The organism is Propionispora sp. 2/2-37 (genome assembly GCF_001298735.1).
Lineage (GTDB): Bacteria > Bacillota > Negativicutes > Propionisporales > Propionisporaceae > Propionispora.
Genome location: NZ_CYSP01000012.1, coordinates 1 through 57,671, shown reverse-complemented (window position 1 = coordinate 57,671; position 57,671 = coordinate 1). Strand labels below are relative to the sequence as shown.

General features: G+C 42.8%; 52 protein-coding genes, 1 pseudogene and 2 riboswitches (1 of these 55 running past the window's edge). Of the genes and pseudogenes, 41 read left to right on the top strand and 12 right to left on the bottom strand.

Annotated features, from left to right (window positions below; all coding sequences use genetic code 11):
- Window positions 1–436, bottom strand: the start of a protein-coding gene (locus tag P22_RS13600) for an HlyD family secretion protein (protein WP_054260797.1). Its footprint begins 620 nt before the window's first position; 436 of the gene's 1,056 nt are visible here — the first part of the coding sequence; its start codon is at window positions 434–436; its stop codon lies beyond the left edge, outside the window.
- Between the two features lie 54 nt (window positions 437–490).
- Window positions 491–1,111 (bottom strand): TetR family transcriptional regulator, encoded by a 621-nt coding sequence (locus tag P22_RS13595; RefSeq protein WP_054260796.1) that lies wholly within the window; start codon window positions 1,109–1,111, stop codon window positions 491–493.
- A gap of 200 nt (window positions 1,112–1,311) precedes the next feature.
- Between P22_RS13595 and P22_RS13590 the strand changes: the two genes are divergently transcribed.
- Window positions 1,312–1,836 carry a hypothetical protein gene (locus P22_RS13590; protein ID WP_054260795.1) on the top strand — a complete coding sequence of 175 codons (525 nt, stop codon included), beginning with the start codon at window positions 1,312–1,314 and terminating at the stop codon, window positions 1,834–1,836.
- Window positions 1,837–2,144: 308 nt separating this feature from the next.
- Here P22_RS13590 and P22_RS21510 read toward each other — a convergent pair.
- A pseudogene (locus tag P22_RS21510) lies at window positions 2,145–3,004 on the bottom strand (AraC family transcriptional regulator).
- Window positions 3,005–3,532: 528 nt separating this feature from the next.
- On the opposite strand from P22_RS21510, the gene P22_RS13580 reads away from it, so the two are divergent.
- The 8 genes from P22_RS13580 (at window position 3,533) to P22_RS13550 (ending at window position 10,977) form a co-directional block, all read left to right on the top strand.
- A complete protein-coding gene (locus tag P22_RS13580) occupies window positions 3,533–3,850 on the top strand; it encodes a hypothetical protein (protein ID WP_054260794.1) in 318 nt (105 codons plus the stop codon).
- 185 nt (window positions 3,851–4,035) lie between these two features.
- Window positions 4,036–5,037 carry a sugar ABC transporter substrate-binding protein gene (locus tag P22_RS13575; protein ID WP_156318962.1) on the top strand — a complete coding sequence of 334 codons (1,002 nt, stop codon included), beginning with the start codon at window positions 4,036–4,038 and terminating at the stop codon, window positions 5,035–5,037.
- Between the two features lie 67 nt (window positions 5,038–5,104).
- Window positions 5,105–6,592: a sugar ABC transporter ATP-binding protein gene (locus P22_RS13570; RefSeq protein WP_054260793.1), complete on the top strand. Its 1,488-nt coding sequence runs from the start codon at window positions 5,105–5,107 to the stop codon at window positions 6,590–6,592.
- Window positions 6,593–6,606: 14 nt separating this feature from the next.
- A complete protein-coding gene (locus tag P22_RS13565) occupies window positions 6,607–7,572 on the top strand; it encodes an ABC transporter permease (RefSeq protein WP_054260792.1) in 966 nt (321 codons plus the stop codon).
- An 18-nt stretch (window positions 7,573–7,590) separates the two neighbouring features.
- A complete protein-coding gene (locus P22_RS13560; RefSeq protein WP_054260791.1) occupies window positions 7,591–8,289 on the top strand; it encodes a D-lyxose/D-mannose family sugar isomerase in 699 nt (232 codons plus the stop codon).
- 287 nt (window positions 8,290–8,576) lie between these two features.
- The gene (locus P22_RS13555) at window positions 8,577–10,259 is read left to right on the top strand and encodes a sensor histidine kinase (RefSeq protein ID WP_172675846.1); all 1,683 of its coding nucleotides are present in this window, start codon (window positions 8,577–8,579) and stop codon (window positions 10,257–10,259) included.
- The gene (locus P22_RS20570) at window positions 10,256–10,393 is read left to right on the top strand and encodes a hypothetical protein (protein ID WP_156318961.1); all 138 of its coding nucleotides are present in this window, start codon (window positions 10,256–10,258) and stop codon (window positions 10,391–10,393) included. Before P22_RS13555 ends, P22_RS20570 begins: the two co-directional genes overlap by 4 nt.
- 29 nt (window positions 10,394–10,422) lie before the next feature.
- Window positions 10,423–10,977: a response regulator transcription factor gene (locus tag P22_RS13550; RefSeq protein ID WP_082378494.1), complete on the top strand. Its 555-nt coding sequence runs from the start codon at window positions 10,423–10,425 to the stop codon at window positions 10,975–10,977.
- Between the two features lie 85 nt (window positions 10,978–11,062).
- Here the strand turns inward: P22_RS13550 and P22_RS21570 are convergent, their stop codons facing one another.
- The gene (locus P22_RS21570) at window positions 11,063–11,212 is read right to left on the bottom strand and encodes a small acid-soluble spore protein P (RefSeq protein WP_082378493.1); all 150 of its coding nucleotides are present in this window, start codon (window positions 11,210–11,212) and stop codon (window positions 11,063–11,065) included.
- A gap of 346 nt (window positions 11,213–11,558) precedes the next feature.
- Here P22_RS21570 and P22_RS13545 point away from each other — a divergent pair, with 346 nt between their 5' ends.
- The 12 genes from P22_RS13545 (at window position 11,559) to P22_RS13490 (ending at window position 26,258) form a co-directional block, all read left to right on the top strand.
- Window positions 11,559–12,122, top strand: coding sequence for an acyloxyacyl hydrolase (locus tag P22_RS13545; RefSeq protein WP_054260788.1), 564 nt, complete (start codon window positions 11,559–11,561; stop codon window positions 12,120–12,122).
- Between the two features lie 491 nt (window positions 12,123–12,613).
- Window positions 12,614–13,048, top strand: coding sequence for a 3-hydroxyacyl-ACP dehydratase FabZ (fabZ, locus tag P22_RS13540; protein ID WP_054260787.1), 435 nt, complete (start codon window positions 12,614–12,616; stop codon window positions 13,046–13,048).
- A 179-nt stretch (window positions 13,049–13,227) separates the two neighbouring features.
- Window positions 13,228–14,439, top strand: a complete 1,212-nt coding sequence (gene eis, locus P22_RS13535) for a GNAT family N-acetyltransferase (RefSeq protein ID WP_054260786.1) — start codon at window positions 13,228–13,230, stop codon at window positions 14,437–14,439.
- 21 nt (window positions 14,440–14,460) lie between these two features.
- Window positions 14,461–14,736 carry a hypothetical protein gene (locus P22_RS13530; protein WP_054260785.1) on the top strand — a complete coding sequence of 92 codons (276 nt, stop codon included), beginning with the start codon at window positions 14,461–14,463 and terminating at the stop codon, window positions 14,734–14,736.
- Window positions 14,737–14,859: 123 nt separating this feature from the next.
- Window positions 14,860–15,426 carry a hypothetical protein gene (locus P22_RS13525; protein ID WP_235814650.1) on the top strand — a complete coding sequence of 189 codons (567 nt, stop codon included), beginning with the start codon at window positions 14,860–14,862 and terminating at the stop codon, window positions 15,424–15,426.
- 406 nt (window positions 15,427–15,832) lie between these two features.
- Entirely contained in the window at window positions 15,833–16,708 is an 876-nt protein-coding gene (locus tag P22_RS13520) for a protein kinase family protein (protein ID WP_054260784.1), read from the top strand.
- A gap of 539 nt (window positions 16,709–17,247) precedes the next feature.
- Window positions 17,248–20,904 (top strand): dynamin family protein, encoded by a 3,657-nt coding sequence (locus P22_RS13515; RefSeq protein WP_054260783.1) that lies wholly within the window; start codon window positions 17,248–17,250, stop codon window positions 20,902–20,904.
- A 277-nt stretch (window positions 20,905–21,181) separates the two neighbouring features.
- Window positions 21,182–22,483: an ABC transporter substrate-binding protein gene (locus P22_RS13510; protein ID WP_054260782.1), complete on the top strand. Its 1,302-nt coding sequence runs from the start codon at window positions 21,182–21,184 to the stop codon at window positions 22,481–22,483.
- Window positions 22,484–22,616: 133 nt separating this feature from the next.
- Window positions 22,617–23,525 carry a carbohydrate ABC transporter permease gene (locus tag P22_RS13505; RefSeq protein ID WP_054260781.1) on the top strand — a complete coding sequence of 303 codons (909 nt, stop codon included), beginning with the start codon at window positions 22,617–22,619 and terminating at the stop codon, window positions 23,523–23,525.
- Window positions 23,515–24,336, top strand: a complete 822-nt coding sequence (locus tag P22_RS13500) for a carbohydrate ABC transporter permease (RefSeq protein WP_054260780.1) — start codon at window positions 23,515–23,517, stop codon at window positions 24,334–24,336. Before P22_RS13505 ends, P22_RS13500 begins: the two co-directional genes overlap by 11 nt.
- A 34-nt stretch (window positions 24,337–24,370) precedes the next feature.
- Window positions 24,371–25,492 carry an ABC transporter ATP-binding protein gene (locus tag P22_RS13495; RefSeq protein ID WP_054260779.1) on the top strand — a complete coding sequence of 374 codons (1,122 nt, stop codon included), beginning with the start codon at window positions 24,371–24,373 and terminating at the stop codon, window positions 25,490–25,492.
- Entirely contained in the window at window positions 25,458–26,258 is an 801-nt protein-coding gene (locus P22_RS13490) for a sugar phosphate isomerase/epimerase family protein (protein ID WP_054260778.1), read from the top strand. The genes P22_RS13495 and P22_RS13490 overlap by 35 nt, the downstream gene beginning before the upstream one ends.
- Window positions 26,259–26,483: 225 nt before the next feature.
- Here P22_RS13490 and P22_RS13485 read toward each other — a convergent pair whose 3' ends face one another.
- The gene (locus tag P22_RS13485; protein WP_054260777.1) at window positions 26,484–27,002 is read right to left on the bottom strand and encodes a hypothetical protein; all 519 of its coding nucleotides are present in this window, start codon (window positions 27,000–27,002) and stop codon (window positions 26,484–26,486) included.
- A 280-nt stretch (window positions 27,003–27,282) separates the two neighbouring features.
- Here P22_RS13485 and P22_RS13480 point away from each other — a divergent pair, with 280 nt between their 5' ends.
- The 10 genes from P22_RS13480 (at window position 27,283) to P22_RS13435 (ending at window position 38,243) form a co-directional block, all read left to right on the top strand.
- Window positions 27,283–27,933 (top strand): pentapeptide repeat-containing protein, encoded by a 651-nt coding sequence (locus P22_RS13480; protein WP_054260776.1) that lies wholly within the window; start codon window positions 27,283–27,285, stop codon window positions 27,931–27,933.
- 242 nt (window positions 27,934–28,175) lie between these two features.
- Window positions 28,176–28,769: a TetR/AcrR family transcriptional regulator gene (locus tag P22_RS13475; protein WP_054260775.1), complete on the top strand. Its 594-nt coding sequence runs from the start codon at window positions 28,176–28,178 to the stop codon at window positions 28,767–28,769.
- A 37-nt stretch (window positions 28,770–28,806) separates the two neighbouring features.
- Window positions 28,807–29,568, top strand: coding sequence for an ABC transporter ATP-binding protein (locus P22_RS13470; RefSeq protein ID WP_082378492.1), 762 nt, complete (start codon window positions 28,807–28,809; stop codon window positions 29,566–29,568).
- A complete protein-coding gene (locus tag P22_RS13465) occupies window positions 29,552–31,993 on the top strand; it encodes an ABC transporter permease (protein ID WP_235814649.1) in 2,442 nt (813 codons plus the stop codon). Before P22_RS13470 ends, P22_RS13465 begins: the two co-directional genes overlap by 17 nt.
- The gene (locus P22_RS13460) at window positions 31,986–32,930 is read left to right on the top strand and encodes an efflux RND transporter periplasmic adaptor subunit (protein ID WP_235814648.1); all 945 of its coding nucleotides are present in this window, start codon (window positions 31,986–31,988) and stop codon (window positions 32,928–32,930) included. Before P22_RS13465 ends, P22_RS13460 begins: the two co-directional genes overlap by 8 nt.
- A gap of 418 nt (window positions 32,931–33,348) precedes the next feature.
- The gene (locus P22_RS13455; RefSeq protein WP_054260773.1) at window positions 33,349–34,173 is read left to right on the top strand and encodes a MerR family transcriptional regulator; all 825 of its coding nucleotides are present in this window, start codon (window positions 33,349–33,351) and stop codon (window positions 34,171–34,173) included.
- 125 nt (window positions 34,174–34,298) lie between these two features.
- On the top strand, window positions 34,299–35,777 hold the full coding sequence (locus P22_RS13450; RefSeq protein WP_054260772.1) for a UbiD family decarboxylase: 1,479 nt from the start codon (window positions 34,299–34,301) through the stop codon (window positions 35,775–35,777).
- 84 nt (window positions 35,778–35,861) lie between these two features.
- The gene (locus P22_RS13445) at window positions 35,862–37,247 is read left to right on the top strand and encodes an SLC13 family permease (RefSeq protein ID WP_054260771.1); all 1,386 of its coding nucleotides are present in this window, start codon (window positions 35,862–35,864) and stop codon (window positions 37,245–37,247) included.
- 44 nt (window positions 37,248–37,291) lie between these two features.
- On the top strand, window positions 37,292–37,855 hold the full coding sequence (locus P22_RS13440) for a UbiX family flavin prenyltransferase (RefSeq protein ID WP_054260770.1): 564 nt from the start codon (window positions 37,292–37,294) through the stop codon (window positions 37,853–37,855).
- 1 nt (window position 37,856) lies between these two features.
- Window positions 37,857–38,243 carry a prenylated flavin chaperone LpdD gene (locus P22_RS13435; RefSeq protein ID WP_054260769.1) on the top strand — a complete coding sequence of 129 codons (387 nt, stop codon included), beginning with the start codon at window positions 37,857–37,859 and terminating at the stop codon, window positions 38,241–38,243.
- 22 nt (window positions 38,244–38,265) lie between these two features.
- Here the strand turns inward: P22_RS13435 and P22_RS13430 are convergent, their stop codons facing one another.
- Window positions 38,266–38,580, bottom strand: coding sequence for a DMT family transporter (locus P22_RS13430; RefSeq protein WP_054260768.1), 315 nt, complete (start codon window positions 38,578–38,580; stop codon window positions 38,266–38,268).
- Window position 38,581: 1 nt separating this feature from the next.
- Window positions 38,582–38,917 (bottom strand): DMT family transporter, encoded by a 336-nt coding sequence (locus P22_RS13425; RefSeq protein WP_054260767.1) that lies wholly within the window; start codon window positions 38,915–38,917, stop codon window positions 38,582–38,584.
- A gap of 82 nt (window positions 38,918–38,999) precedes the next feature.
- A riboswitch (guanidine-I (ykkC/yxkD leader) is annotated at window positions 39,000–39,095 on the bottom strand.
- 569 nt (window positions 39,096–39,664) lie between these two features.
- On the opposite strand from P22_RS13425, the gene P22_RS13420 reads away from it, so the two are divergent.
- Window positions 39,665–41,380 carry a methyl-accepting chemotaxis protein gene (locus P22_RS13420; RefSeq protein ID WP_054260874.1) on the top strand — a complete coding sequence of 572 codons (1,716 nt, stop codon included), beginning with the start codon at window positions 39,665–39,667 and terminating at the stop codon, window positions 41,378–41,380.
- Window positions 41,381–42,300: 920 nt separating this feature from the next.
- On the opposite strand, the gene P22_RS13415 is transcribed toward P22_RS13420, so the two are convergent.
- Window positions 42,301–42,795, bottom strand: coding sequence for a phenolic acid decarboxylase (locus tag P22_RS13415; protein WP_054260766.1), 495 nt, complete (start codon window positions 42,793–42,795; stop codon window positions 42,301–42,303).
- A gap of 115 nt (window positions 42,796–42,910) precedes the next feature.
- Here P22_RS13415 and P22_RS13410 point away from each other — a divergent pair, with 115 nt between their 5' ends.
- The 7 genes from P22_RS13410 to P22_RS13380 all read left to right on the top strand — a co-directional run bounded on the left by P22_RS13410 (window position 42,911) and on the right by P22_RS13380 (window position 49,835).
- Window positions 42,911–43,450: a PadR family transcriptional regulator gene (locus P22_RS13410; protein ID WP_054260765.1), complete on the top strand. Its 540-nt coding sequence runs from the start codon at window positions 42,911–42,913 to the stop codon at window positions 43,448–43,450.
- Window positions 43,451–43,575: 125 nt separating this feature from the next.
- Window positions 43,576–44,421 carry a hypothetical protein gene (locus tag P22_RS13405; protein ID WP_054260764.1) on the top strand — a complete coding sequence of 282 codons (846 nt, stop codon included), beginning with the start codon at window positions 43,576–43,578 and terminating at the stop codon, window positions 44,419–44,421.
- A 307-nt stretch (window positions 44,422–44,728) separates the two neighbouring features.
- Window positions 44,729–46,216 (top strand): FGGY-family carbohydrate kinase, encoded by a 1,488-nt coding sequence (locus P22_RS13400; protein WP_054260763.1) that lies wholly within the window; start codon window positions 44,729–44,731, stop codon window positions 46,214–46,216.
- A 13-nt stretch (window positions 46,217–46,229) separates the two neighbouring features.
- On the top strand, window positions 46,230–47,630 hold the full coding sequence (locus tag P22_RS13395) for an L-fucose/L-arabinose isomerase family protein (RefSeq protein ID WP_054260762.1): 1,401 nt from the start codon (window positions 46,230–46,232) through the stop codon (window positions 47,628–47,630).
- Between the two features lie 14 nt (window positions 47,631–47,644).
- Window positions 47,645–48,670: an aldose 1-epimerase family protein gene (locus P22_RS13390; protein ID WP_054260761.1), complete on the top strand. Its 1,026-nt coding sequence runs from the start codon at window positions 47,645–47,647 to the stop codon at window positions 48,668–48,670.
- A complete protein-coding gene (locus P22_RS13385; protein ID WP_054260760.1) occupies window positions 48,654–48,893 on the top strand; it encodes a hypothetical protein in 240 nt (79 codons plus the stop codon). The genes P22_RS13390 and P22_RS13385 overlap by 17 nt, the downstream gene beginning before the upstream one ends.
- A gap of 114 nt (window positions 48,894–49,007) precedes the next feature.
- The gene (locus P22_RS13380; RefSeq protein ID WP_054260759.1) at window positions 49,008–49,835 is read left to right on the top strand and encodes a PocR ligand-binding domain-containing protein; all 828 of its coding nucleotides are present in this window, start codon (window positions 49,008–49,010) and stop codon (window positions 49,833–49,835) included.
- Between the two features lie 279 nt (window positions 49,836–50,114).
- On the opposite strand, the gene P22_RS13375 is transcribed toward P22_RS13380, so the two are convergent.
- Genes P22_RS13375 through P22_RS13365 form a run of 3 tightly spaced genes read right to left on the bottom strand, consistent with a single transcriptional unit; the run spans window position 50,115 to window position 53,286 of the window.
- Window positions 50,115–52,055 carry a methyl-accepting chemotaxis protein gene (locus P22_RS13375; RefSeq protein ID WP_054260758.1) on the bottom strand — a complete coding sequence of 647 codons (1,941 nt, stop codon included), beginning with the start codon at window positions 52,053–52,055 and terminating at the stop codon, window positions 50,115–50,117.
- A 53-nt stretch (window positions 52,056–52,108) separates the two neighbouring features.
- Entirely contained in the window at window positions 52,109–52,567 is a 459-nt protein-coding gene (locus tag P22_RS13370) for a DUF441 domain-containing protein (protein ID WP_054260757.1), read from the bottom strand.
- A 56-nt stretch (window positions 52,568–52,623) separates the two neighbouring features.
- A complete protein-coding gene (locus P22_RS13365) occupies window positions 52,624–53,286 on the bottom strand; it encodes an RraA family protein (RefSeq protein WP_054260756.1) in 663 nt (220 codons plus the stop codon).
- A gap of 172 nt (window positions 53,287–53,458) precedes the next feature.
- Window positions 53,459–53,546: riboswitch (cyclic di-GMP riboswitch) on the bottom strand.
- Between the two features lie 398 nt (window positions 53,547–53,944).
- Between P22_RS13365 and P22_RS13360 the strand changes: the two genes are divergently transcribed.
- Both P22_RS13360 and P22_RS13355 read left to right on the top strand, forming a co-directional pair.
- On the top strand, window positions 53,945–54,955 hold the full coding sequence (locus P22_RS13360; protein ID WP_054260755.1) for a hypothetical protein: 1,011 nt from the start codon (window positions 53,945–53,947) through the stop codon (window positions 54,953–54,955).
- Entirely contained in the window at window positions 54,940–55,662 is a 723-nt protein-coding gene (locus P22_RS13355) for a DUF6612 family protein (RefSeq protein WP_235814647.1), read from the top strand. Before P22_RS13360 ends, P22_RS13355 begins: the two co-directional genes overlap by 16 nt.
- A 117-nt stretch (window positions 55,663–55,779) precedes the next feature.
- Here P22_RS13355 and P22_RS13350 read toward each other — a convergent pair whose 3' ends face one another.
- Window positions 55,780–57,105 carry an FAD-binding oxidoreductase gene (locus P22_RS13350; protein ID WP_054260754.1) on the bottom strand — a complete coding sequence of 442 codons (1,326 nt, stop codon included), beginning with the start codon at window positions 57,103–57,105 and terminating at the stop codon, window positions 55,780–55,782.
- Window positions 57,106–57,671: the final 566 nt, after the last annotated feature.

Below are 57,671 nucleotides of genomic sequence, written 5' to 3'. Positions count from 1 at the left end.
CCGCGTTAAACAGGCTTTCCATACGTTGTCTGTCGGACAGGGATTTTTCCCAGGTTGCCTGAGCCGAAGCCACTTGAGCCGCAGATGCATCAATGTTGGATGAAGCGGAAACGGTGGTTGTTTCCAGATTACTGCGGGAAGCTTCGGCAGCCGCCTTAGCAGCCGACAATGCGGCTTTGGCCCGGTCGCGCCGGATGACATAGTCGGTCGGGTCAATCTCTATAAGGACATCACCCGCTTTAACCATTTGATTGTCTTTGACATTCAGGACTTTTACGTATCCCTGTACCTTCGGACTCAAAATAACCGTTTGTCCATCAATGGCAGCATTATCGGTGGTCACCTCGTCATGATGGAGAAAATAGTAACCGCCGGAGCCGCTAATAACGATCATAAGAACAACAATAAGTTTCATGAATTTAGATGGAAGCTTCATAGAATCTCTCTTTTCCTCAAAAATTATTATTATTGTGCAAAATTTTGGTTAAAACTACCGTTTTTCTGTTGCCGATGGGTTTATAACGCCATGTAGATAAATGCGAAAGGCATGCTTGACGTATTCGGCTTCGCTATCGGCCGGTTCTGTTAATGGAAAAATTTTACTGATAAGCGGTCTGGAAATGAAATAAAAGTTTAGAATACCAACCAGCGATACGGTTGCGTAGGTGACATGCAGGTCTTCCCGGAAATCTCCGCTGGCAATGCCTTCTTGCAACGTAGCGTGGATAAACTGATACACCTGTGAAAGATGGCTTTCAATAATAGGTCCGCCATATTCGGTAGGATTTGTCACTTCACTGAATATAAAGCGGGATAAAAGCGGGCGCTGTGCATGGATATGCGCAATCTGGTCAGCAAGCAGAGTGAGTCGGGCGATAGGCGGAGCAGAAGTATTTTTTTGTATTTCCCCCAGTGACTGCAAAACCGGAGCGAGCTGCTCCGTCAATACAGCTTCATAAAGTCCTTCCTTGCCATTGAAATAATAGGAAATGGCGGAGATGTTAATTTGGGCGGCCACAGTCAGTTCGCGTACGGTTACGGCGGCAAAGCCCTTGCGGGCAAACAGTGCTGTTGCAACCTTGAGTAATTTTGATCTGGTCGTATTATCCAAAGCAATGCCTCCTTAGAAAATAAGAAAAGTTCAAATTCAAACAATCGTTTGTTTGAATTTGAGTGTAGCATGATGACCTATAAATTGTCAATAACTTACTCTAAACTGCCTTTTGGAGAAATTGAGGTGTAAGGATTGTATAATATGCAGGTGAAATGGAAATATATGGAATAATACTAATGAAGTAGGATGGAAACAACATGATAAGCAAAATTGTTGATCAATTTATTCAGGCCGCCTGTCTATCCGTCAAACTGACTACAAAATTTTTCTTTTTAGGAGAAACCGTTATAGCGCTTATTTTAACGATCATCGTGTATGCACTAAACGCTTCGGTCCTGGAAGTGCCGGCCGTGAAGGAGATTTCTCAGTTTATTGTAACCATTACTGCAAACCTCTGGGCAATCCTTATCGCGGCGGTAGTCATTTTATTTCCTCAGGATGGCAGCAGCAAAGCCATAGGGAGTCCCGACCTGGTGGCCAGATGCTTCAAGGCTCTGGTCGCGTTATTCGTTTGTACATTGGTAACATCAGGAATTTATTTCGTCACAACCGGAACGGCAGGCAATTCAATCCTTATATATATGCCGATCATAGCCGGTATGCCAATTTTATTGTTCTTTTATTCCTTAATTGTTGTTTTGACTATTACGTTTCAGGTAATACAAGAATATGGAGAGAAACATCTACTGCCGCAATGGTTATTCTTTTTTTTCCACCGGTAGACCGATTTTCTCATAGTCCGGTTAGCTATGACCGGACATAAAACAGGATAGATCTAGGGACGGTGGCAATGTCTTATGGGATGAAGACACAGCCACCGTTTTTATCTGATATAGCAGTTTAAGAAGTAAAAGCCCGGTCCAAAATTTAAACAAGCAGGCAAGCCGTATTGGAATGAATGTTTCCGTACGGCTTTTGGCTTTTTCCCCTTTTGGTACTGTATTCAAGCTTTATTGCAGCAAGTATCCCGGTTAAGAGTACTAATATTGATATACGTATGGGTGGTGGGCGGGTCGGTCATACCCATGTATCAGCACTGAATCAGTTTACAGCCCGGCCAAGGCAGCTTTGCAGTATACTGGGGCGAAAGCTTGTACGCACTGGGGCAAAAGCCTGTCCGCTGTTTAAATAATTTACTGAAATAATAGGGGTCAGAGTAACCTACGCAAACCGAAATTTCCGCTATTGAGCAGGCGGTGGTGCATAGCAGCTCCCGGGCGCGCCGCATCCGCAGCTCAATCAAGTATTCAAGCGGTGCCATACCGGTATACTTTTGAAACAAATAGGCGAATTGTCTGCTGTTTAAGCCATACTGACCAGCCAGTTTAGCAACTGTAAGCGGTTCCATGTAATGATTTTTCATATGTTCTACGGCCTGCTCCACCAGTTCACGGCCCTGTTCACCGTGCCGGATGTCGGCGCAGGTCAAAATTCATCCATAATGCTGAGAAACAGCGATTGGGAGCGCAACGCCGAGAGATTGCCTGGCATTGTGCAGACATTATACAGGCGCTGCAGTAAATCATTGATGCGCGTGCTGCAGCCCGATTCAATTTGATAATGGGAAAATGCCTGAGGAAACTCGCTTTTGGCACTGTCGTCAACCTGATAATGGATGACCATATAATTCCATTCAGTGCGCCCCACAACCTCTTTGTCCAGAGCGGTATTCGGACCGCAGTGAAAAATTTTTCCCGGCTCCATTTCATAAGGTACTCCGTCAAAAAACATCCTGGCCCGTCCCTTTATGGGAAAAATCAAACCCGAGACCGGTGGAGCGAAAACACCAAAGCTTTTTTTACCCGGCGGCACGACCGCTCTGATAACATCAATGATTTGGAATTTGATTCGGGAAAAATTTCCCGCAAGTTGATGGATATCCACTTGCATTTTCGGCCCTCCCCGCTAACCTTGTGGTCCTGCTCAAGTTCAGGATTTGCTGAATTTCCCCGGCTTCATGTGTTTATAAAGCAATTATATAAAAATAAGTGGCCTCAATAGTTGAGATTAATTATCATTTATTTATAACTATAATAATTTTAGTATTGGATGTCAAACCGTGCTGACCCTGTTCTGGCCGTAACATTCCGGGGAAAAACGTCCGTATTTGGCCATTTCCCGGGAAAATCCGGGCTGTTTTAGAAATAACTCCATTGCTCAAGCTTTTTTATCTGGAATATCTCCATTATTAAAATCTTTTTACTTGCATTATATCCATTTACTCACACTTTTTTACTTGGTATTCTATAAATGCTGGTTTTTGATATTGATACTCATTACCATTATTTAACAAGGTATGATTATAAAAAGTATTTCTTAATTCTTTTTGACGTAGGGTTTTACAGGCAATGCTCGACGGTCTTGCGGCTGAAAACGGCTATGTAGACAATATATTTCCACCAGTAAGGAGTTGACAGCATGAAGAAAAAATTGTCCCCTGCCAGAAAACGTCTGCTTTATGCCTTGATCGGCAGCAGCCTGTTCTGGCACACGACGGCAATTGCCTATGCCGAGGATACGGCGGAAACAGTTGACACTACCGGTCGGGCCGATACCCAAGCGGCCGTTTCCACTGAAGCAGTGACCGGACAATATGACTTTACCCTGGAAGGGATCGAAGTGACCGCAAACCGTGACCGGGCAAGCTACTTTCCAGTTAAAGGCACCCCGCGTTTGCTTAAAAGGCTAAGGGTGCAGAAGAACAATGACCTTTGCTTTTTCTTACATTTATTATAATTTTCTGAGTTTTGTGATTTTGCATACAAGCATATAATGAAACTGTGATGACGGAGTGAGGAAAATAATGGCGATAGCGGGTATAGGGGAAATGGAGGGTTGTAGAGGGGCATACAAGGAATGCGGAGCATAACTGAGGTGGTAGCCAGATTCTTTATCAATTAAGGAAAGGAGAGGGATGAACAGTGAGAAAAAAATTTTTACTCTTAATGGCATTCGTATTTGCAGTCAGTTCTTTAGTAGTCGGCTGCGGTTCGTCTACCAGTACAACAGCAGACAGTTCACCTGACGCAGCTAAGTCTAAGGGGCAGATAAAATTGGGTTTTGTTTGTATGAATTTAGGTAATCCCTGGTTTGTGTCCGTAAAGAAAGGCTTTGAGGACGCCTGTAAAGAAGAAGGCGTTGAAGCTTTAACCATTGATTCACAGTATAAGGTGGATAAGCAGGTCAGTGATATGGAGAGCCTGGTTACCGCCGGATATAGCGGGATTATGCTGGCACCGATTGATCAGAATGCAACCAAGGACATTGTGGAAAAAGCAAAAGCAGCCGGTATTGCCGTAAGCTGTGTTGCGCAAAGCCAGGACAATGTCAATATGAGATATATTGTTGACGAACATTCCTATGGGCAGGCAATTGGCAAGCAGGCAGCGGAGTGGATTAATAAAAACCTGGGTTCCAAAGCCAAGGTAAAAGTTGCCATTATTTCTCAAGATAATGTCGATTCTGTTATTCCGAGAGGGAACGGGGTAGAAGAAACACTCAAGAAAATGTGCCCTAATGTTGAAATTGTTGCAAGGCAGGCGGGAGACACGCCTGAGCTTGGCATGAAAATCATTGAAAGCGTTTTGCAGCAGCATCCGGATCTTAATATTGTCGTTGCAACGAATGATTCCGGCGGGCTTGGCGGATATCAGGCGATGGTTTCAGGAAATATTTCCGGCGATGACCGAGCCGTATTTTCAGGAGATGCTACATCGGAATGTTTAGCTGCAATGAAGAAACCTAATTCTATTTACCGGGGGACAGTGGACTTATTTCCCTATAAAGCTGGGTATGAAAGTGCAAAAACTCTGATTAAGTATATTCGGGAAGGTATACCGGCACAGCAGGAAACTACAATTTTTGCTCCTGTTCCTGTTCCATCCGAAGATTTGCTTAGTGGTAAATACGTACCAAAAGGCTAAGAATGGGAGAGGCTTGTGCATGCTGCCTTTATAAGCGGCATGCACAAGCTATTTTAGGAGGAACGTCATGAAGAAAACGCTATTGAAAATAAACCATATAGCCAAATATTATCCGGGCGTAAAGGCTCTTGACGACATCAATTTTGAAGTCTATGAGGGAGAAACCCATGCCATTTGCGGAGAAAATGGGGCCGGTAAATCGACGTTCATAAAAATCATCACCGGTGCTATTACGCCGAGTAAGGGAACAATAGAATTTAACGGAAATGTTTACGACCATCTTATGCCTCCTGAAGCAATGGACTTAGGAATCGCTGTTATTTATCAAGAATTCAGTTTAATACCTTATTTGTCTGTGGCGGAGAATATTTTTTACGGCAGGGAAATCAGAAAAGGCTGTCTTCTTGACAGAGCAAAGATGAATGATATGGCACGAATTCTTTGTAAAGAAATGGACGTTAACTTGGATATCGAAGCGCGTGTCTGCGACTTAGGGGTTGCTTACCAGCAGATTGTAGAAATTATGAAGGCGGTGTCCCGCAAGGCAAAATTACTGATTATGGATGAACCTACGGCACCGTTAACATTAAACGAAACCCAAATTTTCTTTTCTATTGTGAGAAAGCTGCAAAAAGATGGCGTGACCATTATTTTTATTTCTCATAGGCTGGAAGAGATTTTTGAGCTTTGTCATCGAGTAACGGTATTTTGCGATGGGAAATATGTGGCTACGAAAACAATAGCTGAGATTGATAAAAAACAGCTTATTTCCTTTATGGTAGGACGTGAATTGGCCGATGACTACCCCAATCCCCATAATAAAAAGGGAGAAGTTGTTTTAAAAGTTGAGCATGTAACAAACCGGTCAATAAGGGATGTTTCCTTTGCATTGTATAGGGGTGAAATTCTGGGCTGTGGCGGACTGGTAGGTGCAGGAAGAACGGAGTTGGTTCGGGCGATTTTTGGAGCTGATCCCTTGGAAAGCGGGACGATGTTTTTGAAAGGCAGGCAATATAGACCACGGCTGCCGGGTGATGCTTTACAAGCCGGTATAGGCCTGATACCGGAGGACAGGAAAAACCAAGGCGTTATTTTAGGTCTTAGTATTAAAGAAAATATGGTATATAGCGTGCTGGACCGTTGTTGTACAAAACTCTTTTCCTACATACTGACAGATAAAGAAACAGCATATGTAAATAAATATATAAAGGAACTGAACATTAAAACACCTGATGCGTCCCAACTGGTACGCAACTTATCCGGGGGAAACCAGCAAAAAGTTGTTTTAGGAAAAATGCTTGCAACCGAATGTGACATATTAATTTTTGACGAACCAACACGCGGAATTGACGTTGGTGCTAAATATGAAATTTATCAGTTAATGTGCAATATTGCAAAGCAAGGCAAAAGTATTATTATGATAAGTTCAGAAATGCCGGAGTTGATCGGGATGTCGGATCGGATCATTGTCATGTCCGGAGGCAGTATAGCGGGAGAACTGATGAAAAAAGAATTTTCGCAGGAAAGAATTTTAGAATTGGCATCAACTCATTAAGCGGAGGGAGCGCAATGAAAAAGAATCATGCGATAAGTTGGCTATTGAACTATGGAATTATTTTAATATTGTTTTTGCTAATTATCGGTTTTTCTATGGCTACAGCTAATTTTTTGAAATTTACAACGATATTTACCATTTTGAAGCAAGTCTCTATTATAGGAATCATTTCCGTGGGCATGACATATGTTATGTTGACAGGGGGCATCGACTTGTCGGTAGGCTCGATCGCCGGTGTGTCAGCCGTTACCGCTGCCATATTAATGCTCAAGGGACTGGCGATACTGCCAACTTGTCTGATTGTTTTAATCATCGCTATTGTTTATGGAATGATAAGCGGTTTTTTTATAACAAAATTTAATATCCCGGCATTGATCGTTACCTTAGGGGTTATGACCTCGTTGCGTGGCTTGGCTTATATTGTCACTAACGGGATGCCGGTCTTTGGTTTTAATGACAGCTTTGGCTCTTTTGCAAACGGCAGTTTGTGGATGATACCGTACCCTGTAATTCTCGCCGCTATTGTATTTATTATCGCTTTTATCAGCCTGGAGAGAACCCGCATTGGCAGATACTTGTATGGTGTAGGCGGGAACGAAGAGGCATCCCGGCTTTCCGGGGTTAACGTCGTACGTGTGAAATATGTTGCCTATGCCGTTAGCGGTTTCCTTTCCGGATTGGCCGGGCTGGTGTTGCTGTCCAGAACAAACAGCGGCCAGCCTGCGTCAGGTTTAGGCTATGAAATGGATGCCATTACGGCCGTTGTATTGGCAGGTGTAAATATTGCAGGGGGCGAGGGCCGTATAGGAATGGTGATTATTGGGGTGCTGATTATGGGGGTACTGGGTACCGGCATGATTATGTGCAATATCAATGATTATGTGCAGCAATTTGTTAAAGGCTTGGTATTAATCGGAGCGGTAGCGTTTTCAGCTTATTCGAAAAAAGTGCGTTCCGTGATGATTAGTAAACAATATTGACGGCAGGAGGGATTTAAAATGAAACGGTCGGAATTGAACAGAATCATAGATTACACAATACAGGCGGTAGAAAAGTGTCAATTTCCACTTCCGCCTTTTGCTTACTATGGAATCGAAGAATGGAACAATGTAAAAAAAGAGCAACGTGAAATTATTGATAATATGTTAGGCTGGGATATAACGGATTTTGGTACTGGCGATTTTGATCAGGTGGGACTCACCATCTTTACTTTCCGCAATGGCAATTTCCAGCGGAAAAAAGAATACCCTAAGCCATATGCCGAAAAACTGTTATTTGTAAGAGACGGTCAAATTCTTCCATTTCATTTTCATTGGAGTAAAATGGAGGATATCATCAATCGCGGGGGCGGAATGCTGAAGATCAAACTGTATAATTCGGATGAAAAGGGAGATTTTTCCGATACACCGGTAAATGTCAGTGTTGATGGATGTACTATGACCGTTGCAGCAGGGGGGGATATTTTTCTTAAGCCGGGGCAGAGCATAACGTTGAAGCCGGGGCAGTATCATCAGTGGCAGGGGGTTAGCGGAACAGGTGATATTATTTTATTCGAAGTATCCACAACGAATGATGACCGGGTGGATAACCGGTTCCATGATGCGAAATCCCGCCTTCCGGAAATAGAAGAAGATGTTACAGCAAAATATTTATTATTTAAAGATTATGACAGATATATAAATTTTATAGAAAAATGACATTCGAATAAGAACTGTGTCTAATGAATTTTGCCGATATAATGAATAGTTTTTAAATAGAAAAAGAGCAGGCCGAATCTGGGCGCCTGCTCTTTTAAAAAATACTACGCGATATATCTAAAACATTGGACGTGATCGTAATGAGATACTTACAGTATGTGAGAAATAAACCATTAATTTCGCTAAAGTATATTTTAATATATATTTTTTTATTGTTGTTTATTTTACCAACCATATTTATAAATAGTATGTCTTATTATAACAATATCAATATGGTGAAACAAACGATGAATAATTTTGCGGATCAAAATCTTTTGCAGACGCAAAAAAGCTTGCAATTGATCATATCAACCTATGATTATATGCTTTACCAAATGTATACCGATAGACAGGTTATTGATATCATCGATCATATTAACAAAGGAGAAAATATTGAAGAAAACAGTATCGCACTGACGCAAGCTTTAAGAACATTTATTTATGGTCAATCCTATGTACAGGCGGTTTCCGTCATCACGGACAATGGGAAAATATTTTTCTTCGACCGGTTAAAAGGATATCATACCGAAAATAGCTGGCTGAAGGATTCATCAATACCAATATCCCATATCTATAAACAAACGCTTAGCAGTGACAAGAACAATATTTTTTCAACCAAATCAGGAATGGATTTTTCCGGTAAGATCTATTATTACTGCCATATTGCTCATTCTATTGTAGATTACAAAGATACAAAACAGAAAAAAGGGATTGTTATCTTGAGCATAAATGCTGATGTATTAAATAAAACCAGCAATGCGAATTTAGCTTTTCGTTCATTTAAGAAAAATACAGGCTTTTGCTTTATTGTCGATCAGAATAATAATGTTGTATCTTTTCCTAAGGAAGAGTTTATAGGGAAAAATCTTCTGAGTACAAACAGCGAAGATATAACAAAAGCCTGTAAGGATTTTATTACGAAAAACAAGTTGATGAAAAGTGACAATATCGATATACAGATTTTAAAGGATGAAATGATAGGCTGGAAGCTGGTTCGTGTTTCTGATAACGAAAATATTATGAATTATATTAATAAACAATATCAAATTACGGCACTTATCCTTGTGATTGTATCTATTCTATTGGGATTATTGATTTTCTTTATTAATAAACATGTGTTTGAATCCTTAAACAATTTAATTAAAAACATGAAAATATCGGAAACCGGCAAAGTTCTTCTAAAGAATAAAAGGCCAATCATTAAAGAGATTGATAGCATTTACCAAAATTTTGATAACATGTTACAGCATATCAATATGCTGATTACAAGGATCAAATATATTACGAAACAACAAAAAGATTACGAAATCAAATCGCTAGAGATGCAGATAAATCCGCATTTCTTATACAACAGCTTAGATATGATTAACTGGATGTCTATCGATGCGGGAGAGTATCAAATCAGCGATGCGATTCATTCATTAGCACAAATTCTGCGTTATTCCATTACCGATATCAATATGCCGGTAACGATAGATAAAGAAGTTGTCTGGCTGGAACGTTACCTGCATCTGCAGCAAATGCGCTTCAAAGGGGTTTTTGACTATCGAATCAACATAAGCCCGGAAGCCAGATCTTGCCTGATTTATAAAATGATATTACAGCCCTTTGTGGAAAATGCTATTTTGCATGGATTTTCCGGACAGCGTGATCACAATAAGATTCAAGTGGAAATATACCTTCAGGAAAATAAACTGCATATTTCGATAAAAGACAATGGCAGGGGGATGCCTCCGGAGGTTTTAGCAAAAGTAAAAGACCTGTTAAAAAATAGACAAGTGCCTCTGCAGGGCCGGATAGGGCTTCATAACGTGTTTAATCGTTTGCGATTATACTATGAACAGGCTGTTACTGTTACATTGGAAAGCCAGCCGGAGGATGGGACATTGGTTTGGCTGAGTATACCTGTTATTAGGGGTGTCGAACGATGAATATTGTCGTAGTTGAGGATGAAATCCGCAGCCGGGAGGGATTGATTAATTTAATCGGAAAATTGGGCTGTTCATATAAGATAACCGGCACAGCGGAAAATGGTTGTGACGGATTATCTTTGGTAAAAAACTGAACCCTGATTTGGTGATAACCGATATAAAAATGCCGGTTATGGATGGCCTTTCGATGATAAAACAGATGAGAAAGGATAAAATCGCTGCGCAAATCATTATATTAAGTGCGTTCGCGGATTTTTCTTATGCGCAGCAAGCGATAGCCTTTGGTGTAAATCAATATATTTTAAAACCTGTTTCTGTTAGTCAGTTGCTGGACACGCTGCAAGAAATAAAGAATGATATTAGTGAAAAAGACGAGGTACTGGCGAAAGGAAAAGCAGTCAGCCCGCTAATCCAGCGGGTGTGCCACATAATTGGTTCTTCCCAAGGCTTAACCTTGTCACTGAGTGAGATAGCCGCACAATTAAAAATTACACCAGAGTATTTAGGAACTCAATTTCATAAAGAAGTAGGCTGTCATTTTAGCATATATATTAAAAATAAAAGACTGGATTATGCGAAACTTTTATTGAAAAACAGCAATTCTAGAATTTCGGATATTGCTGCCAGGGTAGGTTATAACGATGCAAAATATTTCAGTCACTTATTTAAAAAAGAAACGGGATTATTGCCTATAGAATATCGGAGGCAAGGAGGATAATTTGGCCCGCTCAACACCGTGAAAATATGAAATAAGCACTGCCCTATGACATATAGTGCAGTGCGGCGTTGATAATTCGTTAATTTCAGGATCCCTCTCCGTGACGTTGGCCGGTGTGACTTTGATTTTTTACTTTTTTAGATCCTGAAAGTGGTTCAGGTATATGACTGTCGTTATTTTTTGTACGTCTGGGTGTATTTGGCAGATCTACCGGGTAAGCTTCGGGTTTAGTCATGTTTATCTCCTCCGATTGATAGGTTGGCTTGCGTTTGAACGTTTTAGTCTCGCTAAACCTGGTTGGCCGGGAGACAATTCAACTCTACATAGCTTACGGCGCCTTACCCAATTTTATTCGTGAAAGATTCGAGATTTAGTTGTACTTTTATCAATGCAGGGACCTTGCCGGTACGGTGGCGGGCGCCTCCATAAACACACAAAATCTTAACAATTTAACAGGAAAATAATCCGGTATATAGAATATTAGCAATGTTCTCTTTTGAGAAGGAAACTACGGTTATCTATGCATCATGGCAATGATATAATTGACAATATAGAAATTTCATACGGGGGAGCGTCGTATTATGCGTAGATTCATTTGTTTAGTAATTATCATTAACTTTTTACTGATCTTTATGCCGGAAAGGTCATCTTGCTATGCGGCCGATTCCAAGCTTGAACTGGATTGGGACTACTTAACTCCGGTTTCCAGCAACCGTGATATTGATACGGTATCACTACATATACTTGAGAAAATTTCTGAAACAAATAATAGGTCGGTATATAGAGGGATTACAGTTACCCGGCCGTATGGGAGCATAGATTTAAAGCAACAGAATCAAGACAGTTCCGCAGTCGGCGTCGGGCCTGTTTATATGATTCGCAATGAAAGGGACCTTTCCGGCAAGCTGTCGGCAGCCTTCGATATGAGTGGTGGATTTATCGTATATGACAAAATCTTTCCGGCTGGCGGAAGATATTATAATTTCATGTGGCGGGTCGGGCCTCAATTCATTTATAAATTCAATGAGAACTCTTCAGTAAATATCGGGTATATGCTAATGCATGTTTCCAATGGCGGTTTTAGAGGCCATAATCCTTCCTATAACGCCCACGGAGTTTCAGTGGGTTTTGTGACAAAATTTTAAATCGATAAAAATTCCAGAAAATAAATTAAACAATAGGGCACCGTGTGCTTTGTTCTAATTGGAAATCCTGCAGAATTTTTGCAGGATTATGGAGCATCTCCAAGCGTTATATTTAGATCATGATATAGCCTGCCATATTGGTGCCAATACTCCATTCTAATGTCCAATGTAAATTTTGTAGTAATTACATTATTGTAATTACTACTTTTTTCTTATAAGATAAATACATAAAAATAGTGAAAAGTAATAAATGTATGAAGCTTGATTATACATCTATGACTATATCAAGGAATATCCAGATGAAATAGTTGTTATAAATTATAAAAGAGGGCAGTATATAGCGCGTTCTGCGATGTTTTTTTCTATAAGCAGGAGGGTTTATATAATTAATACACTTGTAAAAAAACTATATAAAAAGATAAAAATTCAATCACTATTTAAATGGAATTATACAAACGATATGCTTAATTTCTTCTAAGGAGTTGTTTTTTGTGATATCTATAACTGAAATACAAAATATCATTGTACATCGATACCCTTTTTTATTGGTCGACCGTATTGATGATATTGAACCCGGGAAACGTGCAGTAGGTATAAAAAACGTTACCATAAACGAAGAATTTTTTCAGGGGCATTTCCCTGGTAAGCCGGTCATGCCTGGAGCAATTATTTTAGAGGCAATGTCTCAAGTTGGAGGAGTTGCAATACTTTATGCAAATGAAAACCGAGGTTCTTTAGCCTATACTACTGGAATCAATCGTGCTAGATTTAGAAAAAATGTAGTTCCTGGAGATCAATTAAAAATGGTCGCTGAAGTAACTCATTTACGCAGCAGGATGGGTAAAGTATGGGCACAAGCTTTTGTTGATGATGAAAAAGTTGCAGAAGCAGAGATTGTCTTTACATATCTTGTCGATAGGGAATAACTATATGGATGGTTCAAGAGCTACGCTCTGGTACCTTTTTATTTCACCCGCCACTCCATTAGAGTGGTGTATTTATGGTGTAGAGTGCAGTCATTGTTAAAGTGCCGGACTTTATGAGGATGAAACAGGGACATGGGCTGGGGATCGTCATGCTAGGGCTTGTGCGAAAGGAGCTTTGTATGGGCAGAAAAAGGCAATTAAAAATGAAAAAAGTCGGCTTGGAGCATCTTGAGCAGTACAATCAACTGCTACGGTATGTGTTTCAAGTAACCGATGACGATCTGCGCAAGGTTGGCTGGGAAGAACGGGATATCGTTCACGCCAAATCACCGGCTTTGGCACAGGCCGATGTGTGGGGATGGTTTGACGGCGATAAACTGGTATCTCAGGTGGCGGTTTATCCGTTTCAGGTAAGGATATTCAATAAAACTTACGACATGGGAGGACTGACCGGTGTCGGTACTTTTCCGGAATACTCAAACCAGGGCTTGATGTACAAATTGTTGTATCAGGCACTGGAAAATATGAGAGGGAAAAAGCAGTCGGTTTCTTACCTGTATCCATACTCCATCCCCTACTATCGCAGAAAGGGCTGGGAGATCATTTCTGATAAAATAACTTTTGAAGTGAAGGATTATCAACTGCCAAAAAATAAGCAGGTTTCCGGTGAAGTAGGGAGGGTTGACATCGAAAGTGATGATGTAAAAAAAGCGTATGAACGTTTTGCCTTTCAAACCCATGGGGCCATGTTGCGCTGTGATTTGGCCTGGAATGAATACTGGCGGTGGGATTTGGATGACCTGATGGCCGCTGTTTATTACAATGATGACGGAGAGCCGGACGGCTATGTTCTTTACTGGATCGCGGATGAGATTTTCCACATCAAGGATATGATATTCGTAAATGAAGAAGCTCGCAGCGGGCTCTGGAATTTTATCAGCGCCCATTTTTCCATGATCTCCAAGGTCGTAGGCAATATCCATACGGATGAGCCGCTGGCATTTCTACTGGAGGACGCCGATATCAGGGAAGTCATCTCACCTTATTACATGGCCCGCATAGTGGATTTGGAGCAGTTTATTGCTCAATATCCTTTTAAGCCGGATACCAAAGAGCGAGAATGGACTTTTACCCTGGATGATCCGCTTCTTTCCTGGAACCAGGGAGCCTTTACGTTGCACATCGATCGTAATGGAAAAGGTGAAGTCTTGCGCACGGCAAAGCGCAGCAGTGCAAGGATAGATGTCCAAACCATGACAACCATGCTATTGGGGTATAAGCGGCCGGATTATCTGCATAAGATCGGACGTATTTCCTGCAGGCCGGAAACGGTGGATATGCTGGAAGATGCAATTGAACAACAGACACCTTATTTTTCGGACTATTTCTAGGGAATGTGGCGGGAACAGAAAATGGGAAATCTCACAATACTTTCCGTCTGTTTCTACTGTTATTGCTTGTTTATTTTTTTAATCATAGTGCCTGATTATGAAAAATTTCTGAGTGCAAAAGTAATGGACATGTTATATGCAGAAATAGGTAATGAAGTTCAGCAGGAGCTAGAAAAAGAAGATGATGAGTTAAGTGGCGAAGATGTTCATAACTTACAAGCCCGAAGGGCGTGTAAGTTTTTTTGTTTGCCGAATTGTTTCTTTATCGGACTATTTAAATTAGAGGGGTTAATTTAAAAATTCTGAGGCACCTTTAAGCAAGTTTCGACTTTTTTTATCGCCCGGGAGTTAAGTTATAGCACCGTACTCTAATCATAAACATATTATGTAATATAATTATAATTAAAAGGGGGAGACTATGTGCCTGGATCTTATTATGGTGACGAATGCTGTTTAAACGAATCGCAAGTTTGTTTACGGGACTGTTTCCGTCTGCTTTGGGTACAGCACGTTTACTGGACGAGAATGGTTATCATGGGCATTGCGTTTGATTTGCCTGATTTAAAGCAAACTACGAATCGTCTTCTACGTAACGCACCTGATTTCGCGAGGGTGTTTTGTCATTTCTATGGAAATGAAATCGCATCCCAATTTGAATGCCTGATAAGAGAGCATCTAGTCATAGCGGCAGAACTTGTGAAGGCGGCAAAGGCCGGGAAGAGTAGAGCGGCGGCAGACGCTGAAAGAAGGTGGTATGAAAACGCGGAGGAAATCGTATGTTTCCTAAATGATATTAACCCTAATTGGTCGGTTGAATGTATGAGAGATATGTGGTTTACACATCTGGCATTAACAAAAGAGGAAGCTGTTGCGACTATTAAAAAGGATTACGATAGAAGTATCAGGACATTCGACAAAATCGAGGAAGAGGCATTGATGATGGCTGACGAGTTTTCTAACGGCATTATCTGCCAATTTGACCTTTAAATGCTGTAACAATACAGAGTGCAAACATAAGCGCAAAAGAGCGTTCCTAGGCTTTTAGAGTAGTGGTTTCCAGCCAATCGAATAAATATAAAACGGATACGTGTGATTACGTATCCGGTTTATATTTATGAAGTAAAATGAGGATAAAGAGAACACGGCACGGTTTACAGTCGGGTTTTAAAATGCTTATGTTTATGAAGTACAAACCTAAGTCAGCAAAGGCGTATTCTTGGACCTTTGGTATAAGTAAAGGGAAAAGGAATATTGTATTAATTTGGCAGGAGTTTCACTGCTTTATCCGAAAGTAAATTATAAATTAACTGTAGAATATCTGAATCATGTAATGACAGCAAGCTTATCCCCTTGTTGGTAAGAACAATAATGCGCATCGGAAAGGACATGATTTATGGCAACAATTTATCTTGATCAGGTGTCCTTTGAGTTAAAAAAGAAACAAAATTTCTTATGGCTGAAGAAACTAGGAACGGTTTTCTGCGTGTTTGATCAGCAGGATTCAGGAAATATTTCCTTTGGTGTGCAAAATGGTGAGAATAAATATTTTGTAAAGTTTGCAGGGGCGCAAACTCTTAGCTACGAGGGGAATAGACAAACGGCAATAGACAACCTTAATAGAGCTGTAACTGTATATCGGGATTTAAAACATGAAGCTGTAATCAATCTTGTTAAAACATTAAAAACGGACGATGGTATAGCACTTATCTTTGATTGGTTTGAAGGAGAGTGTTTGTTTGCCCATTGGACATTTGATAAATGGAACCGATATACCCATCCCAATTCACCGTACTACAAATATAGAAAGCTGAGTTTGGAAAAACGGCTAAAGTCCATACAGACAATTTTCCGGTTTTTATTGTTTGTTGAGCAGCAGAATTATGTTGCAGTAGATTTCTATGATGGCAGTATATTATATGACTTTGACACGGATACGACTAAAATATGTGATATCGATTTTTATAGAAAGAAACCTACGGTGAATGATAGCGGTGTGAATTTTTGGGGACCTAAAAGATTTAAATCACCGGAAGAATATATTTTAGGGGCGCCAATCGATTCGATAACAAACGTATATACCATGGGGGTACTGTTGTTTGGATTAATCGGTGGTGAATCGGACCGGTCAATAGAGAAATGGGATGGTCCGGAAGAATTGTACGAACTTGCCCGTAAAGCAATCCGGCCGGAAAGAGAACTTCGCTTTCAATCCATAAGAGAGTTTTATAAAGAATGGGAACAAGCCGTAGCCATTTTTTACTCATTTTAGTAATGGAAAATGGTTTATAAGACACTTCTCCCTGTCCCTTCTGTCAATTCCGGCAGGTGCATTAGCGTCGGTAGTAAACTTGGAGGTATATACAACTATTCCCGCCAATGCTGTGGCTGATTCAGCACTTCAGAACACTGGACCTTTCCGCTGATTCTGCCTATTAAACCAGGACGCAGTTCTTGAACCATCCATGCATCAGCATCTTCATCGGCGGGAGTACTATGCGTACGCAAAAGTTAGTCAGGGTATCGTCTGACTCTGATAAATTGAGAGGACAGGAAAATTCTTTATCGAATTTTCCTGTCCTTTTTTGTCCTAAATATAATTTTCTGAAAAGGATAAGGGCAACCAGGGGCTTCCACTTTTGCAAAAAGTGAAACTGGAAGGCTGAACAATGTTGGGAAAATGCTGCCAGTGAAAAAGCTAGGGAACGGATCCCTGGTTTTTTGTGTAAAAAAGTCTGCAGGGATAGGAAAATAGAGAAATATCGTATACAATATAACGTATTATACAGTTTGCTATAAGGGGAATTATTTATGCTTAAAACTGCAAATCGTCAAGTAACAATTCGATCATTAAAAGGCAAGCTCTTAGCTGCCTATGAATATTTACTGGAACGCAAGGATCAGGAAAATGCCGAAAAAGTTAAGCATTTAGCAGGAAAATTAGTTCATGAGGAATTTGCCATTGCCTTTTGCGGACATTTTTCTGCAGGAAAATCAACGATCATTAATCGCCTGGTGGGAGAAAATTTACTGCCGTCAAGTCCGATTCCGACCAGTGCCAATCTGGTAAAAGTCAAAGCGGGAGAAGAGTATGCAAAGGTATTTTTTAAAAATGAAAAACCTCGTTTATATCTCGCGCCATATGATTATAACATGGTAAAAAACTATTGCAAGGACGGGGATCAAATCCAGGCCATTGAAATTAGCCATTCTGATTCCCGCCTGCCAATTCAAACCGTTATTATGGATACTCCCGGTATTGATTCTGCCGATGACGCGCATCGTATTGCCACGGAATCGGCCATTCACCTGGCTGATTTAATTTTTTATGTAATGGATTATAATCATGTTCAGTCAGAATTGAATTTTATGTTTACAAAAGAGTTAACGGAGGCCGGCAAAGAGGTTTATCTTGTTATTAACCAGGTGGATAAGCATTCCGATCAGGAACTTTCCTTTTCAGAATTTAAAACAAGTGTGGTTGAATCCTTCGCGGCATGGGGAGTAAAACCGGCCGGTATTTTTTACACCTCTTTAAAACAAGACGATCATGAATGCAATCAATTCCCGGAGTTGCAGGCTTTTTTGGCTGAGCGGTTAAAGGAGAAAGACAGCTTACTCCTGCAATCTATTTTTCATTCCCTGCAAAAAATCACCAAAGACCATTTGGCTGGAGCAAAGAAAAAGAATGAACGGGAGCTTCAGCCATACAGGGAAATCTTAAATGAGTTGTCGGTTAAGGAGCAGGAAGAGTTAGCAGATAACTACAACAGGCTGCTGGCAGAGAAAAACGCTTTAGGCGAGGGAGGCGAGAAGGCAGAGAGCGATTTTGCTTCCGGGGTCAATAACATTATGGCGAATGCCTATTTGATGCCGTTTCAAACCAGAGCGCTCGCGGAAGGCTATCTGGAAGCATGCCAGAGCGGATTTAAGGTTGGCTGGCTGTTTACCAAACAAAAAACCTTAGTTGAGAGACAGGAAAGGCTGAAGCTCTTTTATCAGGATGTTCTTGAAAAAGCAAAATTACAGATAGAGTGGCATCTTCGTGATTTTTTGTTTAAATTTTTACAGGAAAAACGGATCGAAAATAAAGAATTGCTTGCCAAAATCCAGAGCTTTACTGTGCATTTTTCCAGCGAATTATTAGCAGCCGCTGTAAAACCGGGGGCACGGCTATCCGGCGATTATGTTATTAACTATACGGATAATGTGGCAAACGAAATTAAACGTTTGGCGAAAAGCGGTTTAGCTGAGCTTAAGATGGAAATATTACAGGCCTTGCAGGATCGAAATGCAGCCATCCAAGTACGTTTAACCGAAAAATCAGCAAGTTTGGAACGGTATATCACCGCACTGGAGCAGGTGAAACAATATGAGTCAGCTGAGAGGAGTGAGCAAGCGAAGCTCAAAACGCTGCTTAGTGAAACAAATGGGCTGGAAGATGACCGTTTCCATTTGTTTGATCTGGAAGAAGAGGAATGTGAGGTCGTTTATGGGAAAATCGGGCAGGGTAAGCAGGTACAGAAACAACCGGATATCCCGGTGGACAAGCCGGTCGTAAAAGAGAAAATTCCGTTGCCTGCCGAAGGATCAGACCGGATAAAGCAGACTGCTGAGAAGTTGAAGAAGACCGCACAGCTTGTTCAGGATTTGCCTGGCTTTACGAAGCTTGCCGGTGAACTGAAGGAAAAAGCGGAAAGATTAGACCATAAAGGTTTTACTGTGGCTTTATTCGGGGCCTTTAGTGCCGGTAAATCTTCATTTGCCAATGCGTTAATCGGAGAAAGAGTGCTGCCTGTTTCGCCAAATCCCATGACAGCGGCAATAAGTAAAATTAAACCGGTCAATGAAGCTTACCGGCATGGTACTGTCCTCGTTAAGCTTAAAGAGGAGGGGGCGATGCTCGAAGATGTAAATCATGCTTTGAAAATGTTTGAATTTCAGGCGGAGAGCTTAGCCGATGCCTTGATAAAAGTAGAAAAACTCGATGAGTATTTGGAACAGTCGGGGGCAGCCGAGAAGACAAATTATACTTTTTTGCAGGCATTTACAAGCGGGTATGCCGCTTTCAGCGAACAACTGGGGACAGTATTGAAAACAACGATCACTGAATTTGGCGATTATGTTGCAGTGGAAGAAAAATCCTGCTTCGTCGAATGGATTGATCTTTATTATGATTGTCCCTTAACCCGTAAAGGAATTACGCTAGTCGATACCCCGGGGGCGGATTCCATTAATGCCCGTCACACCGGCGTAGCGTTTGACTTTATCAAAAATTCGGATGCGATTCTGTTTGTAACCTACTATAATCATGCATTTTCCAAAGCGGACCGGGAGTTTTTAATTCAGCTGGGACGTGTAAAGGACTCCTTCCAATTAGATAAAATGTTCTTTGTTATCAATGCCATTGATTTGGCCGATAACGAGGAAGAAAAAGAAACCGTTATGGAATATGTCCACGGGCAGCTAATGAAGTATAGCGTCAGAAATCCGCATTTATATTCGTTATCAAGCTTAAAAGCACTGGAGGAAAAGCAAGAAAAGATAACTCTCCCCGTTTCCGGAATGTTATCTTTTGAGGAGGCTTTTTACCATTTTATTACCCATGATTTGGCTAATCTGGCGGTAGCGGCATCCGAAAATGAACTGAGCCGTGTGTATCGTTTAGTAGAAAAGCTTATTGCCAGCAGCCGGGAAGATGCTGCGGTTAAGCGGCAAAAGCGTGCGAATATCGAAGCGGAAAAAACGGGGATACACGAAATTCTCGGACAGCAGACGGCACAAAATTTAATAAACCGCCTGCATCAGGAAACGGAAGAATTAATTTATTATATAAAGCAGCGGGTATTTTTACGGTTTAACGATTTCTTTAAAGAAGCATTCAATCCTACGGTGTTGCGCGATGATGGCCGTAATCTAAAAAAAGCTTTGCAGCATGCGCTTGACGAATTACTCGAACAAATTGGATATGAATTTGCACAGGAAATGAGAGCAACGACGGTAAGGCTGGATCGTTTTGCTGAAAAAATAACAGCAGAGTATCAAAGAGTGCTTGTCGAAATGATTCGTGAGAGGAATCAGGATTTATCTTTTTCTCTTTTTGAATTTGAGGATAAAGCACACATTGATTTTGAAATCGCTTTCAAAGATATTCAATATGGGGTGTTTTCGAAAGCAATGGCTTATTTTAAAAATCCAAAATCATTTTTTGAAAAAAATGAAAGTAAATTAATGAGTGATGAAATATATCGTGTGCTTAACACAGCGGCCGATGCGTATTTGCAGAATGAACAAAAACGGATACAGTCTCTATATGGAACTGTTCTGGAAGGTGAGTTTGAACGGCTAGTCTTGCACATGACAGAACAGGCTGACGACTTTTATTTAAGTTTGTTCTCAGCCTTAGACGGCGGAGTTCCAGCCGAACAGCTAATGGAGATTCAGCAAAGCTTAAAGTTAGTAAAATAAGAAAAGAGAATAAATTTTGCCGTTACTGATACGGAGAATCCGAAAAAAGTAGAACTCCTGACCAATTTCTAAAGATTTGGCAGGAGTTTTGTTATTAAGTTTCATGGGGACGGGGTTATAGATGGCAACGTGAGTCAATAACCGTCACCTGACTCATGGATTGGCTGGAGCAACTCGTCCTTGACGCGCTAGTTTACAAAAATTTTACCTGGGCTTAACTTCCAATTCTTTTTGGGGTGATAGAATGGATGTAGTATTAAGGAGGGAGTAAACAGAGATGAAGCAAAAAATTTTTAAGACGATATGTATGGGGCTGCTCGGCACGGTGTTGTTGGCAGGTTGCTCAAACCAGAGTTCCCCGGCGGATTCAGCCGCGAAGGGTGAAAAAATAAAGATTGAATACTGGCATGTCAACGCAGAAACCCAGGGCGGGAAAACTGTAGAAGAGTTGGTCAAAGAGTTTAATGCCCAAAGCAAAAACGTCGAGGTTGTAGCGCGCTACAACCCGGACATGTACAAGGGCCTGATGCAGAATCTGCAGGCCGAAGCTGCAACCGGGAAATCACCAGCCGTGGTGCAGATTGGCTGGGCGTTTTTGGATTATTTTTCCAATAATTTCCGGTATGTTGAACCGCAGACCGTGATTGATGCTTACTTTCCGGAGGACAAAACCTTTTTGCAGGAGAACTTCCTCCCCAATGTCTTGGACCTTGCTAAAAACGGCCGTGGCAGTCAGGTGGGTATTCCTTACTCATTGAGTACGCCGGTGTTGTATATCAACAGAGACCTTTTGCGGCAGGCTGGACTGGATGAAAACGGGCCTAAAACATGGGAAGAACTGATCCTTTTCGCCAATACTATTAAGGAAAAAACGGGAAAATACGGTTTTTATATGCAGGAACCCGCCGATAACTGGGCACAACAGGCGCTTATGGAAAGCAACGGTGCGCGGATGATGACGAACGGCAAGGCGAGCTTTGCTTCCGAAGAAGGCATTCGGGCTTATGAGGCCTATGCCGGCATGGTAAACAAAACCAAATCGGCATTACATATTTCCTGGGGTGAGGGCGTACAGTCCTTTATTGACGGCAATGTAGGCATGCTGTACACCACCATCGCCCAGCGGGCCAATATCCAAAAGGGAGCGACTTTTAATGTCGCCGCCGTAAACTCGCCGGCTTGGCAGGGAAAGGCAAAACGGCTGCCTGCAGGTGGCTGCTTCCTCGCCATTACTGCCCAGACTGAGGCAGAACAAAAAGCGGCTTGGGAATTTGAAAAATTCCTTTACAGCGTCGAATCCATGGCGGCCTGGACCAAAGGAACAGGTTATGTGCCGCCGCGGAAAGGCGTAGCCGAAGCGGAAAATGGTTTAAAGAGCTTCTTGGCTGAGAACAAGATGATGGCAGCGGCTACGACGCAGATGGACGGCGTGGTCTCCTGGACTTCTTTCCCGGGAGATGCGGGGCTGCAGGCAGAACAGCTTCTTCTTGACGTAAGGGACCGGATTTTAAGCGGCAGTATTTCGGCAAGAGAGGGACTGACTCAGACTCAGGCCAAAATCAATGAACTGTTGAAATAAAAAGAAAAAACAACCGTTAGGACGAATTACCGCAGCGCGGTGAACCTTAAAAAGCAACGGTGGTGTCCGACGACCTTCCGGAACCACCGTTGCTTTTTAGATAATATCAGAATGAATAAAGAGGGCGAGAAAAATGGAAAAAAGACAAGCTGGGTCAAAACTTATCAGCAAAAATACGTTGATTGCTTACGGTTTTATTCTGCCTTCTTTGCTTGTTTTTGCAGTATTTATGTTTTATCCGCTTTTCTATACGGTTTATTTAAGTTTTTTTGATTGGAATATGATTAAGCCGGTAAAGGCATTTGTCGGCTGGGAGAATTATATTGCGTTGTTCCGCGATCCGCTGACTTATATGGTGATGAAAAACACCTTGCTATATATTGCCATCTTGCTGTTGCTTAACTGTGCGGCGCCTTATGGGCTAGCTTTTATTCTGTCGTTTGTCATCAAGCGTGGACAGGGTTTTTATAAAAGTGCGTTTTTCCTGCCCAGCGTCATATCGCTTGTTGTCGGCTCGATTCTGTATTTGTGGATATTAAACCCCATATCCGGTCCGGTTGCGATGATCGCCCAGTTTTTGGGAGTTACCGTACCCGTATGGAGTAAAACCCAGGGACTGGTTATCATGGTGTTGAGCATTATTACCACCTGGAAAGTCTTTGGGTATAACTTCATTGTCATTTTTGGCGGTGTTACGGGTGTGCCTAAAGAGGTTATTGAAGCCGCCCGGATCGACAATGTGCCCCTGCACCGGATTTTCTTTGATATTGTCCTGCCGATGAGCAGCGCTACCGGAGTTTATATTTTTATCATGACTATTGTTCAGGGACTGCAATATATTTTTACCCCCATTAAGGTCATTACCCAAGGCGGTCCGGATAACGCAAGCTCGAACGCTATCTACAATGTCTACCAGGAGGCGTTCGTTTTGTACCATACCGGCTATGCATCCGCCTTTGCCATTGTGACGATGGTGCTGTTTGTGGTTTTGCTGATTGTTGAATTCAGGTATGTGGAGAAGGGGATCTACTATGAAAATTGACAAAGAGATCAGGTGGCATATTCTGCTTGGCTATGCTCTGTTCCTGTCCCTGATGCCCATTGTTTTCGCCATCTCCAGTTCCTTTAAGGAACTGAGCGAGGCGTATAGCAACGTGTTTAGCCTCATTCCGCAACAGCCGACCCTCAGTAATTATTTCCAAGTGTTTTCCCGGCTGCCGTTGGCGCAAATCACCACCAATACCTTTCTAATTGCGGCGGCTGTTACCATGTTTAAACTGATCACCGGCATACTGGCAGCCTATTCGTTTGTGTACTTTGATTTTAAGGGAAAAAATGCCCTGTATTTTATTTTGATCAGTACTATTTTTGTTCCTTTTACCGTTACCATGATTCCCAACTACCTAACCGTGTCTCAGCTTGGCTTTAGGAATCATATTATCGGTGTCATTCTACCCCAGCTCAGCGATGCCACCGGCATTTTTCTGCTCAGGCAGGCGATGCGGACCATTCCGCGTTCCCTGATCGAGGCGGCGCGCCTGGATAAGGCTGGAAGCCTGAAAATTTTGGGCGATATTGTACTGCCGCTGGTGAAACCTGCGGTTGTTTCCACGGGAATCATGTTTTTTATCAATTCCTGGAACGAATATGTCTGGCCGGTTCTGATCCTTAAGGACAAGGCGAACTACACGCTGCCCCTTGCACTGCAGCTCTTCATCAGTTCCGAGGGAGGCACCGATTTCACAATTGCCATGGCGGTATCGGTAATTACCATGATCATTCCCCTGGTGCTCTATCTTGTGTTCCAGCGTTACATTATTAATACCTTTACTTCTTCCGGTATTAAAGGATAACGATGGCCAATTACCAAAAAAGGAGGGGAAAACGATGAAAGAAATTGTTTTTGAAAATGTATGTAAAGCGTATGATAAAACCAAAGTTATAGAGAACCTGAATCTTACCGTCCGGCCGGGAGAACGGCTAATTCTCCTGGGTGCGTCCGGCTGTGGAAAATCCACAACCTTGCGGCTGATTGCCGGCCTGGAGGAAATCACCTCCGGCAGCCTGTATATGGATGGCCGGCGAGTCAACGATGTAGACAGCGGTGAGCGGAACGTGAGTATGGTGTTTCAGAATTATGCTCTGTTTCCCCATATGACAGTAGCCGACAATATTGTCTATGGCCTTAAGATACAGAAGCTGCCGCAGGAGGAAATCGGCCAGCGGCTCAGGTCTGCGTTGGATATACTGGAGCTGAATGGGCTTGAGAACAGGAAACCGAAAGAATTGTCGGGAGGGCAACGCCAGCGCGTGGCCCTGGCACGGGCTGTAGTAAAACGGAGCGATTTTTTACTGTTGGACGAACCGCTTTCCAATCTGGATGCTCAGCTCAGAGGCCATGCCAGAAAAGAATTAGTCAAGATTCATCAAATGTATCATCAAACCTTTATCTATGTTACGCATGATCAGGTTGAGGCCATGACTGTCGGCGACCGGATTGCACTCATGCACCAGGGGCATCTGCAAATGCTGGATACTCCGCATAATGTGTATAACCGGCCGGCAAATATTTATACAGCCAGGTTTATTGGTTCGCCGCCGGCCAATATCCTGGAGGCGCATTATGCAGACCGTCAGATCAAAGTAGGCAAGCAAGCCGTCAGGCTGCCCGAATGCTGGAGTGTTCAAATTGGAAAAAGCGGCTGCCGGGAGTTTTGTCTGGGTGTCCGGCCGGAACATATCCGCCTGGAACAGGAAAAGACGGACAATGCATTTGCCGGTACTATTAAATATATTGAAGATTATGGCAACCGCTGCGGCGTTTATTTTGACCTTGAGGGTAACGAAGTTGCCGCAATTGCTGAAAGAAACGATTTGAAACCGGGCAAAACCGTATACTTTACGCTTGACGCCGAAAAAATTCATATATTTGACAAACAAACAACCATGAACATCGGGTATCCGGAGGTGTACCATGAGCAGCATTTATATCAGTACCAATCTATATGAACCGGAACAGTTGCAGCTGATTTTTACCTTATTGGATAGAATCGGCGACCCTTCGATTGGCATTGAGCTATTCCCGGAATGGCAGAATGAGGCGTTTCGGCGCAGGCTTGCAGAATATATGGAAACCCTTCAGCAATACCCAATCTCGCTGCATGGTCCTTATTATTGCACCGAGCATACCAGGGCCGAAGGCACGGAAGAGTATGCCAGATCAATGGATTACTTTCGCCAAACGCTGGAGTTGTCGCAACGGCTGAACAGCCGGTATATCGTCTATCATCACAATAACTGCCGGGTAGAACCGGAGTACCGGGAGGCAATGCTAACAGCTTCCACAGAGAATCTCGCGAAGCTCCGGCGTGAGGCCGAAGCTTTCGGCGCCCGGCTGGTGATCGAGAACGCAGGCGTGCTGGCCAGGGGCAACGTACTGTTCGATGAAGCGCAGTTTATCAGTATGGCCGGGAGCATGCCTGAAGATATTTTGCTGGATGTGGGTCATGCCCATGCCAACGGCTGGGATATAAGTCATGTGATTCAAACGCTGGCCCATAAGATCACTGCCTATCACCTGCACAATAATGACGGCTATCAGGATAACCACAACCGCATTTGCCAGGGGACAATGGAATTTGCTCAGATCCTTGCATGCTGCAAAAAGTATACACCCCAGGCTGACATTGTCATTGAATATGGGAAACAGTGTGCTCAAGACCCGGACGGCATTGCCGATGATGTCGCCTATATCAAAACAGTTCTGAATCAGTAACCCGCTTCGAAAACCGCCATAACAAGCATGAGGGTTTATAGAAAAAGCGGACGCCTTGGTTTCAGTACACCATATGCATACTTTAAGAAATACGGAAAGTACAAATACGAAATCAACACATATGGCTCGGCTGAAAGTATATGGAAGCAATAATGGATTATGCCAAGTACGTTGGCTGTAATAATTAAGAGCACCTCCTGTGGGTGCTCTTAATTGGCGAATGTCCTATAATCTTTTAAGCTGTTGCTTGCAATCTATTTGATTAGGAATACCGGCGTAAGATTTTAATAGCTCCATCATGCTTTGTACATTAAACTTATGAGCAGCTTCTAAGTTCGTTTGTTGCTTAAGACGCAAAGAATTATTTCCACTTTGTAGACAAGTTTCTTTTTTTACTTTTTCAAAATCTGTCGCTGATGCATCTAATTGGCTTAATTGTTCGACAGGAACTTGATTAATTAATATTTCATTTCCCTCTGAATCAATAAGGTAAGTACAGTAAAATTTCCCTTCTACTTGAGAACAAACTGTTCTTTTCCGTTTGGTACCTTCTTTTTTATCATCTGAGCCAATGGAATTCTCTGATTGGTTGGAATACACATCCGGAATAGTGGACTGCGCTGTTTCTGATTGAATATAACTGTCAAAATCGGATTTTTGACTTACCGTTTTTAAAGTTACCTGTGGGTTAAAAGTTCCGCTCAAGTTATTTAGAAATGTATTACCGTTAATATTTTGCACCATTATTATCACCTCATTAAAAAACTCTTCTAAAGTTCTATCGCAATAGCTCCCATATTTCTTAAGTTTTTTTATATTGGGATTCCATACAAGGAAAATTATGTAAAACTCTGCATTAAATCAGCAGGAGTTTTATGGTTTTACCCGGAAATAAAATAAAGCTTTAAAATGAAAATTCAGATATAAAAATTAATGTATTGTTAAATAGGCTGTCAACAACCCTGTTCCTATGACCACCTAATAGGAGGAAAAACGGAATAATTTATTAACTTGAGGTAATATCATGGTCAAAAAAATTGCTAAATCTAAACTATTAACACCAAATCTGCCTCCCGAATTACCATCGACACATATAAATGAGCTTCACGACGAAGACTGCATAGAACTCAGCCTTATACAAGACTGTACATTGGAAACTCTGACTGCTGAAAACGTTGCTATTAACCAAGTCTTATTTAAAAACGTTGTTTTTAACTGCATCCATTGGCCCTATGTCAAACTGACCGACACAGTCTTTGAAAATTGTGATCTTTCCAATGCGGACTTCAGTCAATGTTTTATGGACCGTGTCCGGTTAACTAACTGCAAGATGGTTGGTATTGACATGACCGAAGCATCTCTGAGAAATATTGTCGTTGATAACTGCAATGCAGCCTATTCCGTATTGCGTTATACCAATTGTAAGAAAGTTAACTTTCATAACTCTTCTTTTGCTGAGGCTGACTTTTATTCCGCCACATTAACTGACATAAGCTTTGCGCATTGTAATCTTGATAAAGTTCAATTTTCAGGTACTACACTTGCTGGAATCGATCTTAGCACATGTCAATTTTATCAGCTGGGCCTAACCATAGATAACCTTCGCGGTTGTATCATCGCTCCCGAACAAGCAATTGCTCTTGCTAATATATTGGGAGTGGTTATAAAGGAGTAGAGGATTTATCTTTATAAATGTAGGCACAACTATTGAAAAGTGGTTTTTAAGGGGATGAAAGTGGAATTGTTATGGGTCTTATTAAGCGAGTAGCTGTAGGACACAAAGAACCGTCCTTTAGCTTAGCTTACTAGGTGAAAATTGAAAATATCCGTTGACCTCATATTTTGAATACTTTACAATCATAAATACCGGCGGTAGGTATTTATGATTCCGATATGTAAGAAATGGAGTTGTCGCAATTGACCAAAAAAGCCCCTAAAGAACAACGAATGGAAGATATTCTGGAAGCAGCAGTTACCGAATTCCTGGCAAGGGGATACGAGGGAGCTTCCATGCAGGCTATTGCCGCCCGGGCGGGCCTGACAAAAGGTGGATTATATTACCACTACAAAAGCAAGGATGAGATTTTGCTGGCCGCCAACGGCAAATACTTTGAGCCGGTACTGGAGTTTATCCATAAAGCAGAGAACATGTCTTGTCCGGTGGAGGGCTTACGCTATTTTGTATCGGTTTATCTGCAATACTGGGCAAGTCACCTCCGGGAAATGACTTTTATTTTGCTGTCTTTGTCCAAGATTCTGGCTTGTGCCGATATGTGGCCGCTCATTAGTACATATAGCAGCGATATGATTTCTTTTTATGAAAGGTTATTTGCCAAAGGGCTAAACCAGGGAAAGTTTCGCGAACACCTGCCGCATAGCCAGGCCACAGCCTTATTTGCAGCTTTGGATGGAGCAACGCCCTATCTGCTTATCAGTCAGCAACTGACGGCTGAAGGTGTGGCTAAAGATCTGGAGGATACATTTATTACTGCACTGCTTAGTCACGCCTGAAACAAAGTTCCGGGTGAATGAAAAAACGGAGGACATTATGCTTGTAAAATGGCTGTCGGGGTTAATAGACGCTAATTTGCCGCAGCCCCGAGCCGGGGCCGCGGCGGTTGAAATGACAGAGGTACGTAAGACATATCTTACCGGAGCCGGTGAATTTGAAGCGTTAAAAGGCATCAATATGTCGGTGGCGGCCGGTGAGTTTGTCGCCGTTGTAGGGAAATCCGGCAGTGGCAAATCGACATTAATCAATATGATTACCGGTATTGACCGGCCTACCGGCGGTGAGGTCTGGGTGGCCGGCATGCCGGTTCATGCCCTGAATGAGAACCAAATTGCCGTTTGGCGGGGACGGACGGTAGGGGTGGTATTTCAATTTTTCCAACTCCTGCCTACGCTGACCGTACTGGAAAATGTTATGCTGCCCATGGATTTTTGCAGCATGTACGCCCGTACCGAAAGACCGGCAAGAGCCCTGAAACTCTTAGAACTGGTGGGAGTACGGGAACAGGCTCATAAGCTGCCGGCCAATTTGTCCGGGGGCCAGCAGCAGCGGGTAGCTATTGCACGGTCGTTGGCCAATGACCCGCCGCTTTTGGTAGCCGATGAGCCGACAGGCAATCTGGACAGTCGCACGGCTGCCGCCGTGTTAGATTTTTTTAAAGAATTGGCAGCCGGTGGCAAAACCATTCTAATGGTTACCCATGACAATGATTTGGCCCGCCGCAGCGGCCGGATTGTGACGGTTTATGACGGTCAGATACTGCCAGCCGGGAATACGGAGCGTGACAGCAGTGATTAGCTACGCGTTTATTAAGCCGCGGTGGCGCAAAGTGCTGGCCGACTTGTGGGGGAATAAGCTGCGGACCCTGCTGGTGGTGCTGTCCATCGCTGTAGGCGTATTTGCTGTCGGCATGGTCTATAGCGCTTACCTTATGTTTGAGCGGGACCTGGATGCAAGCTGGCGGTCGGCGGCGCCGGCCAGCGCCAGTCTGTATGCCGATCCCTTTGACCAGGAACTGGTTGACAGTGTTCGCAGCCTGCGCGGCGTAAAAGAGGCCGAAGGCCGGCGCAATGTTGACCTGCGGGTGCGGACCGCCGGCGGGGAGTGGGGGCAGATGTTTCTGACCGCCATTCCTGACTATAGCAGACAAAAGGTTAATATTATAAAAAGCCAGACGGGAGCCTGGCCCCCGGGCGACGGTGATGTTTTGCTGGAGCGCTCTTCGCTGGCCGAGCTGGGTGTAGCCACAGGCGGCAGTATTCAGGTGGAAACTTCGACCGGACGTAAACGTACACTAAAAGTTACCGGCACGGTGTATGATCCCAGTCAGATTCCCAGTATGTTCAGCGGCCGCTCTTATGGCTATATCAATATGGATACCCTTGAGAAGCTGGACGAAGAACGCCGACTGGACCAGGTAAATTTTGTCGTTGATCCCCGGGTGCTTAAGGGCAAGGAAACGGCGCCGATTGAAGCGGTCGGCCGGCGGGCCTGGAGCAAGCTGGAACAGGGCGATACCACAGTGTTCTGGCTGCAGGTAAATAAACCGGGCGAACATCAGTTGCAGAGCATCATTAATGCGCTGATTATGCTGTTGACCGTACTGGGAGTATTGTCGCTATTATTAGGCACTTTTTTGCTGGTGAATACGGTATCGGCTATTTTGACGCAGCAGGTCCGGCAAGTCGGGATTATGAAGGCTATCGGCGCCAGGCGTGACCAGATTCTAAGAATGTATCTGGCTATGGTTGGCGTTTACGGAGTGTTGGCGCTGGTGGTTGCTGCTCCGTTGGGGGCGCTGGCAGCCAGTGCGGTAACCGGTTTTATGGCCCAGGTCTTTAACTTTGACTTTGGCGGTTTGGAACTTCCGCCTAAAGTACTGCTGCTGGAAGCCGCCGCTGCAGTGGGGGTGCCGGTTTTGGCCGCCGTTTGGCCGGTGTGGCGTGGGACGGGAATTACTGTCCGGGAGGCAATCAGCGATTACGGTATAGGCAGTGCAACCGGCAAAGGCAGGCTGGACCGCTGGGTCGACAGGCTGCTGGAAAAGTTACAAAGCCTGTCCCGGCCCATCCTACTTTCGCTGAGGAATACCTTTCGCAAAAAATGGCGTCTGGCTCTTACCTTGCTGACACTAACCGTGGCCGGGACAGTGTTCATGTCGGTATTCACCGTCCGCTCGTCACTCTACTCTACCCTGGATGACGCTCTCGACTATTTCCAATACGACATCTCGGTAGGATTTACCGAAAACTACCGGGCGGCCCGGATCGAGCATGAAGTTCTTAGCGTTCCCGGTGTTAAAGCGGCGGAATCCTGGGGGTTCACTTCCGGGCGGATACTGCAGAGCGAGCGCAAAGAAGCGGAAGATGACGCCAGTAAAAATGTGTTCATTCTGGCGCCGCCGGTCGGAACAAAGATGATTCAGCCCAAAATTATTGAAGGGCGCTGGCTGGTGCCTGAGGATGAGAGCGCGCTCGTTGTTAATACGGAGACCTTAAAGGACAGTCCCCAGCTTACAGTCGGCAGTCCTGCGGTCGTAAAAATAGGCACCCGCAAACTCAAGTTTACTGTAGTCGGTATTGCCAAAGGTACGCTGACCGGGCCGCTGGCATATGCGCCATATCCCTGGTTTACCGCTGCCGTCCAGGAAGCCGGCGGTGCAAGGTCCGTCCAGATCGCAGCCCAGTCGGTCAATCCCCGGGAACAAACCGAGTTGGGAAGAAAGCTGGAAGAACACCTTAAGAAAAACAATCTGCGGGTGCAAAATGTCGATATTACCTGGGAACAGAAGCAGCGTATCCGTTCCCAGTTTGACATACTGACGGTATTTTTGCTGATTATGGCCATCCTGTTGGCGATAGTGGGCGCTTTAGGCCTGATGGGCACCATGGGCATTAATGTACTGGAGCGAACCCGGGAGATTGGCATTATGCGGGCTATTGGCGCATCCAGCAGTGCGATTGGCAGGATTTTTATCGTGGAAGCGTTGTGCATCGGTGTTTTAAGCTGGCTGTTAGGCTTACTGTTAGCCCTGCCGGTGGCTGCTTTGCTCAGTTATCAGGTAGGAGTCATGTTTCTGCAAAGTCCGCTGACATTTTCGTTTAGCTTCTTGGGGGTAGGAATCTGGCTGGTACTTGCGGCTTTGCTTTCGGTAGCGGCCAGCCTGATTCCGGCCCGCAATGCGGCCAGGCTTAGTGTGCGGGAGGTATTAGGCTATGAATAAGGGGAACGGAGTAGATGTAATGGAGATAAAACGGTTGAAAACAGGAGTGAGCTGGTTTAAGCGGCACTGGTTATTGACCTTGATTATTCTGATAGTCATATGTGCCGGCGGCTGGTGGTTGACTGCCGGACGGCAGGGGGACAAAAAAGAGATCGCTCCGGTAAAAGCCGACAACCGGGTGCTGGCAGAGGGTATTGTTTTTCCTGTCCGGTATGCGCAAATGGTTATGCCTGTTGAAGGTACTATTGGTGAGGTATTGGTGCAGGAGGGGGATATTGTAAAAGCCGGACAGCCAATCATCCGGCTGGTCCGGCAAGATTATCAGGCGCGGGTTGGCAGTACCCGCGCCGATATCAGCCGCGCTGCCGCCGCAGTGGAGCAGGCACGGGTCAATCTGGCCGATACCGAGCGGGAACTTACGCGGCAGCAACGTTTGGAAGCGGCCGGGGCTACATCGCGGCAGCAGGTTGATCAAGCTAACACGGCAGTGGACAGAAACCGGGCGGCCTTGGCTCAGGCTCAGGCCGAGCTGCAAACTCAGGAAGCCCGGCTTGCCGAGGCCGAAGGGCTGCTTGATAAAACCGAAATAAAAGCAGCCATAAGCGGCAAGGTGGCTTTTCTTGATATCAAAGTCGGGGAGCATGCTGCTGCCGGTACCGTACTGGTACGGGTCGCCGACGAAAGTGCCTGGGAAATCCGCAGTGATGACCTGACTGAGCTAACTGTCGCCAGAGTAAAAACAGGTGATCAGGTTGCCTTGACATTTGATGGCATTCCCGACCTGGAAATTCCGGGAAAGGTTAAAAGCATCAGACCATACGGTGAAAAAAAACGCGGCGATATTACGTATACTGTTACCATTGCACCGGAGAGCTGGGATGAACGGATACGCTGGAATATGACGGCGCAGCTTGCCATTACGCCTTCCGGCTTATAAACGGCTTTTATGCCGACTGGCCGATATCATACCCTGCTTGATTTGCGGTGTTGGCTCTCTTAGGTTTACTGTACTGGTTTTAGGTGTCATGGAGACGGTGCTATGATTCGTCCCCGTGACACTTTTTTGTCATATGAAAACCACGCGCTAGGCGTTTGTTCCGGAAAACTTAAAAGCTATGAGTAGAAAGAAAAAGCCCCCTTTGTTAGAATAAATGCGGGTTTGCCGACCGCATAATCGGAATAGAGCAGGCGTGTCACAACGGACAATACTAGTCTCGACCGGATACTATCTGTCTTCCTCATTAAGGGGTTAAAAGGAATATTGCCCGGGTGTATTGCAACTATATACCTTGTTGTATAGTAAAATATATAGTAACAATACACGGCATACGGTTGGTAATAGGGGGGATGGAAAAGTGAAATCTCTAATTTCTATCAGTGAAATGGCTAAATTGCACGGGTTGACCAGACAAACCTTAATCTACTATGATGAAATCGATTTGTTCAAGCCGATCCGGGTGGATGAAAAAGGTTATCGCTATTATAGTAACTATCAAATTCCCTATTTACGCGAAATTTGCTTTTTAAAGTCTTTAGGTGTGGGTCTAAAAGAGATTGTGGCGCATTTTCATGGACGCTGCCCGAAAAAAGAAATGACCCTTCTGGAAAAACATAAAGAAAGCGTTCTTCACGAAATTGCCAGGTTGAATAAGATCAGGGAGGCTATTAACCAAAGAATTAATATTTATGAAGAGGCAGTAGATGCTGATACTATGGCAATGCAAGAGCCGTTTATCCGTCCTATTGTGGTAAGACAGGCGATTTTTAAAGAGTATATCCAGCCTATTAATAAAGAAAACCTGCATCTAACTCTGATGAGTTTATGGCGAGAAATATTTAAAAAAGAATTGGTACCTTCCAGCGGCTTTGGTTCTATCATAAAAATGGAGTCCATCCTATCTGGAGAACCGTTACAAGGTGCCGGGAGCTGCATTTTTTTATCACCGTGGAGTACAGAACATTCAAATACTGTGGAAATTCCAGCCTCACACTATGCTTGCATGTATAAGTACGGTATGCCTTACGATATGACTCATATAAAAAAGCTTATGGACTGGATACAAAAGAACGGATATGAGCTTATGGGCGATATCATTGACGTCTGCTTATTGGATACTACCTTTTATAAGGATCAGCATTCCTTTGATTTCTGCATGTTGCAGGCTCCGGTAAAATTATGAGAAAATTTTAAAAAAGCATAAAGAACCTCTTGACTGTATGCTTGCTTTACAGATTACTATTTAATTCGTAAATTGCGTTTGAGTAATTTGCATGAAAGCATTCTAAATTGTCAGGAGGTTTTTTCATGTCACATGAAGTTTCTGATTTAAGGTCTGCGCTGGAATTATTAAAATCCCTGCCGGGTCAGTTGGTTTCTACCGATGTAGAAGTTGATCCGTCCGCTGAATTGGCAGGCGTTTATCGCTATGTTGGTTCAGGCGGAACCGTGGCTCGTCCGACGAAGCTTGGGCCTGTTATGATGTTTAACAAGGTCAAAGGACATCCCGGTGCAAGAGTGGTTATCGGCGTGCTTGCTGATCGTAAACGCGTAGCAACTCTTTTAAACACCAAGCCTGAAAGATTAGGTTTTTTATTGCGTGACGCTGTAAAAAACGCGATCCAGCCGGTTGTTGTAGGCTCCGAAAAAGCTAAATGCCAGGAGGTAGTTTATAAGGCGACTGATCCTGATTTCGATATTCGTAAAATACTCCCGGCCCCGACCAATACGCCGGAAGATGCCGGCCCGTATGTAACCTTTGGCATGTGCTACGCTTCGGATGTAGAAACTGGCGAATCGGATGTCACGATTCATCGCCTGTGCCTCCAGTCCAAAGACGAAATTTCCATGTTCTTTACTCCCGGTGCCCGCCACTTAGGTGCTTTCCGTGAAAAAGCAGAAGCGCTGAGCAAGCCCTTACCGATTTCTATTAGTATCGGTGTCGATCCCGCTATTGAAATTGCCTCTTGCTTTGAGCCTCCGACAACACCGCTCGGCTTCAATGAGTTGTCCATTGCCGGTGCTATCCGCGGCAAAGCCGTAGAGCTTGCGCCTTGCCTGACGATCAGGGAAAACTGCATTGCGAATGCTGAATATGTGATTGAAGGTGAGCTTTTGGTTGGCAAACGCATCCGTGAAGATATTAACTCCAATACTGGCAAGGCTATGCCTGAGTTTCCCGGATATACTGGTCCTGCCAATCCGGAAGTGCCGGTCATTAAGGTTAAAGCTATCACCACCCGCAAAAATCCGATCATGCAAACCTGTATCGGTCCTTCTGAAGAACATGTTAACATGGCCGGTATACCTACCGAAGCTTCCATCATCGACATGGTGGAACGCGCTATGCCGGGACGTTTACAAAATGTATACGCTGCGCCTCCGGGCGGCGGTAAATTTCTTGCCGTTCTCCAATTTAAAAAAGGAGTTCCTTCGGATGAAGGGCGTCAGCGTCAGGCCGCGCTTCTGGCGTTCTCTGCTTTTCCTGAATTGAAACAGGTAATCCTTGTTGACGAGGATGTTGATCTTTTTGATATGAATGACGTTATGTGGGCTATGACAACCCGCCTGCAAGGGGATGTGGATATCATCACGATTCCTGGCGTCCGCTGCCATCCGCTCGATCCCTCCAATGATGCAACTTGCAGTTGGACTATTCGTGACCATGGTATTGCCTGCAAGACCATTTATGACGCAACGGTTCCGTTCAAGGAGAAACACCGCTTTGAACGGGCTAAATTTATGGAAGTGGACCCTAAAAAGTGGTTGCCTGATTTTGAAGCATAATCATGAAAAAGGTGATATCCCTTAGCAAGGTTGTAGTTGTTTGCTAAGGGATATCACATCACGTTTCGGCAAGGAGGAAAATTAATGGGAAAGAATAAGGGAATTATCGGCTTTATCCTGGGTATTATTATCGGGCTTGTTCTCTATTTTATCAATATTCCCGGATTGAGTTATGAAGGTCATTTGTGCCTGGTCTTTTCTTTAATGACTGTAATCTTTTGGGCTTTTGGTATTGCCCAGCCCGGTTATACATCCGGTCTCTATTTACTATTGTTAGCTGTGTTTAAAGTGGCCCAACCTACTTTGATTTTCTCTACCTGGACCACTTCCATGATGTACCTCATCATCGGTGCTTATTTAATTGCGACCGCAGTTAAGGAATCCGGTCTGGGAGAAAGAATTGCTTATTGGTATATTTCCCAATATGTTACTAATTTTAAAAGTATTATTATTTCTATTTTTGTTCTGACGTTCATTTTGTCTTTGCTCATACCGCATCCCTGGCCGCGGGCCTTCCTGATTATGTCCGTTATGGCTGTGGTTGTTAAAAGTGCCAATATCCCGCGTGAAGATGCGGTTAAAATCGGTTTCACCGTATTTACCGCTTCTATTCCGGTTTCCATGATTTTTTTGACCGGCGATGCCTCCATTAATCCCTTGGCTGCAGCAAGCTGCGCCCCTGAAACGGTAGGCTGGATGGAGTGGTTCAAAATTATGGGCTTGCCGATGACTGTAACCAGTTTCATCACCATGTTCATGATACTGTTCATGTTCAAACCTAGCCGGGAAGTTGAAGTTAACAAAAACGAAATTGCCCGGAAGCGGGTTGAACTCGGTTCTATGACCGCTCAAGAAAAACGCACTGCATTCTGGGTGATTATGGCGATTATCCTTTGGATGACTGATACCATTCATGGTATTGACATTGGCTGGGTTACCCTTTTCATTGCGGTTATGATGGCAATGCCGAAAATCGGCGGTATTCTTACTCCTGGCAGTTGGAGCGGTGTGCCTGTACAAACCCTGCTTTTCTTGACCGCAGCGGTTGCTATTGGTCGTGTCGGCGGCGCTACCGGCATGAACACATGGATCGCTCAAACCTTTCTGCCCGGCACGGTCCCGGAAAATATGTTTGTTCTAGCCGCGTTTATCACGGTTGTTTCCATTGTGATTCATTTGTGCTTCGGCAGCGTAATTGCCGTCATGGGCATCGTTATTCCGGCCATGCTGGCTTTTACCAAGCCTATGGGGCTGACGAGCATAATTCCTGTTATGATTGCCTATACCGCCATCAACGCCCACTTTATCTTACCGTTTCATAACTTGGCGATTTTGGTGGGGACCGGTGAGGAGAATGGTATGTATACCGAAAAAGAAACGATTAAATTCGGTCTTCCTTTCACGCTGGTGCTGTTTATTATCACTTGTATTGTAGAAATACCGTGGTGGAAAGCTATCGGTCTGTGGTAATAGGAGAGCCTTTAAGTTTTATTAAATTGGAAAGGATCTAAGTCATGCGTTTAATCGTAGGTATCTCCGGCGCAAGCGGAGTCATCATGGGATACTATATGTTGAAAGCCTTAAAACAGATCCCCGATATGGAAATACATTTAGTGGTTACCGAAGGTGCTGCAAAAACCTTCGAATACGAAACGGATTTGACTATGGGCGAAGTGACGTTTTTGGCAGATGTGGTTCATAACAATAAAAATATGGCAGCCAACATTTCCAGCGGCTCCTTCAAGACCGATGGCATGATCATTATTCCCTGCAGCATGAAAACTGTATCCGGTATTGCTTCCGGTTTTGCGACTAATCTTCTTTTACGGGCGGCAGACGTATGTATTAAGGAAGGCCGCAAGGTAGTCCTTGTGCCCCGTGAAATGCCTATGAGCAGGATTCATCTGCGCAATACCGAAAAGGCGGCTGAGTATGGCTGCATCATAGTTCCTCCGGTGTTAACATTCTATAATGGTTCCAACTCAGTGGAAAAACAAATCCAGCATATTATTGGCAAAATTTTAATGCAGTTTGGGGTGGAGTATAAAGAATTTATAGCGTGGGAAGGAGCGGAATGAGATGCTTTCTACAAAGATTACTGTTGGCAGCCAGCCTTACGAAATTACGGCTGCGGTTACTTTGTGCGGAAAAGACGTAGTAGTAGCCATTGGCGGTGGTCAAGCACCTCATGTGGGAGCTGCAGCCCTGGCCTTGCCCAGAATGAGCTTAAAAAATAATGGGGTAATTTCCGCGACAGCGTCTGTACTTTGCGTGACGGGCCATAAAGAAGATGTGATCACCAGAGATGCGGCGCTGCGTATGGCAAGTAAATTAAACACTACTGTTTTAGTATCCGTGGGTCTGCACTTAGACAATGCAACGCCTGAAGATATAAAACGGCTGCAAGCTAATTTTGAACGGTTAGTAGATAAAATTGAAACATGGTTAATAAAAAATAGGGGCTAATTACATCTCTTATAGTTGGTGTTTATCCAATCAGCTTTAAACCAACAGCAGAGCCAAGCACAACGGCAATAGAAATAATTCTTGATAGATTTCTAGGTTCACCATATACAAACATCCCCAGTACTGCTCCTCCCGAAGCTCCAATTCCAGTCCACACCGCATAGGCTGTTCCCATAGGCAATGTCTTCATAGCAAGTGCTAGAAATAAAAAACTTAGGCCAAAGCCGATGAGCAGCAGGGTAAACGCTTTCCAGTTGCGGTCTCTATGAAATTTGTTAATCATTGCAACACCCATCATCTCAAAGATGCCTGCCATTATTAGGAATAGCCAATCCATATTATAGCACCTCCTTCTCTTTCTGCTTGCTTAGCATCTTAAGACTGATAACGCCGCTCAACAGTAGTACAATCAAGGCGAGCTTAGCAGATATGACAGGTGCATCGAACAATATAATCTCTGCCAGTACGGTTCCCGCTGTTCCAAGTCCAACGAAAACAGCATATACCGTCCCAACGGCAAGATCACGCCCAGCCATAATCATTAGGTAAAAGCTGATGATTATGGCGATTAATGTCCCTCCCCATTCCAAGACACTATCCGCATGCTTCAGCCCGATTACCCAGCCCACTTCAAAAAAAGCGGCAATAACAACCGATATCCAAATTTTGTTCATGATAGCCTACCTCCTTCTTTAGTATTAATAAAATACAGACAAGAAATAAAGCCCGGGAAAATAAGCTGCCATATTGCAGCTATTCTCCCGGGCTTTTATCCCTCCGTGCTACAGTCCTTAGACTGTCGTTTTCTCTCGGACCAGACCAGCGAACCGCGGAACCCTAGAAAACTATTTATTACATTGAACAACATTATACACAATTACTTTGAGTTGTCAAGAATCCCTGCAAAAACAGGGGGTTTAATTTTTATGAGCATGTCATCGCAAATCCCGATTTTGAGGGAATAGAATATGCCGTTTGTTATTGAAGCAAATGGCGCTTTTGTTTTTTTATGATTATCTATTTGAACTATACTAGCAAGGCGCAACCTAAGTCCGAGTCAGGCTTCCAGGGAGTCCACGCTTTCTAATTGTTCCGGTTTTAGCTATCTTTTTTAGTAAATCTGACAAATGATTGTGAACGATTTAATTTATTTATAAACAAAGGATATTGCCAAATGTTGACGAATAGTGAAAATTGTAGAAATGTGTCGAAATATTGTGATGTGTTTACGTAGAGGGGGGGAACTGAACTGAATAGTTGCCAACATTAGTTTTTTCCCAAGCGGTAATATGCAAGGTTGTAGCGTAGAGGGAAGACTTCTAAAGGCTGCCGAACAAAAAAATCCATTTGGTCTCCGTATAGCTTATTTCGAATTGAAACAGAGGATGGGAAAAAAGATGAAAATGAATTTGACGGCAAAGATGGGGTTTATTGATAATTTGAAAATCGTTGGCAAGCTTAGTATTTTAATAATCATTGCATTTTTGGCTTTAGGCTTGGTTGGTTACACTGGCTATCATTATTTAGAACAGTCGGGGACTACTATGGATGTTATGTACAGGGAGCGTCTTATTCCCGTGAAAAATTTAAATGAGAATAGGATGTTAATAGCTAGATCTAACGGGGCTGTATTGGAAATAATGCTTACAACAGATGATAAGAAGAACCTCGAACTGAAAAAAGTGATGGATGAATCAGGAAAGAGAATAAGTGCTAACTTTGAAGAGTTTGAGAAATCTCATATGGATTCAAAAGGGAAAGAACTATTTGATAAAGTAAAAGAATCAAGAAAAAAATATTTGGATTCTCGTACGCAAGTTATAGAATTAGCTATGCAGAATAAAAACGCAGAGGCCTATACTCTTTATGTCAAAGAGGTTGATGTGCTTGCCGATGCGTACATAAAGCAATTAGGAGAGTTAAGCAGTTATTACACGGAACTTTCGGAAAAAATGAATACGGATAATAAGGCAGCTATCGCGAAAGCAACGCAAGTTTCAATCGGAATTACATTTGTTGCTTTACTCGTTTTATTGCTAAGCGGTTGGTATGTAACCAGAATTATCGCTAGACCGTTACAAACCATGGTAACAATTTGTAAAGAGCTTGCATCCGGTGATTTTCGCGATAAACCGCGGAGCGTTGTTCGAAAAGATGAGGTTGGACAATTGGCCGATGCATTAGCGGATATGAGGAACAGTATTCGTGTTTTGATGGAGAAAGTGACAGAGTCGACCGAGCAAGTTGCGGCGTCTTCCGAGGAACTAACTGCCAGTGCAGATCAGTCGGCACAGGCTGCCAATGTGGTAGCAGGATCAATAACGGAAGTGGCTCATGGAATGGAAGAACAAGTGTCTGCCGTGAATGACACATCTGCCGTTATACAGCAAATGTCAGCCAGCATTGAACAAATTGCTGCCAACTCAAATGAAGTTGCTGGTCGTTCCTCACTGGCATCTACGAAAGCGGTCGAGGGAAATCAATCGGCAACAAAAGCGGTTGACCAGATGGGACAAGTGGAAAATACGGTAATCAATTCTGCTAAAGTGGTTTCCAAGCTGGGGGAACGTTCGAAAGAAATTGGTCAAATCGTTGAGACGATTTCCAGCATTGCTGGACAGACAAACCTGCTTGCGCTAAATGCCGCTATTGAAGCGGCCAGGGCCGGAGACCAGGGAAGAGGATTTGCTGTAGTAGCGGAAGAAGTGCGTAAACTTGCCGAACAATCGCAAGAAGCAGCGAAACAAATTGCCGGTTTGATTGGGGAAATTCAGGAAGAAACGAATAATGCTGTTTTCGCGATGAACGAAGGAACCAAAGAAGTAAAGTTAGGGGCCGAATTAGTCAATACGTCAGGCCGGGCTTTTGAAGAAATTGCTGGTTTAGTTTCCCAAGTTTCAGAACAAGTTAAAGATATTTCAGCAGCAATAGAGCAAATGGCTGTTGGAAGCCAGCAGATTGTTGAATCTATAAAGCGGATTGATGGAACAAGTAAAAAGGTTTCCGGGGAAACTCAATCCGTTTCAGCGGCCACGGAAGAACAATCTGCATCTATGCAGGAAATTGCTGCATCCAGCCAAGCATTGGCAAAACTAGCGATGGATTTGCGGAGTGCAGTTGGTCAATTTCAAGTTTAAGAATCCCTAAACTCAGACTAGTTGGTAGGCATGAGGGTAATTAGATGTTAATTGGGAATTAGTAATATTAGAGTTTAATAATAATGATAGTAATTGTATTTATAGTAGAAGAATATCGCTTAATGATATGCACAAAAGAAATACTTGCAAGAGATAATGATATATAAGAGCGGTCTTTTTGACTGCTCGTTTTATTTTGCAGCAAAACCAGTTTTGTATTTCCTGCCAATATCCGGTATGATTTAGAAAAAGGGAGGACTATAATCCTATGACAAAAGTAACAGTTGTAAAGGCCGGTTTCTACGATATTTAGGTAGTAGAGCCAGGCCATGACAGAATTTTGTTGATGTATGATGGGATTTTTGCTTAGACACGATGTGTCAATAATCTTGTCTACGTGACATGTGGGAATATCAAAAAGATATAGCAGGGACTATAAACCTGTCACCTCGCCCTTTAGCAAGTTGTTACAATACTATTAGAAAGGGGTGGCAAATTTAGAGGCCAAAGGAGGTTTTTACGGGAAAACGGGTACCAGCGCATTGCAGAATAATATTTCTCTAGGTTGGTATGTGGGCTTTGTTACTGTGAAAGGCCATCCCTATGTATTCGCGAATATTGATTCACAGGAAGAGTTTGCCGGCTATAAGCAAAAGAGCTTACCATTAATATTCTAAAAAAATATAAATTAGTACAGTAAATTGTTATACTGCTAACAGTTACATAATAAATAAACTTCAACTCTAGGGGGTATCATTGAACAAAACCGCTTCAGTCATTATGCTGAAAGCGGTTTTTGTCCATACTAAGTCTATGCAATGAGGGGTGATGAAACTGGTTTGTAAGCCTTAGTGTCGGCTCGGCACTTACGGTACTTGCAAACTGAACCGATAACGTTAATGAAAAGAGGACTAAATAAATTAGTTTTTCCTCTTTGTATACTCCTCAGGAAGAGCACTTGGAGCACAATTGATTACCTCTTCATTATCAGCACCACAGTCCTCAATAAATGTAATCGTTGCAAATTCATCAACCACCATTTTAGGATAAGTAGGTCCTTGATCACGATACTGATTCATTAGTGGTAAATGCTCATTTTGGAAACAAACTGTTTTCTGGGGAGTTTTACTGATCCAGGCGGGAAAGAAAATAGTTCCATGTATCCTTCTGGTTGCCAGATTGAAAGCCAAGCTTACGCAGGTACCAGTCGGCTCGTCCCAAGAAATTTTGTAGACATCATCTGCCAGGGCAACGATGTAGGCTTCTTGTCCTTTTACCCAACGTCCACCAACAATTCCGCTGTGAATCCGGTAATCAAATGTCGTATCATTTTTGATATAAACTTCATATTGCCATCCATTGTCATACGTATAGATAAAATGTTTACCTACTAAATCTTTTAACTCTTTCTTCATATACACATCGCTCCTTTTAGGTAAATATCAACATGTATATTTTTACATGTTGATATTTATGTATTTATTATATATACTAAAATTCTGGAAAGTCAAGTAAAAGGAGCAAGGTTTTATGAATACATTAGGATATGCCATTTTAGGCTTAATTCATAAACAAAAAGTTACCGGTTATGATTTAGCTAAGATCTTTAATGATAGTGTTGCTGACTTTTGGAACGCAAATCAAAGCCAAATCTATCCGGAGTTAAAAAAGCTTGTTCAATCTGAGCTCATTCAGTATGAGATTTTGGTACAAGGTGAAGTTTTAGAAAAAAAGCTATATTCTATTACGGAAAAAGGAAAAAAAGCATTAGAGACCTGGATTACTGAAGATGAGCCGCCGTTATCACAAAGCAAGGATATTTTTAAATTACGTATTTATTTTGCGGAGCATTTAAACAAAGAACAGTTGTTAGAAAAGTTTAAAGAGCGACAACTGAGGTGTAAAAGTCTGTTAGAGCGATATAAAATAAAAATTTCCGAGTATCAAGACTCAGAGGGTATCTCTCCTGAGAAATTAGGGGATTTTCTTTTATTAAAAAATGCTATTAAACAACTAGAAGCTCATATTTCGTGGATTGACGATTCAATAGCATATATTCAAAATAAATAGTAGCTATTTTTAAATAAGTGTTGTTACATTGAAAGTATAACTATAAACGGTAGTGGCACAGTCACTGATGAGATAAGAGTCAAGGAAACTGACCTTTTGAATAATTTCTTTAAGAGGAGTAAGCTATGAAAGACGAAATTATTTCTAAAATCGAGAACTTTGTTACTACTTCGGGACATAATAAGTTACCAGATACAGCGATAAAAATATATAATTTGCCGCGAATTGGATTTGCCGATGTAAACAATGAGCTTTTTGGCAGCTATAAGCAGAAAATAGGCTCTTTTCATTTAACTCCTAAAGAATGGTTTAAGGCCGAATTTGAGGATTCATTACCTAACGGAACCGTTATATGCTGGATACTTCCATTTACCGAAACCATTTTGAAAAGTAACTACTTGGAGAGAGCGTTTCCCTCGAAAGAGTGGGCTCAGGCCAGATTTTATGGGGAGCAGTTTAATAATATGCTCAGAGAATTTGTCGTCGGTCTAATAACTAAAATTGGGTATCGTACGGTTGCACCCGCTTTGAGTTCAAATTGGCAGAGAGTTTATGTAGATGACATCGGACATGCGTCGACCTGGTCCGAAAGACACGCGGCTTATGCCACCGGTTTAGGAACATTTAGCTTAACCGATGCACTGATAACTGAATGTGGAATGGCAGTGCGTGTTGGAAGTGTGATTACTGAATTAGTGTTGGAGCCTTCCCCGTTTCTATATAAAGGAATTCATGATAATTGTCTGCATTACAACTCAAATAGTTGCGGAGCTTGCATCCGTAGATGTCCGGCCGGAGCTATTTCGTTAAACGGTCACAATAAAGATTTATGCTTTGAGTACACCCGTAGAAAAGTTATGCCGGCGGTTAATGAAGCCTATGGGGTTACGACGCCAAGCTGTGGACTTTGTCAGACGAGGGTTCCCTGTGAAAGATCTATTCCCAAACTGCCAAAACTTAAATCTAAGTAATTTCATTTTTCCTTCACCGTGTGCCAATGGTTTGAGTCAGAAAAATACTATACAAAAAGTAGTAGGTGTACTCAAAGCTTGATAACTTATGAGTTAGATACCATTTATACGCTTGGGCTGAATTCTGTATTGCACAGATTTCAGCCCTTTTAATTTTATTTCCCAGATATTGAATTCATCAAGAATGAATTGACAAGCTGTCCTTTTTTACTTTTGCGGAAAAACAAGATTACAGTTTTTAAGATGAATTTTACTATAAAAGAGTGAAAAGTCAGACTATAATGTGATTGGTGAGGAGGGGAGCAGCTTGAAAATAGCCGGAGTGGATATAGGAACAACCGGATGTAAATGCAGTCTATATAGTAAAGACGGTAGCTTGATAAAAGAATGCTATCAGGAATATGTAATGGAAAAATGCCCGGAGCATGAGATTGACGGACGCATGGTTTGGGAATGCGTAAAAAAAGTCATTAAGGGTATTGCGAGTGAAGCTGCCAATCTGAAGGCAATCGGGGTAACTTCTTTTGGTGAGTCGGTTATTTTATTAGATGAAGCGGATGAGCCGCTTATGAATTCCATGCTGTATACGGACCCAAGGGGAGAGGCACAATGCGATAAGTTAGTTGCACATTTTGGCGCCCGTGACTTTGCGCGGATTACCGGCTTAAATCCCCATAAAATGTATAGTATACCTAAACTAATGTGGATTTCAGAAAATAGGACGGAAATCTATAATGCGGCAAAAAGAATCATGCAGTTTGGAGATTTTATTGTTTATATGTTAAGTGGCATAGCACAAATTGATTACTCCCTGGCAAGCAGAACCATGGCTTTTGACATTGTCAACTTGTGCTGGTCTAAGAAGATATTAGATTTTTCTAATGTACCACTTCAGAAATTATCAAAACCTGTACCGGCCGGAACAAAAGCAGGCAATATAAAACAGAATGTAGCTAGAGAGCTAGGCTTGCCGGGCAACATCGCGATTGTATCAGGGTGCCATGATCAGATTGCTGCCGCAGTCGGGGCAGGCGTACTAGAGCCTGGAATGGCGGTAGACGGCACAGGCACCGTGGAATGCATTACACCCGTATTCGATCATATTCCTGAAAATGACATGCTGTTTAAAGGCAGTTATTCCATTGTCCCTCATGTTGTTCCTAACTTTTACGTAAGCTATGCATTTTCGTTTACAGGGGGGGCACTTTTAAAATGGTACCGCGATAAGCTGGCAGCTCTGGAAGCACAAGCCGCACAAGTGCAGGGTATGAGTGCGTATGAATATTTTAATCGGCAGCTTGCAGACGATCCGTCCGGTCTGCTGGTTCTGCCGCATTTTTCCGGAGCAGCGACGCCGTATATGGACAGTCTTTCCAAAGGCGCAATTATTGGGTTAACAATTGAAACTACTTCTATTGATATTTATCGGGCACTAATGGAAGGCGTTACATATGAAATGCGTTTGAATATGGAATGGCTAAAAGAGGCCGGAATTGAAATAAAAGAACTACGGGCAACCGGGGGAGGAGCCAGGTCCTCTTTTTGGCTTCAGATGAAAGCCGATGTTCTTAATATTCCGGTAACGGCATTAGCTGCCGAAGAAGCAGGTACGGTAGGATCAATTATGCTGGCGGGTGTTGCCTGCGGTGTATATCAAAATTTGCAAGAAGCAAGTGATATGTTTGTGAAGTTACGAAAAACGTACTATCCGTGTCCGGAGAAAACCGAGAAGTATACGGAACTATATCATAAATATAAAAAAGTTTATCAGGCAGTTAAAGCCATTTTAAATTAGGAGGAATCATAATATGAAAAAGTTAACTTTTGCGCTCTACTTTGGCAATAGGGGATTTTTTCCGGAAAGCTTAATTGCAGGTGCCCGAGCGGAGGTAGCTCAAGCTGTACGGAAAGCAGGATATGACTGCATCTTGTTGGATGATTCGGCCACACGCTACGGTGCAGTGGAAAGCCGCGAGGAAGGAAGAATTTATGCTAAGTGGCTGAAAGAGAACGAAGGAAAGTACGATGGTGTCATTCTCTCTTTACCAAATTTTGGAGATGAAAATGGGGCCATCGAGGCTCTGGAAAAAGCGGGTGTCCCTATTTTACTGCAGGCATACCCTGACGAAATAGGAAATATGGATTTTGATCATAGAAGAGATGCATATTGCGGAAAGTTTAGTATCGCTGATGTATTTCACCAATACGGGGTACCTTTTACCATGCTTGAACCCCATGTAGTGCATCCCGCGACAGAAGCGTTTCAGCAAAACTTGCAGGATTTTGCAGCCATTTGCCGGGTTGTTAATGGTATGAGACGTTTTCGAATCGGCTGTATCGGAGCAAGGACCTCGAAGTTTAAAACGGTTCGCTTCGATGAAATTACGCTGCAAAAATATGGTATTACGGTCGATACCTTTGATTTGTCGGAGCTCATTTATAAGGTCAATCAGATTTCGGATACTGCGTCGGCGGTTATAGAAAAGAAGGATAACCTTTCTACATATACTGATTTCAGCAAAGTTCCGGATGACAAATTTACGACTTTGGCAAGAATTAGTGTAGTATTAGACGAATATATAGCGGAATATCAGCTGGATGCGTTAACACTGCGCTGCTGGGAGGAAATGCAAAGTATTCTTGGTGTTTCACCCTGTGTACTGCTTAGTGAACTAAATGACCGGGGCTTTGTCGCATCCTGTGAAATCGACTTGTGTTCGGCCATCAATATGTATTCCATGCAGCTTGCCTCGGAGCAGCCTGCAGCTTGTCTTGATTGGAATAACAATTATGGTGACGATTCGGACAAAGTGATTTTGTTTCACTGCGGACCGGTGGCGCAGCGCTTAATGAAGGCAAAGGGCACCGTCACAGATCATAAAATGTTTGCTAAGGCTAATCCGGGTTCCGGCTGGGGGAGCAACGAAGGCCGAATTAAAGCCTTCCCTATGACGTTTTCTAGCTGTAAAACTGAGGACGGAAAACTTACTTTTTATGTCGGGACAGGTGAATTTACCGAAGATGATATTGAACAGGAGTTTTTTGGCTGTGGCGGTGTAGCTCATATCGAGAATTTGCAGCCCAAACTAGTAAAATTAGGGCAAAACGGTTTTAGACATCATACCGCTGTCGGTGTTGGCCATATGGATAGCGTGTTGAAGGAAGCGTTCGCATACTATCTGAAATATGACTTAATCGACATTAATTGATTGGTGGGGGCAACATGAAAAAGCAATATGTCGGTCACCCTTCACAAGTGTACGGAGTTGAAGAACACCGCTTAATCGGCGGTAAAGGGGACGGGATGAGATTATTTCAAGTGAAAAACGGTGCAGGCTTAGAATTTACTGTTTCGGCCGATCGTTGCGCTGATATTTCCCGTTTATCCTTCAAGGGGGATAATTTCGGCTATTTTTCCCCTTGCGGTTACGTTGGGCCGCAGTATTACGACAATAAAGGCAGTGGTTTTTTAAAATCGTTTACCGCAGGCTTTTTAACTACCTGCGGCTTAACGGCTGTTGGCAATCCCTGTCATGATGAAGGAGAAGATCTACCTTTACATGGAGATGTCGCCAATATACCGGCCGAACAAATTTATGCTGCAGTAAATCAAAAAGAGATTCAGATTCATGCGAGGGTGAGGGCAGCAGCGCTATTTTCCAGTAAATTGGTGCTTGATCGAACGATTTGTTGTCCTATAGAAAGAAACTATATTACCATTGCCGATACAATTGAAAACCTGGGGGACAAAAGGGTACCGTTAATGTTTTTGTACCACACGAATATCGGGTATCCCTTATTAAGTGAAAATGCCCAACTATTTATTCCGTCAATCCAGGTAGTTCCCCGTAATGATCACGCCGCAAAGGCCATTGATTCATGGCATGAGATGCTGACGCCCCAGGAGGGATTTGAAGAAGAATGCTACTATCATTCGTTTGCAAAAGAAGGCCTGGCAGCCATTTTCAACCCAGATATCGGCAAAGGGGTCTCGTTACATTTTGATACGCAAAAACTTGACCACTTTATTGAGTGGAAGATGATGGGCTATCAAGATTATGTGCTTGGTTTAGAGCCGGGAAATTGTCATGCCGACGGACGTAACGCAATGCGGGAGCAAAACAGGCTGAAATTTATTAAGTCAGGCGAGACTGTTGCATACTCGCTGACAATTAGAATAATCGAAAACCTGACACAATGGAAAAGCGTATCTGACTGCAGGAGGAGTTTATATGCTGGCAACCCTTAATGAAGTCTTAGTAATTGCGGCCCGGAAGACTATAAGAATGACAATTGGCAAGGGTATCCGTAAAATTAATTACTATTCCTATATGGCCCGAGAAGGTGTTTTTGCGGCTGATGCCCTTTTAAAAGAAAAGAATATTACGTTCTATCATGATGTGGCGCTTGCGGCAGCCACTGCAATGGAAAATGATGCAGCGCGGGCTATGAAAGTGTTTTATAGCAAGTAGAGGGGGATTAATGCCATAAATCTTTTGTAAAAACGTCCTCTTGGAAAATACTGAGAAAAGTGTTATGATAGGAAAAAATTAATAGAAATCGGATGCTAAGCAGGAGGGGGAATTGTGTCTCTAGGATATAAGGCAGAACAGCTTTACGAGGTAATGCGTAACTTCCATGTTATAACTGGAATTAGAATGGTTATATTTGATGATGAGTATAATGAAATTACCGCTTATCCAGAGACACATTGCCCTGTTTGTGATTGTTTGCAGAGTCATCCGGAAATAAGAAAAGAATGCTTAAAAAGTAATGCACATTCTTTTAATTCCTGTAAAATAAGCAAGGAGCCTCTAATTTACCAGTGCCATGCCGGACTATACGAAGCAACGGCTCCTTTGGTTGATAATGGGATTGTTATTGGCTATATTATGATGGGGCAAATTTTAAACAATGAAAACAGGGAACAGGCGGCAGTAAAGCTGCAAAGCTTGAGCGAACGCTACCATTTAGCTGTTGATGTTGTTGCTTGCATTAAGCAAATGAATTTGCACAACAATGAGCAAATTCTAGCGGCAGCCAAGATAATGGAATTTTGTACATTATATATACTGACAAAAGATATTATTAAAATAGAAAAAGACCGGTTTATTTACCAGCTAAATTATTATATTGAGCAGCATATCAGTGAAGATATTTCAGTTGACAGGTTATGCCGGTACTTTAAAATGAGCAGGGCTCAGATGTATAAGATATCCTCGCATTATCTGGGAAGCGGTATTAGCGAATATATTAGAAACCGGCGTATTGAAAAGGCAAAGTATTTACTGAAAAACACTACCTATCGCGTAGCAGATATTGCTGGGTTAGTTGGTTTTGAAGATTATAACTACTTTTGTCGTATTTTCAAAAAAATAGTGAGTATACCTGCTAAAAAATATAGGTACAGATAATAACTAATATGTGAAAAAGCAGCCTTCAAGGCTGCTCTACTTTTTTCAATATGCCATGGGAGTTTGCATAAATCAGGATGCTACTGCGACAGCTGTGTTAATCTGGACGAATACTCTGTTCGAAAGTTCTGTCCACATATCTTAGCATGGATTGCCTAAGCGTTTATAGAAGCGAAAGAACAATCATGACAAGCTTGGCACAGGAGAATGGATGAAAGCAACTTTCGCAATAATCGTCACCTGACTCGTAGGACAATGAATCTGTCACTTTGTCCCATGTTATAACGAAAACTTTTTAACTGCGTTTTGAAGTGCATCTGCGGTGTTACCCAGCACTTGTTGTACCTCTTCGATAGCAGCAACTTGGTGTTGTGTGGCTACAGAAACCTGCGTTGTTTGAGTTGCAGTGTTTTTGCCCATGGATTCAATATCTTGGACAGCAGACAAGATGTTCTGGCTATTCATTGCAATAGTTTCTATAGAAGCAGTGATACCTTGAATTTGGCCGGATACTTGATTAGTCATGGCAATAATCTCATTAAACGTACCGCCAACACTGCTAACCATAGAGACTTCCAGCTTGACTACATCGCTGCTTTGGTTCATTGCTACAACAGCGTTATGGGTATCTGCCTGTATTTCGGCGATTAAGCCGCCAATTTGCTTGGCTGCGATTTGCGATTGTTCAGCCAGCTTTCGCACTTCATCAGCTACAACAGCAAAACCGCGTCCTTGCTCGCCGGCGCGAGCCGCTTCAATAGCCGCATTCAATGCTAATAAATTGGTTTGACTGGCAATTCCTGAAATAGTATCAAGAATTTGGCCAACTTCTTTAGAACGCTCGTCTAATTTTGTTACAAGTCTTGCGGAGTCGGCAACATTTGCCTCAAGATTCTGCATTTGAGCAACGGCTTCATCAATTGATTTTCCGCTATCTACGGCTGATTGAGCAGTTTTTTCCGAAACCGAAGCAACAAGTGTCGAATCAGCAGCAATTTGTTGAATGTTGGCAACGATCTCGCTGACAAGCGCTGTGGTTTTATTAAGAGTAGCCACCTGTTCGTTGACTGATTGGGAGATATTAGAGATTGCGTCTGACACTTGCCCTGCTGTAACTTCAGATTGTGCCGCACAAGCGGTTAATTGCTCCGAAGACGAGGAAACTGCTTTAGCTGTAACTAATACTTTTCCAAGCAATTCTTTTAGTCCGCTAACCATTGCATTGAAATTTTGCGCCAGCTTGCCGATTTCATCATTTTGCTGGTTGTTTATTTCAATGTTCAAGTTGCCGTTTTTAATAGTTTCTGTGGCTTCTACCAATTGTATAATAGGTTTGGCTACTCGATTAGAGACAAATACACTGATGATAACGACCACCAGAATAGTAAACAATAAAATAGCCAGATTTGTCAGCAATAGACTATTATTTTTGGCAGTATATTCATCGAAAGATTTTTCCATACAAATAATCCAGCGTGTTTTCGGGTCATATACATAATTGACCAGCTTGCGGACACCATCATCCCCAATGATTTCTTCCCTGCCGCTTTGACCTTTCATCGCTTTTTGGACAAAGGGCAACTGACTCATGTCTTTACGTTCGTTTGACACCTGTTCATTGGGATGGGCGGTAATTTTTCCATCCTGGTCAAGTATGTAGGCGGTAACGCCGTTTTGCGACCGCTTTACAACTACGTCTTTAAGAAAAGCGAGATTAATAGAAGCCTGCAAAACACCGGTCACCGTTCCGTTAGCCGAGTGTATTGGTGTGGCTATAGCAATCACAGGTTTACCATCTGTCTTACTAATCAATACTTCAGAAACTACTTCATCTTTTCCTTTTAGAGCTTCTTGATAAAAAGTCCGGTCGCCTACCTTTATCAACCTGGCGTTGTCGCCTCTAACAAGCTGATTACCTTTATCATCATCGACAGTCATGGCAAGTGAAGTAAATACCTTTTGCGTGTCACCCAGTAGTTGGCTGGCAGTCGGAAGATCGTAATTTCTTATCGGGGCGGTTTGGGCAACTCCTCTAAGTACCTCAAGGTGTTTGTTAAGATAAGTTTGGATTTCGGATTGTAAAACTTCGGTCTCACTGGAACTAAGCGAGTAAAAGTCGTCTTTTAGAGTATTGTTAAATAGTGAAAAGGAGAATAGGGAAGCTCCGATTAGTGGGACGCAACTAATAATCAATAATAAAATAATGAACTTTTTCTTCATCAATTCATTCGCTCCTTGTCCAATTATGGATATTAATCAATAGGGCTTGTTCATCATCGCTTGAATAAACTCAACCCATTTACTAGAAGTGCCACCAAACCGCCGGCAATGAGCGGACCGACAGGCAGACCGCGAAAGAAGCAAACACCGATAATCGTGCCGACAACCAGGGCCGTTACTGTTTCCGGTGAATCCTTCATAAAAATGACTCCCTGGCCGGCAACCCAGGCTAGGAAAACCCCAATCACAACCGCTAGAAGTCCAACCGGAGCTTTAAAGATAGCCAGGACTTCGTTCATAGCGATACGCCCTTGCGCAACAGGACTTAGGACAGCAATTGTCAGAATGATAATGCCAATATTAATTCCGTGCTTGTCTATAACCTGAAAATAATTTTCAAGGCCTAATTGGGGAATAAGTAACAGCACCAATGCAGCCACAGATACCGTATGGTTATTACCGATAATAGATAATGCCAATATAATTAATAGAGGAATGTTGTCCCAATTCATTTATTCACATCCTTGCCATGGTTTTTTCAGCATTCGAATATTCCGTCAATCGTACGCTACTTTGCTTCAGATTGCTCATTATACCTTTTCAGACAAATAGTATCAAAAGTATCCCACCTCAACCGGGTAATACAATCGGACCAGACAGCTTCCTGTTTCCCGAGAAACTCCAATCTTTCAAATACTTCTTGGGTAATCCGGTCTTTTTTGATCACGACAACACCAGTATCATCAGCAACAATAATTCCTCCGTCCAGTTCCTGTTTACGTCTGTTATAATATTCCTCATCGAAACCGGTATCTGTGTTGATACAACCGATTGGCGACCGGCCATAAGACCAGATCGGATACTTTTCTTTGATGAGTTGTTGAACGTCGCGTATCAACCCGCTAACGACGATTCCCTTGGCCTGACGATAGGAAAATATATATTTTGCAACAAGATCACCAAAAATTGCTTTACCGTCGCAATTAACCGCGTCAATATAAACCACAGCGTCTTTAGGTGTATTGCGGGCATAATTATGTACATGATAATTCGAACCGTTAAACGCAGGAATATAGTGGATGATTCCCGCTACTCTGCTTCCAGGCAATAAAACTTGTAATTTGGGATCCAACTCTCCGGTTTTATACATGGCATCGGCTACTTCAGTTGTACTCATTCCGTTAGACTGAATATACTCCAGTATTTTTTTCTGCAATACGGCTAGCTCCATCTTCTCAACACTCCTTGGGATGGTCGGTTTATATGCAGAAAAATACGTAATCCAACACCACTTGACATATCTTATCCCTCCGTTTTTATTTTCTATTAATAATTATTATTGAACCGAAAGAATAAAAACCAGCCTCATAGCTGGTTTATGAGGCGTTTGGCAGTGAGTACCAAACGGCAACCTGGCAATCATAGGCATTTTTTGCCTTTAGATCCATAGCTTTGCGTCCTTACCTTTCGATAAGTTTGCCAAATATGTATTTTTTTACATTAAAAGCCTATAACTTCTAATAATTGACACTATTTGCTAAAATAATAGCATGGATTTCCATACCATGTCTATGAATGTTAACAAACCTTAATAGGATTTTTAAGATGATTTACATGGACTTACCGGTGTAAAGCAGTAGAGTTCATAATCAAAGTCAACTATTGTATCAACAGGCATCCAGTGATACAGACCCGCCTTTTGCTGTGCATTAATATAAGAAGTAAAAAACCGTCCCCGATGACTTATTAGCGCATGATTGCCAACATTTTCGCTTGACTTAACAAAGCAGGCGCCGAAAGACAATGTTTTCCTTAAGTTTACAGATAGGAGGATTGAGGAAGATAATCGTCGAAACTGTAAGTAAAGTATTTGACAGGGGAGATTTCGCGTGCTCGTTTGGAAAAGACTATTCCTGCTATTTCTGCTTCTGAACCTAATGGTTGTTCCTGTACTGGCTGCAGAAGCCCCCTTCGGCCAATTCGCTCAAAGACAGCAACTGATCGGATACTGGGAACTAGTTCCTATCCATCCAGACTTAGTAAACAATCCTAAGTTCAATCCAGGATCCTCGCCCTATCAATGGTTCGCCTTTTATGACGGCGGCCAAATGGTAGCGATAAAAACCAGCGATCCGCTTCGTAGGGTAACTCCCAAGGAGCTAGACGGCATCCTGAAAAACTTCCCGAATCAGGTATCATCCTTTAGCTTCAGGAATGGGTTTGTGACAGTATCCGGGCAAGGTACAGCCGCTTCGGATGAACTCTGGGGCGTAAATGTCATAACAAGAAAAGTCGTACTTGGTAAAGTCGAGTTTTTGCCTGGAGACTTAATCATGTCGCTGGATGGTGGCGGCAAAGTAATTTCTTATCGACATTTACGGCGCATTTTCTTATCTGACTACGACGCTGATAAAAGTGAATCGCCCATAAAATCGCTCCCTGTTGCCGCTAAGGACGGTCAGACGATTTCTGCCGTGGAACGGGAGATAATACGTGCCCTTGTACCATATTTCACAGCTGTCAGCGAGAAAGACGCCACTACGATGAAGAAGCTCTTTCCCGAATTACGAAACCGATCTGACGACCAACTTCGCTCACTCCCGGTAAAGAATTATACTCTCCACGGATTGGAGGACGTCAGCTACGACGGAAGCAGGCTGCGGGCCGTAGCAATTTACTCTTTCGAAATTGAAAAGCCTGACACGGTTGGCAGAAATATCGTTGCGGCAAGTGCAGATGTCCACTTGGCCCTGAAAAACGGGTCGTGGGTTATTGTTGGATGGTTTCCGCGTGATTCTGACATGACAGATATGGAATATTTCCAAAACATCTTCTCGCGGCAGGAAAAAGCTGAAAAACGATACGGCACCACTGACCTAGCCAAATGGGACGGACTATAATCAATGGGGAAGCCCAGGAAAAACCGCTGAGTTACAAGCATGATATAAACATTTGGTATTGTGATGAAAAGAATAAAGAAAATACAGTAATGTTAAAGCAGTATATAGAACAAAATCAAGGCAATATAGTGGGTTATTTATTAAGTAACGAAACATGGATCAAACAGACTATGCCAATTGATCCTTCTTTGACCAAAGAACTTACAGCGGATGAAAAGGCCTCTGTTCGCATGGATATGTTGCAGTTAATGAGATCGGTGAAGTTGAGAAGGGAAACACCATCCTATAAATATATGGAAATAACTTTGGATAGTATGCAAATAAGTGATGTGATGGATGCAGCTGTTAAACTAAATAATGTGCAGGATAAGGACATGTTGAGTGCGGTTGCGCTAGGACGGCTTGGGTTGCTGGTTGCTGGCGATATAAAATATAATGTTAAAATTGATAAAGCGACTAAGACGGTAAAAGAAATAGAGATGGATTTGGCAGAACCGATCCGAAAGGGGGCAGGATTGTTTTTGGCGATAGCCAATCCAAGGGAAAAGAGTGAAATCGAAGATTTTTTAACAAAATCGACATTGAGTATGCAAGTAACGTATTCGAAATATAATCAAATAGATCCTATAGAGATTCCTCAAGATGTGCGAGACAGTGCAAAAGAAGTTAAACCGGCAGGTAAGGAAACTCCTAAAAAAAGCGAATAGATGCTATGCAACCAAGGGGGAACCCAGCTCATTGACTGTTTTGCCCCCTAAAATATTTGCTCTTTTTATACCGTTTGAGGTTTACATAAAAATAGGAATGCTGCCGCGACAGCTGTGTTAGTCTGGACAAATACTCTGCTCGAAGTGGAATATATTTTCCGGATCGTACTTGCGTTTAATTCTCATGAGTTCTTGATAATTGGTACCATAATACGCACATGGCCAGTCTTTGATAGAGAGGTCAGGCCAGTTAACGTAAGTTCCGTCCACATATCTTAGCATGGATTGCCTAAGCTTTTCTACCCAACAGATGTTTGGACATTCCTCATTATCCGCTTTCCATTGCGTTATATATTGCATAATATAGCTTGCTTCTCGATGAAAATAGGCTGTTCCATCCGGAGGAACCTCGCTGACTGCCCCTTTCAGGCTCTGAAACTGAATCGAATTATCGTTGTTGGGGGAAATCTCCATATAATAAAGCAAGGTACCGATTGCCTCATCAGATAAACTGCGATACACAAAAGCCCCTGTATTTTTGAATTTATGAGGACCCGGGCCACCGTCGAATTTTAATACTGCTTTAATGTATGGTATTGTTTGAACTTTAATTTGAATAGGTTTGCCGGCAGCAGTTAATGGTCTTAACAGGTAGTGTAGTTGGTTTTCAGAACCTAAAAATTCGCCAGATGAAGAAATACGTCCATCCTTTTTGGTGAATAGCTCTAGAATTGACGTTAATCGTTCATCGACAAATGGGGCCCAGTCTTGCCATGTTTTGATTACTTCCCTGGCATCTGACCAATCCCATGTGATAGTATAAACAGCAACATTGGAGATAGGATGAACCTTAAAAACAAATGATGTTACGATTCCAAAATTGCCGCCGCCCCCTCCACGGGAAGCCCAGAAAAGATCAGCATTAACGCACTGGTCAGCGTAGATGATTTCCCCTTGCGCATTGACCATCTGGATTGCCATCAAGTTGTCACAAAGCAAGCCCATTTTTCTTGTAAGCATGCCAAATCCACCACCCAGCGTAAGTCCGGAAATGCCCACAGTCGGACACGTTCCTCCTGGAATAGTAACACCCTTACGCCAGAGAGCCTTGTAAAGCGGAAGAAGGGTAGCTCCGGCCTGGATGGTTGCCATGCCCTTTCTTTTCTCAAGAAAAATTTTATCCATTTCGCTTACATCGATGACAATTCCCTGATTTAATAGGGAAAAAGCTTCATAACTATGCCCCCCACAACGAGCACGTAGCGGTGTATGGTTTTCCCTTGCCCATTGTACCGCATTGATTACATCCTGTGCCCTTTGGCAAAAAACAATAACGCAGGGATACTTCGAAAATCTCGTATTAAAATCCATACGGGCTTTCTCATAACCTGGATCATCTGGGAAAATAACTCGACCAGTAAGTCTCGTATTCGAGTTTGCCACTTTGGTACTTCACCTCACTACAACCTCTTACCTTATTATATAAATCTTAACTCCGGAAAGTATCAATAATATCTCTACGTGCATGTGGGAATATCTAAAAGTGTAATCGACCGGACGGCTTTAGGGGACAATGAACCCTGTCCCTTTTCACTGAAACATTGCTTTATCCGAAGGTTTTTTATGTATGTTTTTCCATAAGGAAACTCCTGCTAAATTTTATATTAATTGGGCAGGAGTTTTATAGTTTTTCCGGGAAAATGAAATAGACGATGGTTTTCATGAAGGATAGTGTAGATAATCACGTCCCTATGGCTACGATGAAGTTTTGGTACTTGCGATAAAAAATATAAAGGCCAAGGATAACCGGGTCTATTTGTCGTCGACCTTCAGTAGTGCAAAAATACCGGGAGATCGACGACAAATAGGCCGTTAGCCACAAAGCAGCATTGATGAGCCTTTAACGAATGTTCGACTGATCAGACCTGCTGATTTACAAGTGATTTTTTCATTAATAAAAATGAAAAGATACCTTGAATATACTGGGATTTTGATGGGTTGATAGACTA

Bases quoted from the DNA above. Each gene is read 5' to 3' on its own strand.
- P22_RS13375 (WP_054260758.1), bottom strand. From the start codon at position 52,055: ATGAAGAAAAAGTTCATTATTTTATTATTGATTATTAGTTGCGTCCCA.
- P22_RS13570 (WP_054260793.1), top strand. From the start codon at position 5,105: ATGAAGAAAACGCTATTGAAAATAAACCATATAGCCAAATATTATCCG.
- P22_RS13480 (WP_054260776.1), top strand. From the start codon at position 27,283: ATGGTCAAAAAAATTGCTAAATCTAAACTATTAACACCAAATCTGCCT.
- P22_RS13490 (WP_054260778.1), top strand. From the start codon at position 25,458: ATGAGCAGCATTTATATCAGTACCAATCTATATGAACCGGAACAGTTG.
- P22_RS13440 (WP_054260770.1), top strand. From the start codon at position 37,292: ATGCGTTTAATCGTAGGTATCTCCGGCGCAAGCGGAGTCATCATGGGA.
- P22_RS13385 (WP_054260760.1), top strand. From the start codon at position 48,654: ATGCTGGCAACCCTTAATGAAGTCTTAGTAATTGCGGCCCGGAAGACT.
- eis (WP_054260786.1), top strand. From the start codon at position 13,228: ATGGGCAGAAAAAGGCAATTAAAAATGAAAAAAGTCGGCTTGGAGCAT.
- P22_RS13395 (WP_054260762.1), top strand. From the start codon at position 46,230: ATGAAAAAGTTAACTTTTGCGCTCTACTTTGGCAATAGGGGATTTTTT.
- P22_RS13550 (WP_082378494.1), top strand. From the start codon at position 10,423: ATGCCGGTTATGGATGGCCTTTCGATGATAAAACAGATGAGAAAGGAT.
- P22_RS13500 (WP_054260780.1), top strand. From the start codon at position 23,515: ATGAAAATTGACAAAGAGATCAGGTGGCATATTCTGCTTGGCTATGCT.
- P22_RS13555 (WP_172675846.1), top strand. From the start codon at position 8,577: ATGAATAATTTTGCGGATCAAAATCTTTTGCAGACGCAAAAAAGCTTG.
- P22_RS13370 (WP_054260757.1), bottom strand. From the start codon at position 52,567: ATGAATTGGGACAACATTCCTCTATTAATTATATTGGCATTATCTATT.
- P22_RS13560 (WP_054260791.1), top strand. From the start codon at position 7,591: ATGAAACGGTCGGAATTGAACAGAATCATAGATTACACAATACAGGCG.
- P22_RS13365 (WP_054260756.1), bottom strand. From the start codon at position 53,286: ATGGAGCTAGCCGTATTGCAGAAAAAAATACTGGAGTATATTCAGTCT.
- P22_RS13485 (WP_054260777.1), bottom strand. From the start codon at position 27,002: ATGGTGCAAAATATTAACGGTAATACATTTCTAAATAACTTGAGCGGA.
- P22_RS13460 (WP_235814648.1), top strand. From the start codon at position 31,986: ATGAATAAGGGGAACGGAGTAGATGTAATGGAGATAAAACGGTTGAAA.
- P22_RS13355 (WP_235814647.1), top strand. From the start codon at position 54,940: ATGGGACGGACTATAATCAATGGGGAAGCCCAGGAAAAACCGCTGAGT.
- P22_RS13545 (WP_054260788.1), top strand. From the start codon at position 11,559: ATGCGTAGATTCATTTGTTTAGTAATTATCATTAACTTTTTACTGATC.
- P22_RS13425 (WP_054260767.1), bottom strand. From the start codon at position 38,917: ATGAACAAAATTTGGATATCGGTTGTTATTGCCGCTTTTTTTGAAGTG.
- P22_RS13415 (WP_054260766.1), bottom strand. From the start codon at position 42,795: ATGAAGAAAGAGTTAAAAGATTTAGTAGGTAAACATTTTATCTATACG.
- P22_RS13410 (WP_054260765.1), top strand. From the start codon at position 42,911: ATGAATACATTAGGATATGCCATTTTAGGCTTAATTCATAAACAAAAA.
- P22_RS13390 (WP_054260761.1), top strand. From the start codon at position 47,645: ATGAAAAAGCAATATGTCGGTCACCCTTCACAAGTGTACGGAGTTGAA.
- P22_RS21570 (WP_082378493.1), bottom strand. From the start codon at position 11,212: ATGACTAAACCCGAAGCTTACCCGGTAGATCTGCCAAATACACCCAGA.
- P22_RS13565 (WP_054260792.1), top strand. From the start codon at position 6,607: ATGAAAAAGAATCATGCGATAAGTTGGCTATTGAACTATGGAATTATT.
- P22_RS13470 (WP_082378492.1), top strand. From the start codon at position 28,807: ATGCTTGTAAAATGGCTGTCGGGGTTAATAGACGCTAATTTGCCGCAG.
- P22_RS13435 (WP_054260769.1), top strand. From the start codon at position 37,857: ATGCTTTCTACAAAGATTACTGTTGGCAGCCAGCCTTACGAAATTACG.
- P22_RS13510 (WP_054260782.1), top strand. From the start codon at position 21,182: ATGAAGCAAAAAATTTTTAAGACGATATGTATGGGGCTGCTCGGCACG.
- P22_RS13580 (WP_054260794.1), top strand. From the start codon at position 3,533: ATGAAGAAAAAATTGTCCCCTGCCAGAAAACGTCTGCTTTATGCCTTG.
- P22_RS13420 (WP_054260874.1), top strand. From the start codon at position 39,665: ATGGGGTTTATTGATAATTTGAAAATCGTTGGCAAGCTTAGTATTTTA.
- P22_RS13515 (WP_054260783.1), top strand. From the start codon at position 17,248: ATGCTTAAAACTGCAAATCGTCAAGTAACAATTCGATCATTAAAAGGC.
- P22_RS13430 (WP_054260768.1), bottom strand. From the start codon at position 38,580: ATGGATTGGCTATTCCTAATAATGGCAGGCATCTTTGAGATGATGGGT.
- P22_RS13495 (WP_054260779.1), top strand. From the start codon at position 24,371: ATGAAAGAAATTGTTTTTGAAAATGTATGTAAAGCGTATGATAAAACC.
- P22_RS13450 (WP_054260772.1), top strand. From the start codon at position 34,299: ATGTCACATGAAGTTTCTGATTTAAGGTCTGCGCTGGAATTATTAAAA.
- P22_RS20570 (WP_156318961.1), top strand. From the start codon at position 10,256: ATGAATATTGTCGTAGTTGAGGATGAAATCCGCAGCCGGGAGGGATTG.
- P22_RS13530 (WP_054260785.1), top strand. From the start codon at position 14,461: ATGGGAAATCTCACAATACTTTCCGTCTGTTTCTACTGTTATTGCTTG.
- P22_RS13445 (WP_054260771.1), top strand. From the start codon at position 35,862: ATGGGAAAGAATAAGGGAATTATCGGCTTTATCCTGGGTATTATTATC.
- P22_RS13505 (WP_054260781.1), top strand. From the start codon at position 22,617: ATGGAAAAAAGACAAGCTGGGTCAAAACTTATCAGCAAAAATACGTTG.
- P22_RS13405 (WP_054260764.1), top strand. From the start codon at position 43,576: ATGAAAGACGAAATTATTTCTAAAATCGAGAACTTTGTTACTACTTCG.
- P22_RS13520 (WP_054260784.1), top strand. From the start codon at position 15,833: ATGGCAACAATTTATCTTGATCAGGTGTCCTTTGAGTTAAAAAAGAAA.
- P22_RS13590 (WP_054260795.1), top strand. From the start codon at position 1,312: ATGATAAGCAAAATTGTTGATCAATTTATTCAGGCCGCCTGTCTATCC.